This is a genomic window from Rathayibacter sp. AY1C7, assembly GCF_002931865.1.
Classification (GTDB): domain Bacteria; phylum Actinomycetota; class Actinomycetes; order Actinomycetales; family Microbacteriaceae; genus Rathayibacter.
Genome location: NZ_PSWB01000020.1, coordinates 1 through 56,778, shown reverse-complemented (window position 1 = coordinate 56,778; position 56,778 = coordinate 1). Strand labels below are relative to the sequence as shown.

Here is a 56,778-nt window from a genome sequence, read left to right as displayed (position 1 = left end):
GGATGCCGACGATCTCGACCTCGGAGTTCAGAGCGAGGGTTCCACGCTCCGCACGGCCGGTGACGACGGTTCCACGACCGGTGATCGTGAAGACGTCCTCGATCGGCATGAGGAACGGCTTGTCCTTGTCGCGCACCGGGTCCGGGATGGACTCGTCGACCGCGTCCATCAGGTCGAGGATCGACTGGGTCCAGGTGTCGTCGCCCTCGAGGGCCTTGAGGCCGGAGACGCGCACGACGGGGGCGTCGTCGCCGGGGAAGCCCTGCGACGAGAGGAGCTCGCGGACCTCGAGCTCGACGAGCTCCAGGATCTCCTCGTCGTCCACCATGTCGGCCTTGTTCAGCGCGACGAGGAGGTAGGGGACGCCGACCTGCTTGGCGAGGAGGACGTGCTCACGGGTCTGAGCCATCGGGCCGTCGGTGGCGGCGACCACGAGGATCGCGCCGTCCATCTGGGCCGCGCCGGTGATCATGTTCTTGATGTAGTCGGCGTGACCCGGGGCGTCGACGTGCGCGTAGTGGCGCTTCGGCGTCTCGTACTCGACGTGCGAGATGTTGATCGTGATGCCGCGCTGGCGCTCCTCGGGAGCGGAGTCGATCGACGCGAAGTCACGCTGGACGTTGGTCGCGGACGGGAACTTGTCCGCCAGAACCTTCGAGATCGCCGCGGTGAGCGTGGTCTTTCCGTGGTCGACGTGACCGATGGTTCCGATGTTGACGTGCGGCTTGGTCCGCTCGAACTTGGCCTTAGCCACTGTGGGTCCTCCTCAGGACTTAGGTGCAAGCATCCGCATCCGGGCGGCCGCACGGGGCGGCACGAGGACAGGAGGACTTGCGGGGGTTTTGTGTACGTATGTTACCGGCAGTGGTCGTGCGGCCGTCCCGCTGCGACAGGGGGCGCGCTGCACTCGGCAGCAAACCCGCACGACACTACCAGGCCGCCGCCGTTCCGGGGAACGGCGACGGCCCAGGGGCGGAGCTACTCGCCCTTGTTCTTCTGGACGATCTCCTCGGCCACGGCCTTGGGGACCTCGGCGTAGGTCTCGAACGTCATCGAGTAGACGGCGCGGCCCGAGGTCTTCGAGCGCAGGTCTCCGATGTAGCCGAACATCTCGGACAGCGGGACGTTGGCCCGGATGACCTTGATGCCGGTGGCGTCCTCCATCGACTGGATCATCCCGCGACGCGAGTTGATGTCGCCGATGACGTCGCCCATGTACTCCTCGGGAGTACGGACCTCGACGGCCATGAGCGGCTCGAGGAGGACCGGCTGCGCCTTGCGCGAGGCCTCCTTGAACGCGATCGAGCCGGCGATCTTGAACGCCATCTCGGAGGAGTCGACGTCGTGCGCCGCTCCGTCGACCAGGGTCGCCTTCACGCCGACCATGGGGTAGCCGGCGAGCACGCCGACCTGCATGGCGTCGCGGATGCCCGCGTCGACGGAGGGGATGTACTCGCGCGGGACGCGGCCACCGGTGACGCCGTTGACGAACTCGTAGGTCTTGTCGGCCTCGACCTCCATCGGCTCGATGGTGATCTGGACCTTCGCGAACTGGCCGGAGCCACCCGTCTGCTTCTTGTGGGTGTAGTCGTACTTCTCAACCGTGCGGCGGATCGTCTCGCGGTACGCGACCTGGGGCTTGCCCACGTTGGCCTCGACGTTGAACTCGCGCTTCATGCGGTCGACCAGGATGTCGAGGTGCAGCTCGCCCATTCCCTTGATGACCGTCTGACCGGTCTCCTGGTTCTGCTCCGTGCGGAAGGTGGGGTCCTCCTCCGCGAGCTTCTGGATCGCGGTACCGAGCTTCTCCTGGTCCGCCTTCGTCTTGGGCTCGATGGCGACCTCGATGACGGGCTCCGGGAAGGTCATCGACTCGAGCACGACCTGCGCGGCCGGGTCGCTCAGGGTGTCACCGGTGGTGGTGTCCTTGAGGCCGATGACGGCGTAGATGTGGCCGGCGGTGACCGAGTCGACCGGGTTCTCCTTGTTGGAGTGCATCTGGAAGATCTTGCCGATGCGCTCCTTCTTGCCCTTGGTCGAGTTGATGACCTGGGCACCGGAGTCGAGCTTGCCCGAGTAGACGCGGACGTAGGTCAGGCGACCGAAGAACGGGTGCACGGCGACCTTGAACGCGAGCGCCGAGAAGGGCTCGGTCGAGTCCGCGTGGCGCATGATGACCTTCTCCTCGTCGCGGACGTCGTGCGCCTCGATGGCGGGGACGTCGAGCGGGGAGGGGAGGTAGTCCACGACAGCGTCGAGCATCGGCTGGACGCCGCGGTTCTTGAACGCCGAGCCGCAGAGCACCGGGTAGATCTCGGAGTTGACGGTCATCTTGCGGATGGCGCCCTTGATCTCCGCGACGGTGAGCTCCTCGCCGCCGAAGTACTTCTCGAGCAACTCGTCGGAGGTCTCCGCGACGGTCTCGAGGAGCTTCTCGCGGTACTCCGCCGCCTTGTCGGCGAGGTCGGCCGGGATCTCCTCGATCTCGTACTTCGCGCCGAGCGCGACGTCGCCCTTCGAGTCGCCGCGCCACGTGAGCGCGCGCATCTCGACCAGGTCGACGACGCCCTCGAAGGAGGACTCCGCGCCGATGGGCAGCTGGATGACCAGCGGCTTCGCGCCGAGGCGCTTGATGATCGTGTCGACCGTGTAGTAGAAGTCGGCGCCGAGCTTGTCCATCTTGTTGACGAAGCAGATGCGCGGGACGTCGTACTTGTCGGCCTGACGCCAGACGGTCTCGGACTGGGGCTCGACGCCCTCCTTGCCGTCGAAGACGGCGACGGCGCCGTCGAGGACGCGGAGCGAGCGCTCGACCTCGACCGTGAAGTCGACGTGACCGGGGGTGTCGATGATGTTGATCTGGTTCTTGTTCCAGAAGCAGGTCGTCGCGGCGGATGTGATCGTGATGCCGCGCTCCTGCTCCTGCGCCATCCAGTCCATCGTCGCGGCGCCGTCGTGGACCTCGCCGATCTTGTGCGTGATACCCGTGTAGAACAGGATGCGCTCGGTGGTGGTGGTCTTGCCGGCATCGATGTGGGCCATGATGCCGATGTTGCGGACCTTGTTCAGGTCGGTGAGCACATCTTGTGCCACGGAGTTCCTCCGATAGGTGATGGAGCCAGCGCACCGGGTTCATGGCCGAATGGCTGGGATTCTGGTGGTGGCGGTCGCCCGGTCGCGGGGATCGGGCGATCCGCCGCCGGGACCGGGCCCGCAGCGGTGACGCCGCGGGCCCGGTGGTCGCGGTCGCCCGGAGGCGGCCGCGGGGTGCGCTACCAGCGGTAGTGCGCGAAGGCCTTGTTCGACTCGGCCATCTTGTGGGTGTCCTCGCGACGCTTGACAGCGGCGCCCAGACCGTTCGACGCGTCGAGGATCTCGTTCATGAGACGCTCGGTCATCGTCTTCTCGCGACGGGCCTTCGCGTAGCTGGTGAGCCAGCGGAGCGCGAGGGTGTTGGCGCGGTGGGGCTTGACCTCGACCGGGACCTGGTAGGTCGAGCCACCGACGCGGCGGCTGCGGACCTCGAGGGTCGGGCGGACGTTGTCGAGCGCCTTCTTGAGGGTGACGACCGCGTCCTGGCCGTTCTTGCCGGCGACGCCCTCGAGGGCACCGTAGACGATGCGCTCGGCGAGGCCCTTCTTGCCGTCCAGGAGGATCTTGTTGACGAGCTGGCTGACGATGGGGGCGCCGTAGACGGGGTCTGCGACGACGGGGCGCTTGGGAGCGGGGCCCTTACGAGGCATTACTTCTTCTCCATCTTCGCGCCGTACCGGCTGCGAGCCTGCTTGCGGTTCTTGACGGCCTGGGTGTCCAGGGCGCCGCGAACGATCTTGTAGCGGACACCGGGGAGGTCCTTGACGCGACCGCCGCGCACGAGCACCATCGAGTGCTCCTGCAGGTTGTGGCCCTCGCCGGGGATGTAGGCGGTGACCTCGGTGCCGTTGGAGAGCTTCACGCGGGCCACCTTGCGGAGGGCCGAGTTCGGCTTCTTGGGCGTGGTCGTGTAGACGCGCGTGCAGACGCCGCGCTGCTGGGGGTTGGCCTTCAGGGCGGGCGCCTTGGTCTTGGTGACCTTCGGCGTGCGTCCCTTGCGGACCAACTGCTGAATCGTTGGCACTGGTTTTGCTCCTTGAATGCTGCACGGTGACAGCGGATCGATGGTCGACATTCGGCCCTCCCGTCTCCGGGAACGGCCGAGTTCATCTGGACCCGACGCACCCCGCGGCCCCGCGAGCGGGACCGGGAGGGTGAGGGGTATGCCGTGGGGGCCGCCCGATCGGACGAACCCGCGGATCCTCGCGGACCCGGTAGAGCGAAGTGCGGCGACCGCATCGACCCGGAGGCACGACACGAGCGCACGGCAAAGCGCACACCCGAAGAATATTACGGGGAGTGACGGGGCCGGTCAACCGAGCGGCGTTCGCCCTGGGAGATGCCGCAGCGCCGCGCTGAGCCGCGCCGGGACTCCGTCGTCACTCCCGCTCGTCGCCCTCCCAGCCCCAGTGGGGGCTGCGGCCGCCGGCGTCGCGACGGGCCAGGAGCAGGAGGAACACGAGCTGGACGGCCGCCGCGAGCACGCCGGTCGCGATCGCGAAGACAGTGGGGGCGTGGTCGAGGATCCAGCCGAGGATCTCCCCCGGCTCCTGGCGGCCGAGCCCGTAGAGCGCTCCGCCGGTGAGGAGGAAGAGCAGGTAGACGACGACCCCGGTCAGCAGCGACGGGCCGAGGACGCGGTGGACGGCGGGACGGGCGGCGAGGGTCACCATCGCGACCAGCACGGCGACGACGCAGACCGCCACCGAGACCGGCCCCAGCAGCGGGCCGGCGTCGCGCTCGGGCACGACGTCCTGGTCCAGTAGGAGGCTGAGGACCCCGAACGCGCAGACGACCAGGGCGAGGTAGAGGAACGCGGCGAAGCCGGCCAGCGCGAGGCCGTAGCCCAGGCCGGCTCCGCGGCCCTGCCCCTGCCCCTCCGGAGTCACGACTGCGCGGCCGCTTCGCGCTCGGCGTTGCGGCGCTTGACGCCTCGGGCGCGGCCCGCGATCGCGGCGCCGCCCCAGACGCTCGCCTCCCGGCCGAGGACGCCGGCGGCGAGGACCGCCGCGAGGACGGCGGGATCGCGGACGTAGTCGAGCGCGAGGGAGCGGTCGATCGGCAGGGCGAGCGGTCCGACGGCGCTCCAGCCGCCGACCAGCGCGGCCGCGGCCGTGAGGAGGGCGACGAGGAAGCCGCCGAGGACGTAGGCCCACCAGCCCGCGCGGTTCACGACCAGCACGATCAGCGCCAGGCCGACCAGGAACGCGGCCACCGGGGCGAGGAAGAGCGCGGTCGGTGCCGCGTCCAGCGCGAGGGCGACCGGGTCGCCGCCGACGCGGTCGACGAGGAGGCGGATCGCCGTCAGGGCGACGAGGTACAGGACGGCGAAGACCGCGGTCGTCAGGAGGGCGAGCGCGAGGCCCGCGAGACGGTTGCCGGAGCGCCGGACCGGCTCGGGCTCGGCCTCGACCGGCCCGAGGGCGCTGGGGGCGGACGCCGCGACGACCGGGGCGACGGGCTCGACGGTCGGCTGCCGGCCCGTCACGGGTTCGGGCCAGACGTACTCCCGGGTCGGCTGGGGTCCGGTTCCGCCGGACGTCTCGGTCGCGGAGGGGATCCGCGTGGTCTCGGCGTCGCTGCTCCAGGTCACCCGGACAGCATAGGCACGCCTTCCGCCGCGCCCGGTGCGCCGCGCGGCTCCCCGTCGACGGGGGACAGCGCCGACCGTCTACTCGAGCGGGTGGAGGAGGCGGTGCAGGAACTGCCGCGTGCGCGGCTCGCGCGGCTCCCGGAGGATCTGCGCAGGGGCGCCCCGCTCGACGACCACGCCGTCGGCCATGAAGACGACCTCCGAGGCCACCTGCCGGGCGAACTCGAGCTCGTGCGTCACGACGAGCATGGTCCAGCCCTCCCCCGCCAGCTCCCGCATCAGCGAGAGCACGTCGCCGACCAGCTCCGGGTCCAGCGCCGAGGTGGGCTCGTCGAAGAGGAGCAGATCGGGCCGCAACGCGAGCGCCCGGACGATGCCGACGCGCTGCTGCTGACCGCCGGAGAGCTCGAAGGGGTAGGCGCTCCCCCGGCCGCCGAGGCCGACGCGCTCGAGCAGGCGCTCCGCCTCCGGGACCACCTCGGACGCGGGACGGCGCTGCACTCGCAGCGGCCCCTCCGTCACGTTCTGGAGGACGGTCAGGTGCGGGAAGAGGTTGAAGTGCTGGAAGACCATCGCGGAGTGGTCGCGCAGCCCGGTCAGCGCCTTCCGTCCGACGCCGCGGTCGAAGTCGAGGACGCTGCCGTCGGCGAGCTCGACCACCCCGCCGTCCGGCACCTCGAGGCTGTTCAGCGAGCGCAGGACGGTGGTCTTGCCCGAGCCCGAGGGCCCGATCAGGGCGACGACCTCGCCGCGGCGGATCTCCAGGTCGATGCCGCGCAGCACCTCCACCCCGCCGAACGACTTGCGGAGGCCGCGGGCCGTGAGCACGGGCCGCGCGTCGGTCGGAGTGTCAGCGGGCGACATAGCGGTCCAATCGCTTCTCGAGCAGGCCCTGGCCGCTGGAGAGCACCAGGCAGATGAGCCAGTAGATCAGAGCGGCCTCGAGGTAGAGGAGCATGAACTCGCTCGACGCGGTGGCGATCTTCTGCGCCTGCCGGAAGAGCTCGGTCACCAGGATGAGGGAGGCCAGCGAGGTGTCCTTCACCAGCGAGATGAAGGTGTTCGACAGCGGCGGGACGGAGACGCGCGCGGCCTGCGGGAGGATGATGCGCCGCAGCGAGAGCGAGCGGCTCATGCCGATCGTGTGCGCCGCCTCCCACTGCCCCTTCGGGACGCTGAGGATCGCCGCGCGGATCACCTCCGCCGCGTAGCCGCCCACGTTGAGGGCGAACGCGATGGTGGCGCTGGGCCAGGGGTCGATCTTCAGTCCGAGGCTCGGCAGCCCGTAGAAGATCACGAACAGCTGCACCAGGAGCGGCGTGCCCCGGATGACGGAGATGTAGGCGCGCGCGATCCAGGAGAGGATCCGCACCCGCGAGAGCCGCATCAGGGCGACCGCCAGCGCGAGCACGAGCCCGATGGCGAAGCTCGCCAGCGCGAGCGGGATCGTCCCGACGATGCCCCCGGAGAGGATCGGCCAGAACGACCGGAGGACGAGGTCCATTGTGTTCTCCCGCCTTCGCGGGAGGATCCGCGGTCGGCTCGATCGGGTGGTGGCGTCGGGGGCGGATCGTCTCCGCCTCCTGGGGAATGCTGGCACGCTTCTCGCCGGGGCGGGCGCCCTTGCGGGCGGACCCGCTGCCTGAGCCGCTCCGCCGCTCCCCCGCGTCGGGGCCGCTCACGCACGAGACGGCCCCTCCCGGAAGGGGAGGAGCCGCCTCGGGGTGGGGCTACTGGGAGACGTCGGCTCCGAAGTAGCGCTCGGAGATGGAGGCGAGGGTGCCGTCCTCGCGCAGCTCGTCGAGGGCGGAGTCGACGGCCTCGACGAGGTCGTCCGAGCCCTTCGGGAAGGTGAAGGCGCTCTCGGAGGTGTCGTCGGTGGTGACGGCGACCTTGAGGCCCGCGGCCTGGTCGGGGTAGGTCGTGGACCAGTCGAGCCAGGTGAGGCGGTCGTTCACGGTCGCGTCGACGCGGCCCTGCTCGACGAGGGCGATGGCCTGCGCCCAGCCCTCGACGCCCTCGACCTCGGCGCCGTTCTCCTGCGCGACGGTGTACCAGTTGCTCGAGAGCGACTGCGCGGTGGTCTTGCCGGAGAGGCCGGCGAGGTCGGTGATCGAGGTGTCGCTCGAGGGGACGATCACGACGCCGGGGCTGACCGAGTACGGCTCCGAGAAGTCGTACTTCGCCTCGCGCTCGTCGTTGATCGAGACCTGGTTCGCGATCACGTCGAAGCGCGCTCCGTCCAGGCCCGCGAACATCGCGTCCCACTGCGTCTCCTGGAAGTCGGGCTCGACGCCCAGCTTCTCGGCCACGGCGGTGATCACATCGACGTCGTAGCCGGTGAGGGCTCCCGTCCCGCCGTCGGCGTGGAAGGAGAAGGGCGGGTAGGTGCCCTCGGTGCCGATGGTGAGCTTCCCCGAGTCCTCGACCTCGGCCAGAGTCAGGCCGGAGCTGGCGGAGGCGGTGCCCTCGCCGCTCGAGCCGGAGACCACGTCGTCGGTCGAGGCGGGCGCGCAGCCGGCGAGGACCAGGGCGGCGGCGGCGGCGGTCGTGCCGAGCAGGACGCGCAGGGAGGTGCGGGCGGAGAGGGTCACGGTGTTGTCCTTCGGTGCATCACGGAGTCGTGGCGGTCCCGCTGTGCCGGATGCGGCGCGGGGATCGACGAGGGGACGGGTCGTCCCGGGGCGGACCGCTGCTCGGCGGAACCGCCCGGAGTGACGATAACCAGTGGAGGGGGCGGCCCTATTCCCGGATGTCGCCGTGTGACGCCGGGAGTCCGGCCAGGAAGTGCTCGGCACCGGCGACCTCGTCGCTCGTGAGGCCCGCCGCCGACTCCGGACGCACCAGGTGGAAGGGGGTGCTCTGCTCGCGGGCCCAGTCGTAGGCGTCCTCGTGGAGGTTGTCGTCGATCCACACCACGGCGTCGATCGCGCCGCGCTCGGCGGCCGCCTCCAGCCACACCGCTACGGGCTGGAGCTTGCCCGTCCGGCCCGGGAACCGCGGGTCGCGCGGGAGGCCGCCGTCGAAGACGATCGCCTCCGTACCCGCCGGCAGCCCGAGGTCCTGGGCGAGGACCCGCGTCAAGCGCGGCGGCCAGGTCGTGGCCCACACGATCGTGCCGACCGCGGCCAGGCGGGCGACGAGCGCCGCCCGCTCCGGCTCGAGCTCCAGGCGGTGCGAGCCCGAGGCGCGATCGCTGCGGACGGAGGGGTTCAGGACGCCGTCGACGTCGAGCAGGATCAGGGCGGCCATGCCTGTCACCGTAGCGGCGGCGGGGCGGATCGCGCGAGGAGCGCTAGCGTGACGGGATGCCTCCGTCCCTCCTGCTGCCGGGAGGCCGCACAGCCGTGCTGGGGCCGGATCCCGTGCGGCCGGAGGCGCTGCTGCTCACGGTCGACGGCGCGGAGCAGTCGCTGATCGATCCGGGCGATCCCCGGGCTCTGCACCTCGAGTACCTCGCGCGCCTCGGCGCGGTGGTCGACGCCGCCGCCCCGCCCGGCGAGCCGCTGCGCGTGCTGCACCTCGGAGCCGGAGCCCTGGCCCTGGCCCGCTACGTCGCCGCGACCCGGCCGGGCTCCGAGCAGCTCGCGGTGGAGAGCGCGGCGGGACTCGTGGAGTTCGTGCTCGAGCACGCGCCGCTCCCCCGCGGCGCGCGCGTCCGACTCCTCACGGCCGACGCCGCAGGGCCCCTGCCGCCCTGGAGCGCCGACCTCGTCGTGCTCGACGTCTACGACGGGGACGAGATCCCGGAGGCGTTCTACCGCGCGTCCGTCCTCGCTCCGCTCGCCGCCCGGGTCGGCGCCGACGGGCTCCTCGCGGTCAATGTCGCCGACGACGCCGACCACCGGAGGCTGGACCGCCTGCGCGGGGTCGTCCGCGAGCTGCTCCCGGTGACCGCAGCGGTCGGATCGACCGCCTTCGTCGAGGGGCGCACCGGCGGGAACGCGATCCTGCTCGCCTCAGGCTCGGCGCTCGCCGACCACGTCGCCGGCCGCCTGCTGCAGGCCGGCCCGCACCCGGTCTCCGCCGCGGCGGATGGCGACGTCGTGGTCGCCGAGGTGGCGGTAGAAGTCGACCCGTGAGTCGAGAGTGACGCCGGTCTCGAGGTACTTGGCGCGGATCCGCTTGATGTAGGTGCGGACGGTGTGCTCGGCGACGCTGAGGTCGACCGCGACGGTGCGGACCGCGGCACCCGCTCCGTAGGCGCGCATCACACGGCTCTCCTGCGGGCTCAGCACCGGGCGGCGCTCCTCGCGCCCGTGCACGAGCCGGTGGCGGGCGGTGTCCGAGATCCAGGTCCGGCCGGAGGCGACCGAGACGACCGCCGCCGCGAGCTCGCTGGGGTCGTCGCCCTTCCAGACGTAGGCCGCCCTCTCCCGTCGCAGCACGGCCCGCACCGGCTCCAGGGAGTCGGAGGAGGAGAGCACGACGAGGCCGACGGTCCGGGCCGCCGCACGCTCGAGGGTGTCGGCCACCTCCTCGCCGGGCACGCCGTCCAGGTCGAGGACCGCGATACGGTCGACGCCCTCCTCGTCGTGCGAGAACTGCGGCAGCAGCTGCGCGAGCAGCGCCTGCAGCGCGGCGCGCTCGATCGCTGGTCCGTCGACGACGGCCAGCGTGAACCGATCGAATCCGGTCACGGGGGTCCCCTAGCAGGGGCAGGTTCGGGTCCGCCCCGGCTGCACCGTAGCGGTCCGCGACGTCGTCGTGCACGTGATGGGACATTCCGTCTCAGTGGGAGGACGCCCCCAGAGCACTCCGGATCGGCTCACGGAGCGCGTGGAGGACCACCCCCGGCACCGTCTCCGGCTAGTGTCCCTCTCCATGGACGACAGCGCAGAGGGCTCCCGGCGGGCCCGGAGGATCCCCGCGGAGCAGGTCCGCAGCCGCATGATCGCCACGGCGCGCGACGTCGTCTCGAACCACGGCCTCACGGTGAGCTTCGCGCACCTGCCCATGGAGGAGTACATCCGCCTGGCCGGCGTGCCGCGCAGCTCCGTCTACCGGATCTGGAGCACGCGCGAAGAGTTCGTGGCCGACCTGGTCGGCGAGGTCTTCGTGCGGGACCGGTACGCGGAGGGCGCCGATCCCGAGGCCCAGCAGGAGATGCGCGAGGTCTACGAGCGCTCCACCGATCTGCTCTCCACGGCCGCCGGCCGCCGCCGGGTCGCCTGGGAGACCATCCGCATCGGCGCGCGGGCCAATGCCGAGTCGCTCCGCCGCTCCGCCGACTGGTCGTCGTACAACGCGCTGCTCGCCTGCACCTTCTCGATGGAGGAGGGGCCTGCACGCGACGCCGTGCGCGCCACGGCGAAGCGGATCGAGGGCATGCTCACGCGCCGGATGCGCGACTTCTACGAGGAGACGCTGCAGGTCTTCGGCGGGACGATGCGCCCGGGATTCACGACGCTCCAGCTCGCCCACCTCACCGCGATCGTGATCGACGGGCTCGCCCACCGCGGCCGGCTCCTCGACGACGACCTCGACACTCCGGTGACCGCCCCCGGCCTCGACGGCGAGCCGGTCGAGTGGACCCTGGCGGCCTGGACGATCCGCTCGATCGTCGACGGGATGCTGGAGCCGGTCGCGGAGGACTGAGCGGACCTCGCGACCCGGATCACTCGTCCGGTTCGGTGAACCCGTCGATCAGCAGCAGCACCGACACCACCGCCAGCGACGGCCCCTCGGGATCGGCCGGGTCGAGCGGGCCGGTCACCAGCTCCGGTGCCGCGATCCGCGCGATGCACAGCCCCTCGATCAGGGCCGAGACGGCGGAGGCGAGAGCGGCGGAGCCGCGGTCCGGGCGCAGCCGGAGCCCCGCCTCGGCGAGGGTGTGCTCGTAGTACTTCGCCATGTTGTCGATGAAGTGCAGCTGGCGGGACCGCAGAGCGGATCCGATGGCGGTCCGTGCCGGCTCCTCGTGCGATCCCACCGCGCCGGCGAGAGCGATGAAGTTGCGCCAGTGCTGCGACGAGAAGACGTTGTCGACGTTCGCGTCGACGGCGACCCGGACGGAGGCGGTCAGGGCCTCGCGGCGCTGCGCCGGGGTCGGCTCGGGGTCGAGGCTGCGGTGGAGGTGGGAGTTCCCGGCCCGCAGGGACGGCTGGTCGAGGCGGGTGGCGAGGACCCTCTCCGGGATCGCGGCGATCAGCTCGTCGTAGAACGACTGGCGGGTGGGCCAGATCCGGTACACGGTGCTGCGCGGAACACCCGCCGAGCGGATGACGTCCTCGAGGGGCAGGTGGGCGACTCCGACGCGCAGGCCCTCGGCGCGGACGACCGCGAGAGCGGCGTCCAGCAGGCGGGTGCGGACCTGCTCGCGGGTCAGGCGGGGAGGACGCGCCGGCTCCTCCGCATCGAGGGGGTCGTCGCTCATCAGGCCTCCGGCGCCGGGATGCACGGAGGAGCCTCCGACATCTACTGTCCAGCCGAGCGTACCCGGAGGGAGCGCGGAACGTGAGAGGAGATCGGAGACGGGCGCGGCCCGCGCATGCGGCTCGGGTGCCGCGCGGGCCGCGCTGCCTGTCCCCCAGGCGGCCTCCCCATGGGCCGGTCCGACCGTATGCTTCCCGACAGACGTCCGTCAACTGACGCGACATGGTGTCTCCTCGGCGGTGTCCGCCGACCGGTCACGAGGACCGCCTCCGGGACTCCTCCGCCGCCGGGAGCGCCCTCGCCGCGGTCTGCGCTCGAGAGGCGTGCGGAGCGGACAGCTCGCCCGCGACGACGTCCGACACGACGCCGGTGGCGTGCTCGACGAGGTCGACGTTCCGGGTCAGCCGCGCGTGGTGGCACGGGCTCGCGTCGACGTCGACCACGAGCTTCGCGAAGCGCAGAGCATCGCCGAGCCGCGCGAACGGCGAGAGCTCGGCGACGAGAGACGGCACGTCCGCCGCGGCGAGGTAGGTGTAGCGGCAGGTCGAGACCACGTAGTCGTCGACTCCGGCCGTCGCCGATCCGGTCGCGACCATGATGTCGCCGAGGTCGACCGGCGCGGTGGCGAGGCCGAGCGCCACCGCGGCGGTCACCTGGATGTCACCCACCAGCGCCGTCACGTGCACGCCGGCGGGCCAGTGCGGCAGGGAGCCGAGCTCGGTCGATCCCGTCCGCAGGCCCTTGCCCGCCGCCGAGGCGAGGGCGTCGATCATCGGCACTCCCGTGCACTCCCCCGCGTGCTCGGCGTCCTCCGAGACGGCGTCCCCGCAGGAGGCGAGCATCGCCGAGACGCTCAGCCGGCTCTGCGGGTCCAGTCCTGCGATCACCGCGGGGCTGACCTGGCCGGAGTCGTCGACCATTCGTCCGAGGCGCTCCGCGACGTCGGATCCCGTGTTCGGGGTGCCGAAGGTGAGGACGGACGAGACCATCGAGGCGACGGCGGTCCCGTCGACCGAGCCGCTCAGCGCCTGGCGGGCGGCGAGCCCTCCCATCGAGTGCGCGACGACGACGGCGCGGTGCCCGGTCGCGGAGACGAGGCAGGCGATCGAGGAGGCGAGCGCGTCGCTGATCCCCGGGTCGGTGACCCAGCGCGCGGCGAGCCGGCGGTAGTCGAAGGTGTAGACCGCGGCGCCGTCGATCTGCTGCAGCCGGCCGAGGAGGGACGGCTCGGGAGCGTCGAGCGGAGCGGTCGCCGACTCCGACGACACCATGTCGACGAGATGGGAGAAGGCCCCTGTGCGGTCGGCGTCGTGCGTCGCCGTGCCCAGCCAGCCGTGCAGCATCACGATGGGGACCAGCGCGGCGGCGGAGCGCGGCCGGACGTCGTCGCCCGCGAGCACGGGAGCCAGCTCCGCGACGCCGCAGGACGAGGGTGCGACCGCCTCTGCCGCCTCCGCCCGCCCCGCGGGCACCACGACGACGCCGACCACCACGAGCAGTGCGGCCAGCACGACGATCACGAGTCTCATCCGCGCGTTTCCTCACGTGCCGCGACCAGGACGGGGAACGGGTACAGGCTCGACCCGACGAGCACCCATCGAGTCAATCACCCCGCTCCTGCGGGGAAGGCCGCTCGTCGCGAACGGGCGGCCCCCCGTGCGGGTGACCGCGGGTCGGGGACGACGAAGGCCCCGCCGGTGTCCCGACGGGGCCTTCGATCGTTCAGCTCACCTGGATCAGCTGTAGTTGCCCGGCTCGTAGCCGTCGCTCGAGAACGAGTCGAAGTCGACGAACGAGAGGTCGGCGTCGCTGAACGCGGCGTCGTCGGCGAAGATGCGGTTGGGGTACCGCTCGGCCTTCGCCTCCTCGGTCGCCTCGACCGACACGTTCCGGTACTTGGGCAGACCGGTTCCCGCCGGGATCAGCTTTCCGATGATCACGTTCTCCTTCAGGCCCATCAGCGGGTCGCGCTTGCCCTCCATGGCCGCCTGCGTCAGGACGCGGGTGGTCTCCTGGAAGGACGCGGCCGACAGCCACGACTCGGTCGCCAGCGAGGCCTTGGTGATGCCCATGACCTCCTGGCGGGCGGACGCGGTCCGCTTGCCCTCGGTCAGAGCCGCACGGTTGACCTCGCTGTAGCGCGAGCGGTCGACGAGCTCGCCCGGCAGCAGCTCCGTGTCGCCGTGGTCGACCACGGTGACCTTGCGGAGCATCTGACGCACGATGACCTCGATGTGCTTGTCGTGGATCGGCACACCCTGCGAGCGGTAGACGCCCTGGACGCCGCCCACCAGGTGCTTCTGGACCTCGCGGACGCCCAGCACGCGCAGGACCTCCTTGGGGTCGACCGTTCCGACGTGCAGCTGCTGCCCGAGCTCGACGTGCTGGCCGTCCTCGATGAGGAGCTGCGAGCGCTTGAGCACCGGGTAGATGACCGCCTCGTCGCCGTTGTCCGGCTGGAGGATGACGCGGCGGGCACGGTCGGTGTCCTCGATGGTGATCCGGCCGGCGGCCTCCGCGATCGGCGACGCGCCCTTGGGGGTGCGGGCCTCAAAGAGCTCCTGCACGCGGGGAAGACCCTGCGTGATGTCGTCGGCCGAGGCCGATCCACCGGTGTGGAAGGTGCGCATCGTGAGCTGCGTGCCGGGCTCGCCGATCGACTGGGCCGCGATGATGCCGACGGCCTCTCCGATGTCGACGAGCTTGCCGGTGGCGAGCGAGCGGCCGTAGCAGGCCGCGCAGACGCCGACGGCGGACTCGCAGGTCAGGACGGAGCGCACCTTGATGTGGCGCACGCCCGCTCCGACCAGCTTCTCGATGAGCACGTCGCCCACGTCCTCGCCGGCCTCGGCGACGAGCTCGCCGGCCTCGTTCGACGCCGGGGTGGCGAGCGAACGGGCGTAGACGGAGTTCTCGACGTTGGAGTCCTTGATCCAGGCGCCGGTGGCGTCCTGGAGCATGATCGGCAGGTCGAGGCCCTTCGAGGTGCCGCAGTCCTCCTCGCGGATGATGACGTCCTGCGAGACGTCGACGAGTCGACGCGTCAGGTAGCCCGAGTCCGCGGTGCGGAGCGCGGTGTCGGCCAGGCCCTTGCGGGCACCGTGCGTGGCGATGAAGTACTCGGCGACCGACAGGCCCTCGCGGTACGAGGAGATGATCGGTCGGGCGATGATCTCGCCCTTCGGGTTGTTCACCAGGCCTCGCATGCCGGCGATGTTGCGCACCTGCAGCCAGTTGCCGCGGGCACCGGAGGTGACCATGCGGTTGATGGTGTTGTCCGTCGGGAAGTTGGCGCGCATGGCCTTGGCGACCTCGTCGGTCGCCTCGGTCCAGATCTTCACGAGCTCCTGGCGGCGCTCGGCCTGAGTGGTCAGACCCTTGTCGTACTCGGACTCGACCTTCGCGGCCTTCTTCTCGTAGCCCGCGATGATCTCGGGCTTCGACGGAGGCGTGAGGATGTCGGACAGCGCCACGGTGACACCCGAGCGGGTGGCCCAGTAGAAGCCGGCGTCCTTGATCCGGTCGAGGGAGGCGGCGACCTCCACCTTCGGGTAGCGCTCCGCGAGGTCGTTGACGATCCCGGAGATGGTCGTCTTGTCGGCGACCTGCTCGAAGTAGGGGTAGTCGACCGGCAACGCCTCGTTGAAGAGGGCGCGGCCGAGCGTGGTCTCGAGGAGGACCGGCGCGGTGACCTTGCCGTTCTCGTCGATCTCGACACCCTCGGGTGCCTGACCCTGCGCGAAGTACACGTCCGACATGCGGATCCTGACCTTCGAGTTCAGGTGCAGCGAGCCCTGGTCCTTCGCGAGGATCGCCTCCGAGACGGAGGAGAACGCGCGGCCCTCGCCGGCGGCGCCCTCGCGGATCGTCGTCAGGTGGTGGAGGCCGATGATCATGTCCTGCGTGGGCAGGGTGACCGGACGGCCGTCCGAGGGCTTGAGGATGTTGTTCGACGCGAGCATCAGGATGCGCGCCTCGGCCTGGGCCTCGACGGACAGCGGCAGGTGGACGGCCATCTGGTCGCCGTCGAAGTCCGCGTTGAACGCGGCGCAGACGAGCGGGTGCAGCTGGATCGCCTTGCCCTCGACCAGCTGGGGCTCGAAGGCCTGGATGCCGAGACGGTGCAGCGTGGGCGCACGGTTCAGCAGGACGGGGCGCTCGCGGATGATCTCCTCGAGCACGTCCCACACCTGCGGGCGCGAGCGCTCCACCATGCGCTTGGCGGCCTTGATGTTCTGCGCGTGCGACAGGTCGATCAGGCGCTTGATCACGAACGGCTTGAACAGCTCCAGCGCCATCTGCTTGGGCAGACCGCACTGGTGCAGCTTGAGCTGCGGGCCGACGATGATGACCGAGCGTCCCGAGTAGTCGACGCGCTTGCCCAGCAGGTTCTGGCGGAAGCGACCCTGCTTTCCCTTGAGCATGTCGCTCAGGGACTTGAGGGCGCGGTTGCCGGTTCCGGTGACGGGGCGGCCGCGGCGGCCGTTGTCGAAGAGGGCGTCGACCGCCTCCTGGAGCATGCGCTTCTCGTTGTTCACGATGATCTCGGGGGCACCGAGGTCGAGCAGGCGGCGGAGTCGGTTGTTGCGGTTGATCACGCGACGGTAGAGGTCGTTCAGGTCGCTGGTCGCGAACCGGCCTCCGTCGAGCTGCACCATCGGGCGCAGCTCCGGCGGGATGACCGGGACGACGTCGAGGACCATCGCGGCCGGCGAGTTGCCGGTGGCGAGGAACGAGTTGACGACGCGCAGGCGCTTGATGGCGCGGATCTTCTTCTGACCCTTGCCCTCGGCGATCTGCAGGTGCAGCGTCTCGGCCTCGGCCTGGAGGTCGAACTGCTCGAGGCGCTTCTTGATCGCCTCGGCGCCCATGTAGGCCTCGAAGTAGACGCCGTACCGGTCGACGAGCTCGTTGAAGACCGCGTCCTCGGGCTTGAGGTCGCCGACCTTGAGGGTGCGGAACTGCTCCCACACGCTCTCGAGCCGCGCGATGTCCTCGTCGAAGGACTTGCGGATCTGGCCCATCTCCTTCTCGGCGCCGTCCTTGGTGCGGCGCTTCTGGTCGCTCTTGGCGCCCTCCGCCTCCAGGGCGGCGAGGTCGGTCTCCAGGCGCGCCAGGCGGTCCGCGATGCGGGAGTCGCGCTGGTCCGAGAGGGTCTTGATCTCGAGCCGGAGCTCGTTCTCGAGCCCGGGCATGTCGGCGTGACGGCCGTCGTCGTCCACGTCGATGATCATGTACGCCGCGAAGTAGATGACCTTCTCGAGGTCCTTCGGCGCCATGTCCAGCAGGTATCCGAGGCGCGAGGGGACGCCCTTGAAGTACCAGATGTGGGTGACGGGGGCGGCGAGCTCGATGTGGCCCATCCGCTCGCGGCGGACCGAGGACTTGGTGACCTCGACGCCGCAGCGCTCGCAGACGATGCCCTTGAAGCGGACTCGCTTGTACTTGCCGCAGGAGCACTCCCAGTCGCGAGAGGGTCCGAAGATCTGCTCGCCGAACAGGCCGTCCTTCTCGGGCTTCAGGGTGCGGTAGTTGATGGTCTCGGGCTTCTTCACTTCACCGTGCGACCAGCGACGGATGTCATCGGCCGTTGCGAGGCCGATGCGCAGCTCATCGAAAGTGGTTACGTCGAGCAATGTTTTCTCCTTGTCGGAAAACAGGGTGTCTCGTCAGAGACGGGAGGTCGTCAGATGCTGGCGCGGATCAGATGTCGTCGACGGAGGACGACTCGAACCGGGAGGAGATGTTGATGCCGAGCTCTTCCGCGGCGCGGTAGACCTCGTCATCGGTGTCGCGCAGGCTGACCGCGGTGCCGTCGGCCGAGAGGACCTCGACGTTCAGGCACAGGGACTGCATCTCCTTGATGAGGACCTTGAAGGACTCCGGGATGCCGGGCTCCTGGATGTTCTCGCCCTTGACGATGGCCTCGTACACCTTCACGCGGCCGAGGATGTCGTCCGACTTGATGGTGAGGAGCTCCTGGAGGGCGTAGGCGGCGCCGTAGGCCTCGAGGGCCCACACCTCCATCTCGCCGAAGCGCTGTCCGCCGAACTGCGCCTTACCACCGAGCGGCTGCTGGGTGATCATCGAGTACGGGCCCGTCGAGCGCGCGTGGATCTTGTCGTCGACGAGGTGGTGCAGCTTCAGGATGTACATGTAGCCGACCGAGACCGGGTCCGGGAAGGGCTCCCCGGAGCGGCCGTCGAACAGCTGCGTCTTGCCGGACGAGCCGATCAGGCGCTCTCCGTCGCGCGTCGGGGTGGTGGAGTCGAGGAGCCCTGCGAGCTCCTCCTCAGCCGCGCCGTCGAAGACGGGGGTCGCGACCTTGGTGCCGGGCGCCGCCTCGCGGGCGTGCTCGGGCAGGCGCGCGGCCCACTCCGGCTGACCCTCGACCTTCCAGCCCTGCTTCGCGATCCACCCGAGGTGGATCTCGAGGACCTGGCCGAAGTTCATGCGGCCGGGGACGCCGAGCGGGTTGAGGACGATGTCGACCGGGGTGCCGTCGGCGAGGAACGGCATGTCCTCGACCGGCAGGATCTTCGAGATGACGCCCTTGTTGCCGTGGCGGCCGGCGAGCTTGTCGCCCTCGGTGATCTTGCGCTTCTGGGCGATGTAGACGACCACGCGCTGGTTGACGCCCGAGCCGAGCTCGTCGTCGCCGTCCTGCGCGTCGAACACCTTGACGCCGATGATCGTGCCCTGCTCGCCGTGGGGCACCTTCAGCGACGTGTCGCGGACCTCGCGGCTCTTCTCGTTGAAGATCGCGCGGAGCAGGCGCTCCTCGGCCGAGAGCTCGGTCTCGCCCTTGGGCGTGACCTTGCCGACGAGGATGTCGCCGGGGCGGACCTCGGCGCCGATGCGGATGATGCCGCGCTCGTCCAGGTCGGCCAGGAGCTCCGGGCTGACGTTGGGGAGGTCGCGGGTGATCTCCTCCTTGCCGAGCTTGGTGTCGCGGGCGTCGACCTCGTACTCCTCGATGTGGATCGAGGAGAGGACGTCGTCCTTCACCAGGTTCTGGCTGAGGATGATCGCGTCCTCGAAGTTGTGGCCCTCCCACGGCATGAACGCGACGAGCAGGTTCTTGCCCAGCGCGAGCTCGCCGTTCTCGGTGGCGGGGCCGTCGGCGACGACCTCGCCGACCTCGATGCGCTCGCCGGCCGAGACGACCACGCGGTTGTTGTACGAGGTGCCCTGGTTGGAGCGGTCGAACTTGCGGAGGAAGTAGGTCTGCGTGCCGCCCTCGTCCAGCTGGACGGTGACGGAGTCGGCGGAGACCTCCTGGACGACACCGGCCTTGTCGGCGGTGATGACGTCGCCGGCGTCGATGGCCGCGAAGCCCTCCATGCCGGTTCCGACGACGGGCGACTCGCTGCGCAGCAGCGGGACGGCCTGACGCTGCATGTTCGCGCCCATGAGCGCGCGGTTCGCGTCGTCGTGCTCGAGGAACGGGATCAGCGAGGTCGCGACCGAGACCATCTGGCGCGGCGAGACGTCCATGTAGTGGACGCGCTCGGCGTCGACGAGCTCGACCTCTCCGCCCTTGGGGCGGACCAGGACCTTGCCCTCCGCGAAGCGGAAGTCCTTCGTGAGGGGGGCGTTCGCCTGGGCGACCAGGTACTCGTCCTCCTCGGACGCGGTGAGGTAGTCGATCTGCGAGGTGACGGTGCCGTCGACGACCTTGCGGTACGGGGTCTCGATGAAGCCGAACGAGTTGATGCGAGCGAAGGACGCGAGCGATCCGATCAGGCCGATGTTCGGGCCTTCCGGGGTCTCGATCGGGCACATGCGGCCGTAGTGCGAGGGGTGGACGTCGCGGACCTCGACGCCGGCGCGCTCACGGGAGAGTCCGCCGGGGCCGAGCGCCGACAGGCGGCGCTTGTGGGTCAGACCCGCGAGCGGGTTGTTCTGGTCCATGAACTGCGACAGCTGGCTGGTCCCGAAGAACTCCTTGATCGCGGCGACGACGGGGCGCACGTTGATCAGGGTCTGCGGGGTGATCGCCTCGATGTCCTGCGTGGTCATGCGCTCGCGGACGACGCGCTCCATGCGGGACAGTCCGGTGCGGACCTGGTTCTGGATCAGCTCGCCGACCGCGCGGATGCGGCGGTTGCCGAAGTGGTCGATGTCGTCGACGTCGAGACGCAGCTCGACCGGCTCGCCGTCGCGCACGCCGGGGAGGGCGGTGCGGCCGTCGTGCAGGGCGACCAGGTACTTGATGGTCGCGATGATGTCCTCGACCGTGAGCACCGAGTCGGACAGCGCCTTGTCGATGCCGAGCTTGCGGTTGATCTTGTAGCGGCCGACCTTCGCGAGGTCGTAGCGCTTGGAGTTGAAGTAGAAGTTGTCCAGCAGCGCGCGGGCGGCCTCGGCGGCGACCTGCTCGCCCGGACGGAGCTTGCGGTAGATGTCGCGGAGGGCGTCCTCCTTGGTGAGGATGTTGTCCTTCTCGAGGGTCAGCTCGATCGACTCGTAGCCGGCGAACTGCTCGAGGATCTCCTCGCTCGTCAGGCCGAGGGCCTTGAGGAACACGGTGACCGACTGCTTGCGCTTGCGGTCGATGCGCACGCCGACCTGGTCGCGCTTGTCGATCTCGAACTCGAGCCAGGCGCCGCGGCTCGGGATGACGCGGGCGGAGTAGATGTCCTTGTCGGACGTCTTCTCCTGCTGGCGCTCGAAGTAGACGCCGGGGCTGCGCACGAGCTGGGACACGACGACACGCTCGGTGCCGTTGATGATGAACGTGCCCTTCTCGGTCATCAGCGGGAAGTCGCCCATGAAGACCGTCTGGGTCTTGATCTCACCCGTGAGGTGGTTCATGAACTCGGCCTCGACGTACAGCGGAGCGGCGTAGGTCTTGCCGCGCTCCTTGCACTCCTCGATCGTGTACTTCTCGGGCTCGAGGTACGGGTTCGTGAAGCTCAGCTGCATCGTCTCGCTGAGGTCCTCGATCGGGGAGATCTCCTCGAAGATCTCGTCGAGGCCGGAGTTGGCGGGGAGGTCCTCCCGGCCGGCGGCCTTCGCCTCGGCGACGCGGGTCTTCCACGCCTCCGAGCCGACGAGCCAGTCGAAGCTCTCGGTCTGCAGCGCGAGCAGATCCGGAACGGTCAGGGTGTCGCTGATCTTGGCGAACGAGAGACGCGAAGCTCCGCGTCCGTTCTTGGGTGAGGTGGTGGTCGCGGTGGACGCAGCAGCCAAGGAAGGAACCTCCGTAGACCCTCGCGGGTCTCAATCTGTGGGATGTGTGGAGTGGGCTCCCGCCGGACGGGCCGCCACCCCTGCCCGCACGCCGTGCGGACCGAGGCGACTCGGTCTTGGGGGCGGGGCTAGAGTGTGGCAACGGCATCCACCATCTGATGCCGGGTTCCGGTGACCTGCCGACCGCGATATGAGGGCATGGGTACTCGGGAGCGCAAAGTACGAATATAGCCGCATCGCGCCACGCCGCGCAAGTGCGGATGCTTGCGCCGCCCCGCGGGGTCCGGTATACGAGGCCACGGCCTCCCGGATCGATCCGACCGGGCCGGGCGCGGAGCCCCGCCGTCCCGCCGCCGCGGCAGACTGGTCGGATGCAGGAACGCACCGGCCGCCGACGCGGAGACGACTCCGAGCACCCCCGCGCCGTGCTCGCCAGCGGGTACACCGCGCGGATCGAGCCCGACCGCCACTCGCCCGAGGCGGCGACCCTGGTCGTCGACGGCACTCCGCAGTCGCACGTCGACCTCGCGGATCCGACGCACCTCTCGTTCGAGTACGTCCGCCGGATCGGCCACGCGATCGACCTCGTCGCCCCCGAGGGCGAGAGGGTCACGGCGCTCCACCTGGGCGCCGGAGCGCTGACCCTCCCCCGCTACGTCGCCGCGACCCGGCCGGGCTCGCGCCAGCAGGTCGTCGAGATCGAGGGCGCTCTGGTCGAGCTGGTGCGCGAGGCGCTCCCGCTCCCCCGCGGGGCGCAGATCCGCATCCGCCAGGGCGACGCCCGCGAGGTGCTCGGCAAGCTGCCGCCCGGGCTGCGCGGCACCGTCGACGTGGTCGTCGTCGACATCTTCTCGGGCGCGCGCACTCCCGCGCACGTGACCAGCGCCGAGTTCTACGGGGCGATCGCGCCGCTGCTCGCCCCCGGCGGCCTGGTCGCGGTGAACGTGGCCGACGGCGGCGCGCTCGCCTTCGCCCGCGCCCAGGCCGCGACGCTCGCCTCCGTCTTCGCGCACACCGCGATCATGACCGACACCCAGATGCTCAAGGCCAAGCGCTTCGGGAACGTGGTGATGCTCGCCTCGGCCGATCCGCTGCCGCTCGACGGCCTGCCGCGGCGCCTCGCCTCCGACCCCGCGCCCTCCAAGCTGGTGCAGGGGCGGGAGCTCGAGAACTTCATCGCCGGCGCCCTCGTCGTCACGGACGAGACCGCCACCCCGTCGCCGCTGCCGGCGCGGAGCATCTTCCAGGTGCGACGGGGCTGACCCGGGCCGCGCGTCGGGGCGCCGTCCGGGGACCCGCCGGTACACTCGACGCCGGGGTCAGCGACCCCGACCGTCCTCTCGTCCGCCGCGCGCGACGATCCGGATCCGCACTCCACGAGGAAGCATCGCCCTGAGCATCATCATCCGCCACGACCCCGCGACCCTCCACGAGGAGATCGACGTCGACGCCGCCCAGGAGCGCCTGGAGGAGATCGGCGCGCTACGCAGCCTCGCCGCGCTCACCGAGAAGGCGGAGCTGCTGCGCCTGCTCGGGCGCGTCGACGAGGCGTGGGACCTCGCGAACGAGGCCGTCCGCCGCACCCGCTTCTCCGGCGACCGCGCCGAGCTGCTCACCGCCCGCGTCCGCCGCGCCCGCCTCATGCAGCTGCGGGGCCGCACCGACGAGGCCCTCTCGGAGCTCGCGCTCTGCGTCGAGGAGGCGCGCACGCACGAGTGGCACCTCGAGCACTCCTTCGCGCTCAAGCACCGCGGCCTCACCTTCTTCGAGCTGGGCGAGTACGGCCGGGCGATGCGCGACTTCGACGCCGCGACCGCCCTCGGCGAGCGCGTCGGGGTCCCCGAGGAGGAGCTCGAGGTCGCACGCCTGGGCTACGCCGCCGCCTCCGAGTTCCAGGACGGGACCGACCGCGAAGCCCGCACCGACGGCACCGCCCGCGGCCGCCGCCGCGCCGACGGCGACGAGTCCTAGGAAGCGCCACCGGTGGCCGATCTCGAGGACGTGGCCCGCTGGGCCGACGCGCTGATCGAGGAGCACCTCGACCCCTCCTGGTCCTTCGCGCTCGACCACGCGCGCACCCGCGGCGGCGCCTGCCACTGGACGCGCCGCCGGATCACGGTCTCGCGCCACCTCGCCGCCCGCTGGAGCGACGAGGAGGTCCGGCAGACCCTCCTGCACGAGGTCGCGCACGCGCTCGCCGGGCCCGACGCCGGGCACGGACCGCCGTGGCGGCGGATCGCGGCACGGCTCGGCTACACGGGATCGCGCACCCACAGCAACCCGACCGCGGACGAGCTCGCGCCGTGGGTCGGCACCTGCCCGGGCGGACACCTCTTCTACCGCCATCGCCGGCCCACCCGGCCCCTGGCCTGCGGCCGCTGCGCGCGCCGGTTCGAGCCCGCGAACGCGATCCAGTGGCGGCGCCGACCGGTCCCGGCGCCGTGACCCCGGACGAGGCCTCTCACGGCGGCCGCACGCCGGTCACCGGGCAGTGGCTCCCCGAGGCCGACGGCCGGCGCTGGTGGTTCGACTCCGGAAGCCTCGCGCTCGACTTCGCCACGACCGGAGCACTGCCTCCGGGAGCGGCCGAGCACCTCGACTCCGATGCCGCCCTGGCCGCCTGGCTCGCCGAGCGCTTCGAGGCGGTCGGCCCCGAGAGCCGGGACGCGCGCCTCGACGACGCGCTGATGCTCCGAGGCGCGATCGCCCGGCTGGCCGTCGCGGCCGAGGCCGGCACCGCGCTCGACCCGCGCGACGTCGACGTGGTCAACCTGGTCGCGGCGATGCCCGACATCCCACCGGTGCTGGGCGGAGGGTCGCGGCAGGCAGGACGGCTCCATGCGGCGGGCAGGCAGGCGCTCGCGTCCATCGCCCGGGAGGCCGTGGGGCTGCTGGGCCCGGCCGTGGCCGGACGGCTGAGGCGCTGCGCGGATCCGGAGTGCCGGATGCTCTACCTCGACACGTCCCGCGCCGGCTCGCGCCGCTGGTGCTCGATGCAGCGCTGCGGGAACCGGTCGAAGGTCCGGGCGTACCGGGCGCGCGCCGCCGCCCCGCGCGGCTGACGCACCGCGCGGCTGACGCACCGCGCGGCTGACGCACCGCCGCGGCACCGGGAGCGGCACCGCGGCGGGACGGGTCAGTCGGAGACGCGGACCGAGCGGTCGAAGGCGACGTAGCCCGAGAAGTCCTTGCCGACGCGGTCGAACGCCGTCGGGTAAGGGTGCGGGTACGACCAGGCCTTGTCCTTCTGCAGGCCGTCGCCGGTCTGCACCGAGAAGTACTGGCACTCGCCCTTCCACGGGCAGGTGTAGGGCGTGGGGCTCTCGACGAGCACGCCCTCGGCGATGCTCGACGGCGGGAAGTACCAGTTGCCCTCGATCGAGATCAGGTCGGAGTCGGGGGCGTCGGCGAGGACGACGTCGTTGAGGACGGCTTTCATGCGGGCCAGCTTTCGGTCGGGGCGGGGGCGGAGGGACCGCCTCCGCCGAACGCTACGCCGGGGGCGGGCGAGTGGTCGAGGCGGCGGCTCGGATCCGCAGGGGCTTGTGCGCTCCGCGGACGCCCTGCACCGCTCGGAGGCCGCGCCCGCCGGAGCGGCGGGTCAGCGGAGGACCGCCACCTCGTCGACGGTGTCGACCCGGGCAGCGGCCCGGACCTCGTCCGCCCGCCCCTCGGCGGCGAGCAGGCGGCCGGACTCGGACGCGGTGAGCAGATGCGCGCACGCCCGGCGCAGGCCCTCGTAGGACGCGCAGGCCACCGCGGCCTCGGGCGAGACGTGGTCGATGCCCAGCCCGATGAGCGCGTCGACGACGGCGCCGGCCGCCAGCTGGTCCTCCATCGCGAACCGCGCCGCTCCGCTGTCGTCGACGTCGCCGAGTGCGATCACGTTGACGCTGGTCCGCCCGCCGTTCTCGTGCTGGCGCTCCAGGATCCAGCGGGCGACGGCCGAGCGGTCGGCCAGGCCCGCGCGGACGACGCGGCCCTCCACTCCCCCGAGGTCGGGGCTCTCGCCTCCGGGCAGAGCGTCGACGAGCACCGTGACGTGGGCGGGGGCGAGCACGCGGAGGGCGCGGGCCCCCCACTCGAAGCGGATCTGGTAGGTCGACTGGTCGACGGAGGCGGCGGGAGCGGTCACCCTGACACGGTAGCGAGCACCGGAGGCGCATACACGTCCGGGGCTCCGCGCGCACCCGGTTCCCGCGCAGGGGCGGGCGGAGGAGGATGTCCCTCGTGAAGGTGATGCTCAAGCACGTGCTCGACACCGACGCCGACTCCGCCTGGCGCGCCCTGCAGAGTCCGGCCGTGTTCCGGGAGGTGATGTCCCCGCTCCTGACCGCCGCGTCGCTGGACGAGGGCGGCTTCCGCCCGACCTGGGGGCTCGGCTCCCACGAGGTCGCGATGGACGCCCTCGGGATCGTGCCGATGGGCGCGCAGGAGATCGACCTCTCCTACCGCCGCGTCCCCTCGATGCCCGACGTGCGGATCCTGCGCGACAGCGGCGGGCCCCTCACCGGCTCCCTCCGACTGATCACCGCGTGGGACCACCGCATGGCCGTCGCCCCGCTCCCCGACGGGCGCACGCTCTTCCGCGACCGCCTCGAGTTCTCGGCGGGCCTCGCCTCGGCCGCGCTCTGGCCGTCGATGTGGGCGTTCTGGCAGTGGCGCGGCATCCGCATCCGCTCCCTCGCCCCGTCCTGGCGCCACGATGTCGGTGCCGACACCCGCCCGCGCGGGGAGTCCGCCGCATGAGCCCCGACGGTGTCGCCGAGGAGGAGACCGAGCTGTCGCGCTCGGAGCTCCTGCGCCTCCAGTGGCCCTCCGCCGACGAGGAGGAGCAGGACGACGACGGCGTCTCGCCCCGCCGCCGCCTCACGAACGCGGTCGAGGTGTCGGACTGGCGCCGCCACGTCCAGGCCCTCTACGCGGAGGTGCGCCGGCTCTCGAACGTGGACCTGCTCGCCGCGCACGCGTCCTGGATCCGCGGGCGCAACGCGCTCTTCGCGCAGCACCCCTCCACCCCCCTCCTCCCGGCCGACCGTGCGCACTTCCGCTCGCTGCCGATCGCGCCCTACGACGCGGCCTGGCGCTTCGAGCTCGAGGTGGCCCCCGCCGAGGAGGCGCGGCGGATGGACGTGGAGACCGGCACCGACGGCACCGTCCCCTTCGAGCTGATCGGCACGGTCGAGGTGCCGGACGCCGGCAGCCTCGACGTCTGGCGCCTCGCGTCCTACGGCGGAGGCCTGTTCCTGCCGGTCAAGGACGCCCTCGCGGGGACACCCGGCGGCACCTACGGCGGTGGCCGCTACCTCCTGGACACCGTGAAGGGCGCCGACCTCGGTCCGGGCTCCGCCCCGGGGACGCTGGTCCTCGACTTCAACTTCGCCTACAACCCCTCCTGCGCCTACGACCCGGCCTGGGCCTGCCCGCTCGCCCAGGCGGGCAACCGGCTGCCGGTCGAGGTGCCGGTCGGCGAGCGCTACCGGGGCTGACACCGACCCTGGACGTTCTCGGAGGGGCGGCCGATAGCCTCCGGGCGGCGCCGTCGTGGGCCGGAAAGCAGGAAAGCCGCATGCCCCGTCCCGTCCTCCTCGTCACCGGAACCTCCACCGGCATCGGCCGCGCCACCGCGATCGAGGCCGCGCGCGCGGGCTGGCGGGTGGTCGCCACCGTGCGGGATCCGGAGCGGGCGGAGGGCCTGCGCGCCGCCGCCGCCGAGGCCCGCGTCGAGCTCGACCTGCGGGCGCTCGACGTGACCGACGCGGACTCCGTCGCCGGCTGCCTCCGCGCCGTGGAGGAGGAGCTCGGCGGTCTCGACGCCCTCGTGAACAACGCCGGAGCCGGCCACCTCGGCACCCTCGAGCTGGAGGATCCGGAGGAGCTGCGCCGCGTGATGGAGGTCAACTTCTTCGGCACCGTCGCGGTCACCCGCGCCGCGATGCCGATGCTGCGCTCGTCCCGCGGTCGCATCGTCACCGTCTCGAGCGTCGGCGGCGCGATCGGGCAGCCGTTCAACGAGGACTACTGCGCGGCGAAGTTCGCGGTCGAGGGGTTCTTCGAGGCGCTCGCCCCGGTCGCCGCCTCCGTCGGCGTCCACGTGTCGCTGATCGAGCCGGGAGCGGTCCGCAGCAGCTTCGTCGAGAACGTCGGCATCGACGCGGCGGCGATGCTCGCGCAGGCCGGCCCCTACTCGCCGGCGCTCGGCGCCTACCTCGACCGCGCCGCGTCGTCCTTCTCCTCGACCCACGCGCAGGACCCGTCCGACGTCGCCGCCGTCATCCTGAAGACCCTGCGCGACCCGGAGCCGGCCTTCCGCGTGCAGACCTCGGACTGGGCGGGCGACTTCGTCGGGACCAAGCTGAGCGACCGCGACGGCTCCCGCGTGCAGGCCGCGATGCGCGGATGGATCGGCATCCACTAGAGTGGGATGGTGCGAGCGCAGCGACTGCGCTCCCCCGCGTCGTAGAACGCCCCTTGTCCCCTAGGACTCTGACCGTCGAGGATCCGTCCCGACCATCTGGCGCACGTGCATGAGGCCCCCGGCCGCGCGCACCGAATCGTACGGCGAACGGATGTGACCACCGTCACCTTCGCCCGAACGCCGATCACCCGCGCCCCGGCCACCGCCCGCGCGTCCTCGATCGGCATGATGCCCCCGAAAGGCACCACTCCATGTCGAACACCCCCCTCTCCTTCAGCGCCCTCGGCGTGCCGGCCCCCCTCGTGGCCGCGCTCACCGCGAGCGGCATCACCGAGCCCTTCCCGATCCAGGTCGACACGCTGCCCGACACCCTCGGCGGACGCGACGTCCTCGGCCGCGGCAAGACCGGCTCCGGCAAGACCCTCGCCTTCTCCATCCCGATGATCGCCCGACTCGGCGGCTCGCTCGCCGGCGGACGCCGCCGCCCCGGCCGCCCGCTCGGACTCGTCCTCGCGCCGACCCGCGAGCTCGCCACGCAGATCACCGCCGCGATGCAGCCCCTCGCCGACGCGTACGGCATCGTCACCACCACGATCTTCGGAGGCGTCTCGCAGCAGCGCCAGGTCGCCGCGCTCAAGCAGGGCGTCGACATCGTCGTGGCCTGCCCGGGCCGCCTCGAGGACCTGATGAAGCAGGGCTTCGTGAACCTCGACGCCGTCGAGATCACCGTGCTCGACGAGGCCGACCACATGGCCGACCTCGGCTTCCTGCCGGTCGTCACGCGCATCCTCGACAAGACCCCCCGCGGCGGGCAGCGCCTGCTGTTCTCCGCGACGCTCGACAACGGCGTGGACAAGCTGGTCAAGAAGTACCTCCAGAACGAGGTGCTCCACTCGGTCGACGAGGCCAACTCGCCGGTCGCGCTGATGACCCACCACGTATTCGAGGTCGACGGCCTCGACGCCAAGAACGCTCTCGTGAAGACGCTCGCGTCCGGCACCGGCCGCCGCATCCTCTTCATGCGCACCAAGCACCACGCGAAGAAGCTCGCCAAGCAGCTCACCGGCCAGGGCATCCCCGCGGTCGACCTGCACGGCAACCTCTCGCAGGTCGCCCGCGACCGGAACCTCGCCGCGTTCGGCGCCGGCACCGTCAAGGTCCTCGTCGCCACCGACGTCGCCGCCCGCGGTGTGCACGTCGACGACGTCGAGCTCGTCATCCACGTCGACCCGCCGATGGAGCACAAGGCGTACCTGCACCGCTCGGGCCGCACCGCCCGCGCCGGCAGCGAGGGAGACGTCGTCACCGTCGTCCTGCCCACGCAGCGCAGCGACGTGAAGACCCTCCTCCGCAAGGCCGCGATCCAGGTCGCGCCCCAGCAGGTGACGGCCGACTCGGCCGCCGTCGCGAAGCTCGTCGGCGACGTCGCTCCGTACGTCACCCCCAGCGCCGTCGTCGAGCCCGTCCGCGGCCAGTCGCAGGGCGGACGCTCGCAGGGCGCCAACGCGCAGCGCAAGCGCGCGGCCCGCACCGAGGGCACCGCCGCACCCCGCGGCGGACGCTCGACGGGTGCCGCGACCGGCGGAGGCGACCGCCCCCGCCGCGACCGCACCGCCGCCGAGGGACCCGCCCGCGGCGGCGCCCGCGGAGGCCGCAGCCGCTCGGCCGCCGGTGCCCTCTCGACCTCGGGCGGATCGCGCTCGTTCTACAGCACCGCGACCGGCGGAGCGGCCTCGGCCGCTCCCGCCCGCGAGTCCGCCGGCGGCGGCGCCCGCCGCGGCGGCCGCCGCGCGCAGGGCTGAGTCCGATTGTGCGCCGCGGAGCGGCGCACCGCGGTCGGCTTCAAGCACGGTTGCGACGCGCAGAGCGTGTCGCGACCGGCTAGGCCGATCCGCTCACACGCGGATCGACCGTTCGCCTCGCGGGCAGCCGCGTAGCGGCGCACCGCGGTCGGCTTCAAGCATGGTCGCGACGCGCAGAGCGTGTCGCGACCGGCTAGGCCGATCCGCTCGCACGCGGATCGACCGTTCGCCTCGCAGGGAGCCGCGGAACGGCGCACCGCGGTCGGCTTCAAGCACGGTCGCGACGCGCAGAGCGTGTCGCGACCGGGGCTGAGCGTTCGGTGATCGCACCTCAGCGCTCGTCCTGATCAGGGCGCCGACATCACGAAGGGCCGGGGCCCGCGACTACTGGTCGCGGGCCCCGGCCCTTCGTCGTTCACGCTTCACCTCTTCGAGCGGAGTCCCGCGCAGGGAGCTCCGGAAGTCCTCACCGCGTCCTGATCAGGCGATCCCCTGCTGCGCCGTCGTCGGGCAGGGGCGCCGCCTCTCCTCGCCCGGTCACAGAGGTCCCGTGGACGCCGGATCCACGAGCCGAACGGCCGAGTCGCGTGCCGGCGGATCGGTCCAGGCGGACGCCCGACGCTCCAGCCGGCCCGCCATGCTTGCGAGCCGACCGCGGCGCGCCGCTATCGGCGCGCAGAAGGGAGCGCCGCGGCCGATCCGCGCCGCTAGGACAGGCGGCCGACGGAAGCGAGCGCGGCGCGGATCAGCGCGCCCCGCCCGCCCTCCATCTCGGCGGAGATCGCGTCGGAGCAGGCCTCGTCGGGGGTCATCCAGGTGAGCTCGAGGGCGTCCTGGCGGGGGTCGCAGGTGCCGGTGACGGGGACGACGTAGGCGAGGGAGACCGCGTGCTGGCGGTCGTCGGTGAACGGTCCCATGCCGGGCATCGGGAAGTACTCGGCGACGTGGAAGGGGAGCGGGCTCGCCGGGAGGAGGGGGAAGGCCATGGGACCGAGATCCTTCTCGAGGTGGCGGAACAGCGCGTCGCGCAGCGTCTCGCCGTACATCACGCGACCCGAGACGATCGTGCGGGTGATCTGGCCGGAGGGGGTCGCGCGCAGGAGCACGCCGACCTCGGTGACCTGCCCGAGCCCGTCGACCCGGACGGGCACGGCCTCCACGTACAGCAGCGGGAGCCGCCGGCGGATCTCGGCGAGTTCGTCGTCGGACAGCCACCCGGAGTTCGGGTCAGGGGTGCGCACGCTCATGCAGCCATTCTCACCCTTCGCGGCTGGTGTTCCGACCGGCGGCGGCGATCCCGCACTCAGGGGGATGATGGTGCGATGGGAATCGACGCGAACGCGGTGCTGTGGTCCTCCTCCGAGCGCGACCGCGTCGGCAGGCCCCTCCTGGTGCTGCTGCACGGCTACGGCTCGCACGAGGGGGACCTGTTCTCGCTCGGCGCCTACCTGCCGCTGGAGCCGGTCCTCGCGTCCCTCCGGGCGCCTCTCGCCCTGGGCGGCGGGGCGAACGCGTGGTGGCCCCTCCGGGTGCCGCTGGTGCCTGACGAGCCGCGGGCCGATCCCGAGGCCGTCGAGGCGGCGGCGGCGGGTGTGATCGAGTGGCTCGACGCTTTGGAGCACCCGGGTCCGGTGGGGCTGCTGGGCTTCTCCCAGGGCGCCGCGCTGGCGGTGCAGCTGCTTCGGCGCGCGCCGGGCCGCTTCGCCTTCGCGGTCGCTCTGTCCGGGTTCGTGGTCCCGCTCGCCGAGGGCGACGACGCGGACGAGCGGCTCGCCCGCGAGCGTCCTCCGGTGTTCTGGGGCCGCGGGACGCTCGACACGGTGATCCCGGAGGAGCTCGTGCGGGACGCCGTGGCCTGGTTCCCGGAGCACACGGCGCTCGACGCCCGGGTCTACGAGGGCGTCGCCCACGGAGTCGGGCAGGCCGAGCTCGCTGACATCGGCACGTTCGTGCGTCTCGGCTTCGCCTGACGGGCGGGCTCCTCCGCGTCAAGGGCTCGCCCCCGGGCCGCGGCCCCGGCAATGTCGGAGGTGGCAGGGAGGATGGATGCATGCCGGACGTCCTCGAGCGCTTCTCCCCCGCCACGCGCGCGTGGTTCGAGGGCGCGTTCCCGGCGCCGACCGCCGCCCAGGAGGGCGCCTGGTCGGCCATCTCGAGTGGAGCGCACGCCCTCGTGGTCGCTCCCACCGGCTCCGGCAAGACGCTCTCGGCCTTCCTCTGGGCGATCGACCGGCTCGTGCAGGGCCCGCCGCCGGAGGATCCGCAGCACCGCACGCGCGTGCTCTACGTCTCGCCGCTGAAGGCTCTCGGCGTCGACGTCGAGCGCAACCTCCGCTCGCCGCTCGTCGGCGTCACCCAGACGGCGCTGCGGCTGAGCGCCGAGGGCATCGGCAGCGCGCCGGCCACGGTCACCGTCGGGGTGCGGTCGGGAGACACGCCCGCCGCCGAGCGGCGCGTGCTGCAGAAGACGCCGCCGGACATCCTGATCACGACCCCCGAGTCGCTCTACCTCATGCTCACCTCGGCGGCGCGCGAGTCGCTCCGCGGCGTCGAGACGGTCATCGTCGACGAGGTCCACGCGGTCGCGTCGACCAAGCGCGGGGCGCACCTCGCCGTCTCCCTCGAGCGGCTCGACGCCCTGCTCCCGAAGCCGGTGCAGCGCATCGGCCTCTCGGCGACGGTGCGTCCGCGCGAGGAGGTGGCCCGGTTCCTCGCCGGCCGCTCCCCGGTCGCGATCGTGGCTCCGGCGTCCGAGAAGCAGTGGGACCTCAGCGTCGTCGTCCCGGTCGAGGACATGTCCGAGCTGGGGACGGCGGCTCCGCAGGACGGATCGACGATGGGGGCCACCGGTCCGCAGAGCGGGTCGATCTGGCCGCACGTCGAGGAGTCGATCGTCGACCGGGTCCTCGCGCACACCTCCTCCATCGTCTTCGCGAACTCCCGCCGTCTCGCCGAGCGGCTGACCGCCCGGCTCAACGAGATCTACGCCGAGCGCCGCGAGCTCGCCGCGGGGCGGGCGCGCGAGGCGGGCGAGCCCGTCGCCGTCGGGGCCCTGCTCGCCGAGGCGGCCTCCTCCTCCGTCCGCCGCTCCCCGGCCGAGGCGATGGGAGCGGCCGGGGGCACGAGCGGCAGCGGGCAGTCCGCGCCCGACGAGGAGCCGCTGCTCGCCCGCGCCCACCACGGTTCGGTGAGCAAGGAGCAGCGCGCGATCATCGAGGACGACCTGAAGTCCGGCCGCCTGCGCTGCGTGGTCGCGACCTCGAGCCTCGAGCTGGGGATCGACATGGGCGCGGTCGACCTCGTCGTCCAGGTCGAGACGCCGCCCTCGGTCGCGAGCGCCCTGCAGCGCGTGGGTCGAGCCGGCCACCAGGTCGGCGAGGTCTCGCGCGGGTCCTTCTACCCCAAGCACCGGGCCGACCTTCTCCACTCCGCCGTGACGACGGAGCGGATGCGCTCGGGCCTGATCGAGGCGATCGCCGTCCCCGCGAACCCGCTCGACATCCTCGCGCAGCAGACCGTCGCCGCGACCGCCCTCGAGAGCCTCGACGTGGACGACTGGTTCGACACCGTCCGCCGCAGCGCCCCCTTCGTGTCCCTGCCCCGCTCCGCCTACGAGGCGACCCTCGACCTCCTCTCGGGCCGCTACCCCTCCGACCAGTTCGCGGAGCTGCGGCCGCGCCTCGTCTGGGACCGCGACGCGAACACGCTCACCGGCCGGCCCGGCGCCCAGCGCCTCGCCGTCACCAGCGGCGGCACCATCCCCGACCGCGGGCTCTTCGGCGTGTTCATGGTCGGCGAGCCGGGCTCGACCGGCAACCGCGTCGGAGAGCTCGACGAGGAGATGGTCTACGAGTCCCGCGTCGGCGACGTCTTCGCGCTCGGAGCCACCAGCTGGCGCATCCAGGAGATCACCTACGACCGCGTGATCGTGACGCCGGCGTTCGGCGAGCCCGGGCGCCTCCCGTTCTGGAAGGGCGACTCGCAGGGGCGCCCCGCCGAGCTCGGCGAGGCGATCGGGGCGTTCACCCGCGAGGTGGGCGCCGCCGCCCCCGAGACGGCGCGCGAGCGCTGCACGGCGGCCGGGCTCGACGAGTACGCGACCAACAACCTCCTCTCCTTCCTCGACGAGCAGCGCCTGGCCACCGGGCAGATCCCGGACGACCGCACCCTCGTGCTCGAGCGCTTCCGCGACGAGCTGGGCGACTGGCGGCTGGTGCTGCACTCCCCGTACGGGATGCAGGTGCACTCGCCGTGGGCGCTCGCCATCGGCGCCCGCGTCCGCGAGCGGCACGGCGTCGACGGAGCGGCGATGGCCGGGGACGACGGCATCGTCGTGCGGATCCCCGACACCGAGTCGGAGCCGCCGGGCTCCGAGCTGTTCCTGTTCGAGCGCGAGGAGCTGGAGCAGCTGGTCACGAGCGAGGTCGGCGGCTCCGCCCTCTTCGCCGCCCGGTTCCGCGAGTGCGCGGCGCGGGCGCTCCTGCTCCCGAGGTACAACCCGGGCAAGCGCTCCCCGCTCTGGCAGCAGCGGCAGCGGGCGGCGCAGCTGCTCGACGTCGCCCGCACCTACCCGACTTTCCCGATCATCCTCGAGACCGTCCGCGAGTGCCTCCAGGACGTCTACGACCTGCCCGCGCTGCTCCGGCTCGCCGCGCGGCTGGACGGGCGCGAGCTGCGGATCCTCGAGGTCGAGACGCCGACCGCCAGTCCGTTCGCGCGGTCCATGCTCTTCGGCTACGTCGCGGCCTTCATGTACGAGGGCGACAGCCCGCTCGCCGAGCGCCGTGCCGCGGCGCTCTCGGTCGACGCGACGCTCCTCGGCGAGCTGCTCGGCCGGGCGGAGCTGCGCGAGCTGCTCGACCCGGCCGTCCTCGCGCAGATCGAGCGCGAGCTGCAGCGCGTCGAGCCCGAGCGCCGCCTCCGCGGGCTCGAGGGCGCCGCCGACCTGCTCCGGCTGCTCGGCCCGCTGACGCTCGACGAGCTCGGGGAGCGCCTGGTCGACGAGTCGGTCGCCTCGGCGGACGTCGCGAAGGCGCCCGCGATCGAGCGCGCGGTGCTCGAGGCCGACGTGGCCGCGCTCGTGAAGGCCAAGCGCGTCCTGCCCGTGGGCCTCGGCGGTGAGCAGCGGTACGCCGCGATGGAGGACGCCTCCCGGCTCCGCGACGCTCTCGGCGTGCCCCTGCCGATCGGCGTCCCCGTCGCCTTCATCGACCCGGTCCGCGATCCGCTCGGCGACCTCGTCGCCCGCTACGCGCGCACCCACGGCCCCTTCACCGCCGCCGCCGTCGCCACCCGCCTGGGCCTCGGAGTCGCGGTCGTCACCGACACCCTGCGCCGCCTCGCGGGCGAGCGCCGCGTCTCGGAGGGCGAGTTCCGCCCCACAGGCACCGGGACCGAGTGGTGCGATGCCGAGGTGCTGCGCCGCCTGCGCAGCCGCTCTCTCGCCGCGCTCCGCAAGGAGGTGGAGCCGGTGGACGCGGCCGCGTACGCCCGCTTCCTCCCCGCCTGGCAGCACGTCGGCGGCTCGCTCCGCGGCATCGACGGCGTGGCCTCCGTGATCGACCAGCTGGCCGGCGCGCCCATCCCCGCGTCCGCCTGGGAGTCGCTGATCCTGCCCGCCCGGGTGCGCGACTACTCCCCCGCGATGCTCGACGAGCTCACCGCGACCGGCGAGGTCCTCTGGGCCGGCGCGGGCACCCTGCCCGGCAACGACGGCTGGGTGAGCCTCCATCTCGCCGACACGGCAGGGCTGACCCTCCCCGTCCCCGCCGCCGAGTCCGTGACCCTGACCGAGCTCCAGCAGGAGATCGTCGGCGTGCTCGGCTCGGGCGGCGGCTACTTCTTCCGCCAGCTCTCCGACGCGGTCGGCTCCACCGACGACGCGGGCCTCGTCGAGGCCCTGTGGGAGCTGGTCTGGGCCGGGCTCGTCACGAACGACACCCTGGCGCCGCTGCGCACCCTCGTCGGCTCGACCGGCGGCGCCCACCGCCAGCCGCGCGCCCCCGCCCGCGCCCGCGCGCCCCGGGGCCGGATGACCGCCCGCCCCACGATGGCCACCCGCGTGGGGCCGCCGACCGCCGGCGGCCGCTGGTCGATCGTGCCGCTCGCGGAGTCGGACGCGACGATCCGCGGGCACGCGCTCGGCGAGACGCTGCTCGAGCGGTACGGGATCGTCACCCGCGGCTCCGTGCAGGCCGAGGGCGTCCTGGGCGGCTTCGCCCTCGCCTACAAGGTGCTGAGCGGCTTCGAGCAGCAGGGCCGCGCCCGGAGGGGCTACTTCATCGAGAAGCTGGGAGCAGCGCAGTTCGGCACCGCCGGCAGCGTCGACCGGCTCCGCACGTTCGCCTCGCAGGACGAGGCGCAGGAGCGCTCACGACCGGTGCTCGCGCTGGCGGCGACCGACCCCGCCAATCCGTTCGGCGCCGCTCTGCCGTGGCCGCAGGGCGAGGGGCACCGCCCCGGTCGGAAGGCCGGCGCGCTGGTCGCCGTCGTCGACGGAGCGCTCGCGGTCTACCTCGAGCGCGGCGGCAAGACCGCCCTCACCTTCACCGCCGACGAGGCGGCCCTCGCCGACGCGGCCGGCGCCCTCTCGCAGCTCGTCCGCTCCCGCGGGGTCGAGAAGCTGACCGTCGAGAAGATCGACGGCGTCTTCGCGCTCGGCACGCCCTTCGGCGACGCCCTCGTCGCCGCCGGCTTCGTCGCGAATCCGCGCGGCCTGAGGATGCGCTCGTGAGCGCCGGAGGGAGCCCGCGTGCCCGAGGGTGACACCGTCTACCGATCCGCCCACAACCTCGCCGAGGCGCTGGACGGCGAGGTCCTGACCCGGTGCGACGTCCGCGTGCCGAAGTACGCGACGGTCGACCTCACCGGCGAGACGATCGACGAGGTCGTCCCCCGCGGCAAGCACCTGCTGATGCGGGTCGGCGACGCGCTGATCCACTCCCACCTCAAGATGGAGGGGAGCTGGCACCTCTACGCCCGCGGCGAGGGCGAGCGGCCGAAGTGGCACCGGCCGGCGTTCCAGGCCCGGATCGTCCTCGAGACCGAGGACTGGCAGGCGGTCGGCTTCGAGCTCGGGCTCCTCGAGATCGTCCCGCGCTCGGCCGAGGAGGACGTGGTCGGCTATCTCGGCCCCGATCTGCTCGGCGCCGACTGGGACGCGGACGAGGCGCTGCGACGCCTGTCCGCCGATCCGGAGCGGCCGATCGGGCTCGCGCTGCTCGACCAGCGGATCATGGCCGGACTCGGCAACGTCTACCGCGCCGAGCTGTGCTTCCTGCGCGGCGTGCTGCCCACGCGCCCGGTCGGCGGGAGCGGCGACCTCGTGCGCACCATCGCGCTCGCGAAGCGGCTCATCACCGTGAACCGCGAGCGGATCGAGCGCACGACGACCGGCAACCTGCGCCCGGGCCAGCAGCTCTGGGTCTACGGCCGCGACCGCAAGCCGTGCCGGCGCTGCGGCACTCCGATCGAGCGCGGCGAGCTCGGCGACGACGAGCTGCAGCTGCGGGTCACCTACTGGTGCCCGAACTGCCAGAGCTGAGGGGCTACTCCTCGACCGCGGAGCGGCGCCCGGGGACGTGCTTCTCGTGGACGCCGACGTCCGTCAGGCGCTCGATGCGGTCGACGTGGCGGCCGGGCTCGCCGCCGTCCGCGACGATCCAGCTGCCGACGAGGAGGAACCCGTCGCGGCCGCCGGCCGTCAGCGGGCCCGTGATCGTGAACGACCCGAGCGCCGGAGTCGAGAACGCCACGCGCACCGGATCCCCGTGCTCGAGTCCCTCGGCCGAGCGCTCCCCGCCGACCTCGTCAGCGTCCGGAGCCAGGGCGATGCTCTGGATCTCGGTCCCCGTGCCGAGGAAGACGTCCGCGACGACGAGCTCGCCGCCGACGGCCTGCCGGACGACCCCCTCGATCCCGTAAAGGCCGTAGCGCGGGGAGCGGACGAGGACGCGCACCGAGTCGCCGATCGCGACCTCGGCGAGAGCACCCCGGATCGAGGCGACGTCCCTCCGCGCGGGAGGGGCGGACAGGGCGTCGAGGATCGGGCTGGGCATCCGATCAGGGTAGCCGCTCCGGGAGCGCACCCGCCCGGCGGATCGGCGGCGGATCCCGGCCGGCTGAGGCGCCGGGTCGCATCGGCCGCCGACGCCGCGCGCGAGCGGCGGAGCACCGGCCGGAAGGCTCCGGCACCGCGAGACCCCGGCACTGCGGCGACACCGGCACCGCCGGGAGACGCCGGAACTGCGGCAGGCGCAGTCACCGCCGGGAACGACGAAGGCCCCGCCTGAGCGGGGCCTTCGGACGATGCGGAGTCGGTGGGATTTGAACCCACGGAACCCAATAAAGGGTTCTCCACCTTAGCAGGGTGGTGCACTCGACCGGACTATGCGACGACTCCCGAGCGCCCGCTGGCGGACGCACGACGACCATCATAACCGCACCCGCGAGGGCCTCGCGACACGGGCGCCCGCCCCTCCGCGGGAAGGCGAGAAGCCGCCTACTGGTCCGACAGGGGCCGGCCGATCGTGCAGGTCTCCTGCTGTGCGGTCTGCCCGGAGACGTCGCTCGGGAGGGTGACCGGCCCGTCGGGTGCGCTCGTCGCGGGGGCGTCGGTCGCGGGGGCGTCGGTGGCCGGCGACTCCGTGGCCGCCGGAGCGTTGGTCGCCCCGGGCTCCTCCCCCGTCGACTGCGAGCCGCCGCCGGTGGTGCCGCTCAGCGCGATCGGCTGGTCGGCGAGGAGCGCCGCGTTCAGCGCCGCCGCCGCGTCCTCGCTGGGGTACACGCCGTTGCCGTCGATGAAGGTCGGGTACTGCACGAAGACCACGTTCGCGAGGTCGACGTCCTTCACCGCGAGGCCGATCGACACGAGGGTGTTCACGTTCTCGAGCGAGGTGGAGAGCTGCATGTTCGAGACGGCCGCCTTCGCGAGGCCGTAGAGGTTCACCGGGTTCGAGAGCGTCGACGCGCTCTTCACCTTGCGCACCAGCGATGAGAGGTACACCTGCTGGCTCGAGATGCGGGTGAGGTCGCTGCCGTCGCCGACGCCGTGCCGGGTGCGGAGGAACGCCAGCGCCTCGGCGCCGACGAGCGTGTGCGTGCCCGCGTCGAGGTTCAACCCCGTGTACTCGTCCTGGATCGGGGTGGCGACGCAGACGTCGACTCCGCCGACCGCGTTCGACATCTCGATGACGCCCTCGAACTGGATGAGCGCCGCGTAGGGGATCTCGAGCCCGGTCAGCTGCTCGACCGTCTGCACGGTGCACGCCAGCCCGCCGGCCTCGAGCGAGGTGTTGATCTTCGCCGAGTCCACCGCGTCCGAGACGGCGCCGGTGGCCGGGTCGGTGCAGGAGGGGATCGGGACGTAGAGGTCGCGGGGGAAGCTGACGACCTCCACGGTCGAGTGGTCGGCCGAGATGTGCATGAGCATCGTGACGTCGTTGAGGTTCTCGGCACGCTCGCCGTAGGCCCCGGCGGCCGATCCGTCGGCGCTGTCGCTGCCGGCGAGCAGGATGTTGACGCCGCCCTCGATCGCCCCGATCCCGGGCACGTCGCCCCCGCCCGAGTCGATCCCGAGGTCGACGGAGGGACGCGCGCTCCCGGCGATCAGCGAGGCGGCGATCGCCACGATGCAGACCGCGCTGAGCACGCCGACGCCCACGCAGGCCGCGAGGACCCGCGCGGCGAAGCGCACGCCGCTCGGGCGGCGCAGGCGGCCGTGCCGTGCTGCTGTGGTCCGGGTGGACGCGCGTTCGCTCATCGGGTCGTACTCTCTCTCGGCTGCGGGACGCGTGTCGTCCCGGAGTCAGCGCGCGAGGTGGAGAGCACCCGTGGTGCCGCCCGACCTCGGCTCAGCCGAAGAAGCCGACCGAGCAGGTCTGCTGGTCGGCGCTCTGGCCGGTGACCGATTCTGGCAGGGCAACCTTGGATCCGTCCTCGGGAGTCGCTGCAGGAGTGCCGGGTGCAGGAGTGCCGGGTGCCGCCTCGGCCGTCGCCAGCGGATCCGCGGTCGCCGGGCCGGACGGAGCGGCGGTGTCGGCCGGAGCCGCGGCCTCGCCCTCCACGGTCGCGCCGGCCCCCGTGCCGCCGGTGATGGCGATGGGCTGATCGGTCTGCAGGGCGCTCGCCAGGACGTCGCCCGCGGCGCGGTCCGGCTCCACTCCGCTCGGAGTCGCCCCGGTCGGGTACTGCGCGAAGACGACGTCCGCGAGGTCGACGTCCTTCAGCGCGAGTCCCATCTGGACCATCGTGTTCACGTTGTCGAGACCGGTCGAGAGCGTCATGTTGCCGAGCGCCGCCTTCGCGAGCCCGTAGAGCGCGACCGGGTTGAGGAGGGTGTCCGCGCTCTTGATCCGGCGCACGAGCGCCGAGAGGAAGACCTGCTGGTTGCTGATGCGGGTCAGGTCGCTGCCGTCGCCGATGCCGTGGCGGCTGCGGAGGAACTGCAGCGCCGCCATGCCCTCGAGCGAGTGCACGCCCGGCTCGAGGTAGGTGTTCGTGTAGGGGTCCGCGATCTCGGTCGCGACGCAGACGTCGACTCCGCCGACCGCGTTCGACATCTCGATCACGCCGTTGAACTGCACGACCGCGCCGTAGTCGACCCGGACGCCCATGAGGTCCTCGACGACCCCTGCCACGCAGCCGAGGCTGACGTCGCTGCCCATCGCCTCGTTGATCTTGGTGTCGTACCGGGCGGGGATCGTCTCACCCGTGGCGGCGTTCACGCACTCCGGGATGTCGACGTACATGTCGCGGGGGAAGCTCACGACCGTCGCGTTGCTGTGGTCGGCCGAGACGTGCATCAGCATGTTGACGTCGTTGAGGACGCTCGTCTCCTCATCGGGGTCGCCGTAGGCGTCGCCCTGGCCCTTCCGCGAGTCGCTGCCGACGACGAGGACGTTGAAGCCGCCCTCCAGTGCGCCGATCTCCGGGGCGCCTCCGGCCTCGACGCTGGAGCCGGCCGCGCCCGGGTGCAGGTCGACCGAGGGCTGCACGGACTGGACGATCAGCGTCGCCGCGATCGCGACCACCGACACCGAGGCGACCACGCCGACACCGCCCACGAGGGCGGCTCCCTTCACCAGGGTCCGCGCGAGGGTGTGCCGCTTCTGGCGGCCGTGCCGCACGAAGGGGCGCGGCGTGCGCGGAGTGTCGCGAGTCTGTATCGAAGGGCCCGTGCGGCGCATCCGTCTCCCGGTGTCGAGGCGTCAGTGGTGCGGAGGTGAGGGCCGGGCGTCGATCCCGGGCGTCGCGCAATCCTATACAGAGGGCTGGCGCGTTCCGAAGGAGAGCGGGCAGGCCTCCGTCGTCGCGCGCCAGGACGGGCGTCGGAAGGCGCCGGCGGGAAGCGACGCGAAGAACGGGACGGCGTGGCGGACGGCGTGGCGGAGGGCGTGGGATTCGAACCCACGAGACGTTTCCGCCCACCAGTTTTCAAGACTGGCTCCATCGGCCGCTCGGACAGCCCTCCCGGCCGCTCCCGCAGGAGCGACACCCGATAGTAACCGCCGAGCGCGCGGGACCGTGGTCAGCGCAGCGCCGAGAGCGCGACCGCCACGCCGTCCTGGTGGACCGAGGGGATCACGGCGGAGGCCACGGCCCGCACCTCGTCGGGCGCCTGCCCCATCGCGAGCCCTGCGCCCTCGGCGGCGGCCCAGGTGAGCATCTCGATGTCGTTGCGGCCGTCGCCCAGCGCGACCACGTCGCTCCGCTCGATGCCCAGCTCCTCGCGGACGACCTCGAGCGCGGTGGACTTGTTGACGCCGTGCGGGGCGATGTCGAGCCAGGCGGTCCAGCCGATCGCGTAGCTGACCTGGTGCAGGCCCATCTCCTCGACCAGCGAGGTGAACTCCTCGATCCCGGTCTCGGGCGAGATCACGACGACGCGGGTGCACAGCCGACCGAGCAGCTCCTCGAAGGGGACGTGGGTCGTCTCGGCACCCATCACGGCACCGCCCGGGAACGCCTCGGTGTAGAAGAAGGCGCCGTCCGCGTCCTCGACGGCGTAGTGCGCGTCGGGGAGGGAGCGGCGGATGGTCTCCAGGACCTCCGTCGGGTCGAAGGTCTCGACCGTCTCGGGGACGTAGGCACCGGACTCGTCCCGACGGAGCGTGACCGCTCCGTTGCAGCAGATCACGTACTCGGGCGAGATCCCGAGGCGCTCGACGACCGGCAGGGTGGAGGAGGGCGAGCGCCCGGTGGCGAGCATCACCTCGTCGCCCTGGGCGGCCACGCGGGTGATCGCGTCCGTCACCGCGCGGGCGATGGTGCCGTCCTCGTGCATGACGGTGCCGTCGATGTCGAGGGCGACGAGGCGGCGGCCGGAGGCGCGGGCCGCGCTCATGCGACGGGCTCGAGCACCTCGAGGCCGCCGAGGTGGGGCCGCAGCGCCTCGGGGACGAGCACCGAGCCGTCCGCCCGCTGGTGGGTCTCGAGGAGGGCGACGATCCAGCGGGTGGTCGCGAGCGTGCCGTTGAGGGTGGCGACCGGAGCCGTCCTCCCCGACTCGGTGCGGTAGCGGGTGTCGAGGCGGCGGGCCTGGAACGTGGTGCAGTTCGAGGTCGAGGTCAGCTCGCGGTAGGTCTCCTGCGTGGGGACCCACGCCTCCACGTCGAACTTGCGCGCCGCGCTCTGGCCGAGGTCGCCGGCCGCCGTGTCGATGACGCGGTAGTGCAGGCCGAGGCTCTGCAGGACGTCCTCCTGGTACGAGAGCAGGCGCGCGTGCTCCGCCTCGGCGTCCTCGGGGAGGGTGTAGACGAACATCTCGAGCTTGCTGAACTGGTGCACGCGGATGATGCCGCGGGTGTCTCGCCCGCCCGAGCCCGCCTCGCGGCGGTAGCAGGTGCTCCAGCCCGCGTAGCGCTTCGCGCCGCCGGAGAGGTCGAGGATCTCGTCGGCGTGGTAGCCGGCGAGGGCGACCTCGCTGGTGCCGGTGAGGTAGAGGTCGTCGTCGCGGAGGCGGTACACCTCGTCGTCGTGCTCGCCGAGGAAGCCGGTGCCGTCCATGATCTCGGGGCGCACGAGGGTCGGCGTGATCAGCGGGGTGAAGCCGGCGGCGAGCGCCTTCTCGAGGCCCAGGTTCATCAGCGCGATCTCGAGGCGGGCGACCAGGCCTTTGAGGAAGTAGAAGCGCGCGCCGCTGACCTTCGCGCCGCGCTGCATGTCGATGCCGTCCAGCAGCTCGCCGAGCTCGAGGTGGTCGCGCGGGGCGAAGTCGAAGACGGGGCGCTCGCCGACCGTCCTGACGAGCTCGAACGACTCCTCGCCGCCCGCGGGGACGCCCTCGATGATCGGGTTGGCGATGCGCTTCACCAGCACGGTGAAGGCGTCGTCGGCCTCGGACGCCTCCTGCTGGGCCTGCTTGGCGGCGGCGGCGAGGCGCTGGGCCTCGGCGACGAGGGCCGCCTTCTCGTCCTTCGGAGCCTTGGCGACGGTCTTGCCGAAGGCGTTCTGCTCGGCCCGGAGCCGCTCCGCCTCGGTGATCGCCGCACGGCGCACGCGGTCGGCCTCGAGCGCCTCGTCGACCAGCTCGACGGAGTCGCCGCGCGCCTCCTGCGAGCGCTTCAGGACGTCCGGGTTCTCGCGCAGAAGTACGGGATCAATCACCCCAGCAGTGTAGAGGAGGGCCGGGACGGGCCGCCGCCCGCGCGTACCCCCGGGACCGGCTGAGCATCGGCCGCGAGGAGGCATCCGATCGCGCGGACGGCTGCGAATGTGAGTCGTCCCCCGAGAACGTCCCCCCGCGTTCGACACCCCTGCTCCCCTGAAGGCTCTTCCATGCACGCCACCCCCCTCATCGACGCGACCCCCGGCGTCGTCCTCGAGCGCGACGGCTCCGTCGCCCGGATCACCCTCAACCGCCCCGACGCCCTCAACGCGATCGACCTCGGCACCGCGCGACTGCTGCTGAGCACCGTCGCCGACCTCGACGCCGACGCCGGCTGCTCCGTCATCGTGATCGCCGCGGCCGGCCGCGCGTTCTGCACGGGCGGCGACATCTCGGCGATCATGGGGTCCGAGGACCCGGACCACTACCTGCGCGACGTCGCGACCACGACCGCCCAGGTGATCCGCCTGCTCGAGGACAGCCGCGCCGTCGTCGTCTGCGCGATCGACGGCATGGTCGCCGGCGCCGGCATCGCCTTCGCTTTGGCCGCCGACATCGTGATCGCGACTCCCGCCGCCCTCTTCCTCAGCGCGTACGGCGACGTCGGGCTCGTCCCGGACGTCGGAGTCACCGCCGCGCTCCCCCGCGTCGTCGGCCGCCGCCGCGCCCTGGACTTCGTGCTGTCGGGCCGCCCGGTCCGCGCGGCCGAAGCGCTGGAGTGGCAGCTCGTGACCGAGGTCGTGCCGCGCGCCGACCTCGCCGGTCGCGTCGACGAGCGCGTGCGCGCCCTGGCGGCGAAGCCGGCGCACGTCGCGTCCGCCGCCCGCCGCCTCCTGCGCACCGACCCGCTCGGCCGCGCCGAGCGCATCGTCGAGGAGACGGACACCCTGGTCGAGTTCCTGGCGGTCCCCGCCACGCGCACGCTCCTGGACGCCGAGCACGAGCGCCAGGCCCGCCGCGCCGCCCGGGCGACCGCCTCGCTCTGACCCGGCGCGAGCGTGCGCGACGACGCTCCGGCCCCGGGCCGGGCGGACGTCCGCCCGACGGCCCGCGGATCGGCCGGGCGTTCTCCTCCGATCTCGGCTACGGTGGTCCCCGCGAAGGGGAGTAGTTCCCACCGTCCGCCGAGCGGACGACGAGGCGCGTCGACATGCTGGTCCGGGACGATCCGGGCCCGGCGCTCCACCCCGGCTCCGGCCGGGGCGAACGAGACCTTCGGTCAGTCGACGCACGTCCTGACCGGTCCTCTCGCGCGGGTCGGCGGACCTGAGCCAGGAGATCGCATGGCGACCACCGCCCCCACCCCCAGTCCCGCCCAGGTGCGCCGCTGGCGCCGCTACCTCGCCGACGAGCTCGCCGAGGCCTCCGTGTACCGCGACCTCGCCGGCCGCCGCTCCGGCGAGGAGCGGGAGATCCTGCTCGCGCTCGCCGTGGCCGAGGGACGCCACGAGGAGCACTGGCGCGAGCTGCTCGGCTCCGCGGCGGAGCCCGCGCCCCGCCCGGACCTCCGCACGCGCTTCCTGGGCTTCCTCACCCGCCGCTTCGGCTCCGTGTTCGTCCTCGCCCTGATCCAGCGCGCCGAGGCCCGCTCCCCCTACGCCGACGACGACGACGCCACCGAGGCGATGGCCGCCGACGAGCGGATCCACGGCGAGGTCGTCCGCGGGCTCGCCGAGCGCGGTCGCAACCGCCTCTCCGGGACGTTCCGCGCGGCGGTCTTCGGAGCGAACGACGGCCTGGTCTCGAACCTCGCCCTCGTGCTCGGAGTGGGAGCGAGCGGAGTCGGGACGGGGGTCGTCCTGTTCACGGGCATCGCGGGCCTGCTCGCCGGCGCCCTCTCGATGGGCGCGGGCGAGTTCGTCTCGGTGCGCTCGCAGCGCGAGCTGCTCTCGGCCTCCAGCCCGGACCTCGACGCGAACCGCATCGTCCCCGATCTGGACGTCGACGCGAACGAGCTCGCCCTGGTCTACCGCGCTCGCGGGATGACCCAGGAGCAGGCCGACGCGCGTGCCGCCTCCGTCTTCACGGGCCTGCGCGGCGGCGCCGTCACCTCCCCCATCACGCTGGGCGGTCCCGCAGGAGACCCCGACGTCGACGAGCACGAGTCGATCGGCACGGGGATGGGCGCGGCGCTGTCGAGCTTCTGCTTCTTCGCCTCGGGCGCGATCATCCCGGTGCTGCCCTACCTGCTCGGCCTGACGGGGCTCGCCGCGGTGGTCGTCGCCTGCGTGCTCGTGGGCATCGCCCTGCTCGCCACCGGCGCGGTCGTCGGGCTGCTCTCAGGCGCCCCGCCGCTGGCCCGGGCGCTGCGCCAGCTCGGGATCGGCTACGGCGCGGCCCTGGTGACCTACCTCCTCGGCCTGCTCTTCGGCGCGTCCGGAGTCTGAGCCTCGGCCTCGAGGAGCTGCGCGGACTCGCGCGGCTCCTCGGCGCGGGGCCGCACGGCGACGCCGCGCCACCGCAGCGCGGCCACTCCGACCGCCAGCAGCAGCGACGCCGGCAGGCAGCCCAGCAGGGGGATGCAGGAGTAGTAGAGGAGCTGCCGCTGGATCCACGCGGGCGAGGGCACGTCGGAGTCGCCGTAGTAGGGCGGAGGCGGCGAGGAGTAGCCGGTGTAGAGGAGCGCGAGGCCGATCAGGGTCCCCGCGAGGCCGGCGACCAGGAGCACGAGGAGCCACGGGTTCCGCAGCAGGGGCGCCTCGCGCACGGGCTCGGCGGGAGCAGCGGGAGCGGGGTCGGCGGCCGGCTCCGGCAGGGGTGCGGGCGCGGTCTCGGCGCCGAGGCGGTGCGACCGCCGGCCCTCGGCGGCTCCGGCGATATCGGGCAGGGCCATGATGCGGCGCGGTCCGGGCACGGACGAGGAGCCGGGGCGGACCACGCGCGACTCCGGGAGCGCGGGACGAGCGGCGGCTCCGGACGTGGCGGCGGGAGCGCCGGGGGCGGCACCCGAGCCGGGCCTCGCGAACGCCCGCTCGTCGCCTCTCAGACGCTCCACCGGTCCCGAGAACCCGCGCTGGAAGGCCGGGTCGTAGCGCGGGTCGACCCGTTCGTCGTCGTCAGTCATCGTCGCGACCCGTCATCGTCGTCCCCGGTCATCGTCGACCTCCGGCTCGTGGGAGAGGATCCCGCGCAGCCAGTCGCGGGCCTCGAGGAACACCTCGTCGTCGTAGCGTCGCACGGAGGTGACCGGGCGGCGGTCAGCGCGCGGATACGAGCCGAGGAAGATCACCTTCGGGCTGAAGCGCCGCAGCCCCATCAGCGCGTCGGCGACCCGCTCGTCCTGGACGTGCCCGTCGAGGTCGATGACGAACCGGTACCGGCCGAGGGCATCGCCGATCGGCCGCGACTGGATCATGCTCAGGTTCACCCCGCGGGTCGCGAACTGCTCGAGCATGTCGAGCAGGGCGCCCGGCTGGTCGGCCGGGAGCTCGGCGATCACGCTGGTCTTGTCGGCGCCGGTCGGCTCGGGCAGCGCGTGCGAGCGCGAGACGTGCACGAAGCGCGTGACGGCGTTCGGGTTGTCGCCGATCCGCTCCGCCAGCACCACGACGTCGTGGTGGGCGACGATCCCGGGAGGGGCGATGGCCGCGTCCGCGGGCGATCCGCCCAGCAGGTCGACGGTGGCCTGGACGTTGCTGGAGGCCGGCAGGTGCTCGTGGCTGGGGATCTCGCGGTCGAGCCACACCCGGCACTGTCCGTAGGCGACGGGGTGCGCGGCGACGGTGCGCACCTCCTCGAGGCTCGTCCCCGGGCGGCCGACCAGGATGAACGACACCGGCACCAGGTACTCGCCGACGATGCGCAGCCCCGGGATCCGCGCCAGCGCGTCCTGCGCGGCCGTCACTCCGCCCTCGACCGAGTTCTCGATCGCGATCACCGCGCCGTCGCTGCGTCCGGTGACCAGATCGCTCAGCGCCTCCCCCACGTTCGCGACGCTGCGCCACAGCTGTCCGCGCGCCTCCGGGACCTGCGCGAGGGCCGCCTCCGTGAACGTGCCGCTGGGCCCGAGATAGCTGTAGGCACGGGTCTCGGGGGCGCTGTCGGGCATGGCGCAAGCCTAGCCAGCCGCGGTACCCCTGGAGGGGGCCGGACTGCCACTATGGACCGCATGACCGATCGCGCAGGGAAGCCGGCACAGGCCTCCGATCTCATCGACGTCGAGGCCCTCGTGAGGGCGTACTACGAGAAGAAGCCGGACGTCTCCGACCCGGCTCAGAAGGTGGTGTTCGGAACCTCGGGCCACCGCGGATCCTCGTTCGACACGGCCTTCAACGAGGACCACATCGCCGCCGTCACCCAGGCGATCGTCGAGTACCGGACCGAGCAGGGCATCACCGGCCCGCTGTTCATCGGCGCCGACACGCACGGGCTCTCCCGCCCGGCCCTCACCACCGCCCTCGAGGTCCTGGTGGGCAACCAGGTCCGCGTGCTCGTGGACGAGTTCGACGACTTCGTGCCGACCCCGGCGCTCAGCCACGCGATCCTCCGCTACAACAACGACCCCGCTCACACCGACCGGGCCGACGGCATCGTGGTGACCCCCTCGCACAACCCGCCCCGCGACGGCGGCTTCAAGTACAACCCGCCGCACGGCGGCCCCGCCGACTCCGACGCGACGACCTGGATCGCCGACCGGGCCAACGAGCTCATCGCCGACGGCAACCGCGGCGTGACCTCGGCCGAGCCCTCCGCGGTCGAGACCTACGACTACCGCACGCACTACGTCGCGGACCTGGCGAACATCATCGACCTCGACGCGATCCGGAAGGCCGGCGTGCGGATCGGGGCCGACCCCCTCGGCGGCGCCTCCGTGCACTACTGGCAGCTGATCGCCGAGATGCACGGCCTCGACCTGACCGTGGTGAACGGGGAGGTCGACCCGGCCTGGGGCTTCATGACCCTCGACTGGGACGGCAAGATCCGGATGGACCCGTCCTCCCCCAGCGCGATGGCCTCGGTGGTCGCGCGCGCCGGCGACTTCGACATCCTCACCGGCAACGACGCCGACGCGGACCGGCACGGCATCGTCACCCCCGACGGCGGGCTGATGAACCCCAACCACTACCTGGCCGTCGCAATCGACTACCTCTACCGCCACCGCACCGGCTGGCGCGAGGACGCGGCGATCGGCAAGACGCTGGTCTCCTCCTCGATCATCGACCGGGTCGCGGAGTCGCTGGGCCGGCGCCTCTGGGAGGTCCCGGTGGGCTTCAAGTGGTTCGTCCCCGGGCTGGTCGACGGCTCGGTCGGCTTCGGGGGCGAGGAGTCCGCGGGCGCCTCGTTCCTCCGCTTCGACGGCACCGTCTGGACCACCGACAAGGACGGCATCCTCCTCGCGCTGCTCGCCTCCGAGATCGTGGCGGTCACCGGGAAGAGCCCGTCGGCGCTCTACCGCGAGCTGACCGAGCGCTTCGGCGACCCGGTCTACGAGCGCGTAGACGCGGTGGCGACGAAGGCGCAGAAGGCGGCCCTCGGCAAGCTGGACGGCGACGCGATCGCGGCGACGACCCTCGCCGGGTCCGAGATCACCGCGAAGCTCTCGAAGGCGCCCGGCAACGGCGCGGCCGTCGGAGGCGTCAAGGTCGTCACCGAGGACGCCTGGTTCGCCGCGCGCCCCTCCGGCACCGAGGACGTCTACAAGATCTACGCCGAGAGCTTCCGCGGCCTCGACCACCTGCACGAGGTCCAGGCCGAGGCGCGCACGATCGTGGACGCGGCGCTGAACTCCTAGGCGCTGCGCTCAGTCGCCCGAGAAGGCTCGTTCCCGCCCAGGAGAACGAGCCTTCTCGGGCGACTCAGCGGCGGTGAGGAAAGGGCCGGCTACCAGCGCGGGTGGACGGCGGGGCGGAAGTGGGTGTCGTAGAGGGCGTTCACGGCCTCCATGAAGGCGGGGCCGAGGGGCGCGGCGGAGGCGGCGGCCGCGTTGGCGCGGGCCTGCTCGGGCGAGCGGGCGCCGGGGATCACCGAGGTGACGCCCTCCTGCTGGATGATCCAGGCGAGCGCGGCCGCCGCGGGGGCGAGGCCGTGGTCGTCGGCGAGGCGGGAGAACTCCTGCGCGGCCTCCACGCCGGTCGCGAAGTCGACGCCCGAGAAGGTCTCGCCGACGTCGAAGGCGGAGCCGTCGCGGTTGTAGCTGCGGTGGTCCTCCGGCGCGAACACGGTCTCGGTCGTGTAGCGGCCGCTGAGCAGGCCCGAGGCGAGCGGGACGCGCGCGAGGATGCCGACGCCGGCCTCGCGGGCGGCGGGCAGCACCTCGTCGAGCGGCTTGAGGCGGAACGCGTTCAGGATGATCTGGACGCTCGCGACGTTCGGGCGGGCGATGGCGGTCAGCGCCTCCTCCGTGCGCTCGACCGAGACGCCGTAGGCGGCGATCGCGCCCTCGGCGACGAGGGTGTCGAGGGCGTCGTAGACGGCGTCGTCGGAGTAGACGGAGGTGGGCGGGCAGTGCAGCTGCACCAGATCGAGGGTGTCGACGCCGAGGTTGGCGCGCGAGCGGTCGGTCCAGGCGCGGAAGTTGTCGAGCACGTAGTTGGCGGGGATCTGCTCCGCGCGACGGCCCATCTTGGTGGCGACGAAGACCTGCGCGTCGGGGTGCGCCGCGCGGTAGGCGCCGATCGTCCGCTCGCTGCGGCCGTCGCCGTAGACGTCGGCGGTGTCGAAGAGGGTCACTCCCGACTCCACCGCTGCGTCGAGCACGGCGAGGGCGTCGGTCTCGGCGACGTCCCCCCAGTCGGCACCGAGCTGCCAGGTTCCGAGGCCGACGACGGAGACGGGGGCGCCGGTGCGTCCGAGGATTCGAGTTTCCATGCCTCCACCGTAGGTGCGGCCGAGCCCGCGGCGGACCCCCTTGCGCGTGCTCTAACGTCGAGGGCATGCCCCTCCTCGTGCTCGGAAGCGCCAACCTCGACCACGTCCACCGGGTCGCCCGCATCCCCGCTCCCGGAGAGACGGTGCTCGCCCTCGACGCGAGCACCTTCCCGGGCGGCAAGGGCCTCAACCAGGCCGTCGCGGCCGCACGGACCGAGCCCGGCACCGTCTTCGTCACGAGCCTCGGACGCGACTCGGCGGGAGACCGGCTCGCCGCGGTCCTCGGCGAGGAGCCGCTGGAGCTGCGCGCCCGCCGCGGCGACGTCCGCACCGGCACCGCGCAGATCACCGTGGACGAGCGCGGGGAGAACGCGATCGTCGTCGACTCCGGAGCGAACGCCGCCCTGGTCGGATTGACCGCCGAGGAGTCGGCCCTGGTGGCGGCGGCCGACGCCCTGCTCCTCCAGCTCGAGATCCCGACAGCGACGGTGACGGAGGCGGCCCGCGCCGCGCGCGCCGGCGGCACGGTGTCGATCCTGAACGCCGCCCCGATCGGACCGCTGCCGGAGGAGCTCCTGGCGGTGCTCGACGTGCTGATCGTCAACGAGCACGAGGCCCGCGATCTCGCCGCCGATCGCGGCATCACCGCCGCCGACGACGACGCGCTCGCCGCTGCCCTCACCGCGCTGGTGCCGCTCGTGCTGGTCACCCTCGGCTCCGACGGCGTCGTCGTGGCGGTCCGCGACCGCGAGCCGGTGCGCACCCCGGCCTTCCGGGTGGAGGCCGTGGACACCACCGGCGCCGGGGACACCTTCTGCGGCGCCTTCTCGGCCCGGCTCGCCGCCACGGGAGCACGGCTCGACGATCCGGAGCAGCTGGTCGCCCTCACCCGCTGGGCGAGCGCGGCCGCGGCGATCTCGGTCACCCGCGCCGGAGCGGCGGTGTCCGCGCCGACGGCGGCCGAGACGGACGCGTTCCTCGCCGAGCGCGCCTGAGGGGGAAGCTCCTCAAGGAGGACGGAGCGGACACCGACCCCGGGCGGCCCGGAGCACCGTCGCTCCGGTCGGTACGGTGCACTCCGGAGAAGCACGAGAGCGCTCGGCCCGGCTCCGCTCCTCACGGCGGGGCGTCCCGCCCGGCGGACAGCCGCGCCCGCTCCCCGATCCGGCTAGTCGATCGCGGCGACCCGGACGGTCACCCGCGGCCGCAGCTCCGGATGCACCCGGACGCACCACTCGCGCACCGCGGCTCCGATCGCGCGCGCCACGTCCGGCGCGGACGCCTCCGCGGTCACGCAGAGGTCGACGGCCACGGACACCTCGTCCCCCGCGACGCGGACCAGAACCGGATCGGCGAACGTGCCGCCGCTCGCGGTGCCCAGCGGCTCGACCACGATCCCGGTCGCGCTCAGCGCCGTCGCCGCGTGCGCGAGCACGTCGCGCACCTCGGGCCTGGCCGGCATCAGGGTCGCGACGCCGTCCAGGGCGCGCAGCTCCGCAGCGAGCGCGGACACCGGATCGACCGGGGCCGCCGACTCGAGGCCGCTCACGACTCCTCCGTCCCGGGGACGTAGACGTCCTCCACGCGGACGTCGATCCTCGACACCCGCAGCTCGGTCTGGGTCAGCAGCCGCGAGTGCACGCGCTCGCGCACCTGCTGGGCCGCCTCGGCGATCGGCACCCCCCAGAAGACCGAGATCGTCAGCTCCACCACGACCTCCGCGCCCGGCTCGGCGATGTCGCCGACCAGGCGGCAGCGGCCGACCAGCACGCCGGCGACGCTGTCCCCAGCCTCGCGCACGAGTCCGCGGACCGCTCCCTCGGTGATCGTGAGCGCCACGTCGGGCTGGACGCTCGCCAGCGGGATGTCGCGTCCGGCCCGCGACTCGCGGCGGACCTGGGTGAGGATCGAGCCGAACCAGCTCTCCTCCGGCGCGGGCAGGCGTGCGGCGTCGTCGTCGATGAGCGCGCCGGAGAGGGCGCGCACGCGCTCGAGGGCGCGCAGAGTGCGCCGGTGCTCCGGCGACTCCTCGATGGCGGGGTCGTACGGAGTGCGCCCGCGGTCGAGGTAGTCGCTCAGCTCGTCGATGCCGATGCCGTCGCCCTCCTGCTCCGTCGCGTCCGCCTCCTGCTCGAGCGCGGGCGGCAGCACGACGTCGTGCTCCCCCGCGCGCTCCGGCCCGTCGCCGGGACCCTGGTCCGCGTTCATCGCGTCTGCTCCCTCATCGCCAGTCCTCCATCGCCACGACCAGCGACTCGCGCGCGCGGGCCAGCTTGCCCCGCACGGCGGTCACCGTGAGACCGAGGTGATCGGCGATCTCGTTGTACGACTCCCCGCCGACCTCGCGCAGCACCCAGCACTGCCGCTGCGACTCCGGCAGCTCGGACAGGGCGTGCGCGAGAGCCCGCATGGCGTCGCTCTGCTCGGCGGCCTCGAACGGGCCGGGCTCTCGGGCCGGGGGATGCTCCACGGCGTCGACGTCGTCGGTCGGGCGGCGCTGGCGCAGCAGGTCGACGCTGGAGCGGCTGACGATCCGCATCATCCAGCTGCGCACGCTCGCCGGCTCCTTGAGCTGCGGGAGCTGCGCCCAGACCGTGATCAGCGCGTTCTGCACGGCGTCGGAGGCGTCGGCCTGCGAGCCGGTGAGGCGCCAGGCGTAGGCGCGGAGGATCGACTGGTGCCGCTTGACGAGCACCTCGAAGGCGCGCACGTCGCCCTCGGCGGAGCGCTCGGCGAGCAGCGCGTCGCTCGCCGCTTCCAGTCCGGGCACGGCGCCTCCTCCCTCTCCGCTCACGCGGCCTCGGGCCGCCTCTCAGGTGACGCTCAGGAAAAAGTCCGCCGAGCACCGTGACGAACGCCGTCCGGGCTCCGTCTCACTCATGAAAGCACAGCCCGACCGGATTTCCGCCGGGCCTTCGACCCCGGTCTGCTCAGCAACGGCAGCCGATGAGACGTCCAGGAGACCTCATGAGCGACACCACGCGCACCCCCTCCACCACCCGCGTCGACAAGACCTCCGTCGACACGGTCACGACCCTCGGCGGCTCGCGGACCTCCGGCACCGCTCAGGGCACCACGGTCATCGACGACAGCGTCGTGGCCAAGGTCGCTGGCATCGCGGCCCGTCAGGTGCCCGGCGTCTTCGCCCTCGGCAACAACGCCGCCCGTGCCTTCGGCGCGATCCGCCAGGCCGTCGGCGGCGCCGACCACGCCCAGGGCGTGAGCGTCGAGGTCGGCGAGACCCAGGTCGCGGCTGACGTGACCATCGTCGTCGAGTACCCCGTGCCGATGCAGAAGGTCGCCGACTCCGTCCGCGCCGCCGTCTCCGAGGCCATCACCGAGCTCGTCGGCATGGCCGTCTCCGAGATCAACGTCGCCGTCGTCGACGTGCACATCCCCGGCGACGACAAGGACGACGAGGCCACCGAGAGCCGCGTCCGATGAGCGACTTCCAGCGCCCCGCGCCCACCGCCCCCGGCGGCCGCAGCACCGTCCTCGGTGTCGTGGTCGGCGCGATCCTCGCCTTCGCGGCCCTGATGTTCGGATTCTGGGGCCTCGTCCTCACCGCCCTCTTCATGGCCCTCGGCGTCGTGATCGCCCGCATCGCCGACGGCACACTCGACGTGCGCAGCCTCGTGGACGTGTTCCGCGGCCGCACCACCTCCCGCTAGGAGCCCACCGTGACCGCTCTCGACACGCGTCCCGCATCGCCGGTGGCGGGCACCGTCACCATCACCGTCCGCTCCATCGAACGCGCCGCCGTGGCGATCGTCCACGAGGAGCTGGGCGTGGAGGTCTCCGCGATCCGCGTCCGCCTCTCCGATGACCGGGGCGGCCTCGCCCTCGCGGTGACCGCGCCGGTCGTCGTCGAGCCGGGCACCGCCCTGGCCGGCGGCTCCCTGCTCGAGCGCCTGCGCGGCGACCGCACCCGCATCGCCTCACGCATGGAGGCGCTGACCGGGCGCACCGTCAGCCGGATCGACATCCGGGTCACGGGCACCCGCACCCGAAGCACGAGGAGAGTCGCATGAGCCCCGCACCGTCGGCGCCCGACACCCGCTACAGCCGCTACCTCCGTCGCGAGACCCACAAGTCCCGCTCCGCCGCGCAGATCGTCGTCCTGGTGCTCATCGCCCTGGTCGCGGCCTACGTCGGCACGGAGGCGGTGCTCGCGATCCTCGGCGCCGCGCCCCTGCTCGCCGCACCGTCCGCCCTGCTGGGCGCGATCGTCGGAGTCGCATCGCTGGCGAACCCCGCCCTCATCGGCGTGGCCGTCGGCGCGGGCGTCCTCGCTCTGGTCCTTCTGGTGCTCGCACTGGCGCCCGGGGCCCGGGCCCGCCACACCGTGGACGACGACCGCCTCGCCGTGGTCGTGGACGACGGCGTGATCGCCTCCTCCCTGGCCCGCGCAGCCCGCACGGCCGCCCACTCCCGCCGCGAGGACACCCGCGCCTCGCTCGGCCGGCGCACCGCACTGGTCGAGGTGACCCCCGCCTCCGGCATCGCGGTCGACCGCGACGCCGTGCAGAGCGCCGTCGACGAGGAGCTCGTCCGCATCGGCGCGAAGCCCGCCCCGCGCTCCACCGTCCGCGTCTCGACCTCCGGGAGGATCTGATGACCACGAGCAACCGCTTCGTCAACCGGCTCGTCCTGCTCGTCGTGGGCCTCGTGCTCGCGCTGGTCAGCGCCGGGGCCGTCCTGATCGCCGTCTCGCAGCCGGTCCGCGACTCCGTCCTCTCCTTCGCCGACGGCGAGGGCGCGGCCCTGGTGTCGCGCCTCTCCCCCGAGGAGGGCACCGCCTGGAGCGATGCCGCCGTCCTCTGGCCGCTCTACGCCGTCGTCGGGATCTGCCTCCTCGGCATCGTCCTCGCGCTGGTGATGGCCTTCGCCCACGGTCACGGCCGCACCGGCACCGTCCTCCGCGACGAGGCCGAGGGCGCGCCCGCCGGAGGGATCGAGATCGCGACCGGCTTCGCGGAGGACGTCCTCGAGACGGCCCTCGCGGGCCGGACGGAGCTCCTCGACGTCACGGTCGCGGCCTACCGCCACGGCTCCGAGACGGCGCTGAAGGTGCGCGTCCTCCCCCGCGGCGGCGTCTCGCCCCGCACCGTGGTCGACGCCGTGCACCAGGAGGTCGACGCGCTCGACGCCCTGCTCGGCGCCCGCCTGCCGGTCCTGCTCGAGGTCGCCTCGAGCGCCCGGGCCGGCTTCTCCAAGGAGGACCGGGTCGCCTGACCCCGGTCCCGCAGCTTCCCCGGCACCCGCCGGCGGATGGTCACACCGAACAGAAGGAGCCCCTCATGGGTGCAGACGACAAGATCCGCAACGCAGCCGAGAACCTGGTCGGCAAGGCCAAGGAGGCCGTCGGCAAGCTGACGGACAACGAGCGCCTCGAGGCCGAGGGCCAGGCCGACCAGACCAAGGCCCACACCAAGAAGGTCGGCGAGGACGTCAAGGACGTCTTCAAGAAGTGATCTGACCGGAACCTCGACGGGGCCGTCACCGCATCAGCGGTGGCGGCCCCGTCGTCGTGCGTGGAGCGGGTGCGTCGAGCGTCAGACGCCCCAGAACATGATCCGGCCGGCGGAGGCCGCGTCGATGCTCTGGTCATGGTTGTCGGCGGTGTGCGAGGAGTAGAGGATCCTGTCGCCGTCGACGCTGGTCACGACGCCCGTGTGGTCCCAGTCGCCCGAGCCGTCCCAGTCGAACTGGACGATGTCGCCCGGCTTCACCCGGCTCCGCTCGGAGTCGGGGATGGCGGTCGCGCGCTCGGGGTGCGCGGCGAGGTAGGCGTTGAACGCTGTCGACGACGCCCAGGCGGAGCTGTAGCCGCCGGAGGAGGAGTAGCTCCACTCGCCATCCATCTCCCAGCCGCGGGCGATCAGCGACTGCGAGGTGAAATTGACGCAGTCGTTGCCCGAGATCACGCCGTACTGGGCCGAGTTGTAGTCGTTCCAGTAGGTGGAGAGGTAGTCGAGCTGCGAGGCCAGGCGGCTCGCGTCCAGCGCGGCCTGGGCCTTCGCGGCCTCGATCGCCGGGTCGGGCGTGTAGGCGAAGGTGATCGCCGAGGCGACGACCTTCGTGCTGGCGAGCACGCCGGTCGCGGCGGGGCTGGGAGTGGCGGTCGCGGTCGGGGCGGCGAGGTCGGTCGAGGCCTCGGCCGTCGTGCCCTCCGCGGCGCCCGACGTGTCGACGGCCGGCTGCACCGCGTCGGCCGGGGTCCCGTCGACGGTGACCGCCGCGGCGGAGTCGGTGACCGCGTCGAACGTGATGGCCTGACCGTCGGCGTCGAAGAAGGCGACCGGGACCTCGCCCGCTGCCTCTCCGTCGGCCGGAGGGGCGGTGACCGTGATCTGGTCGGGGTTGTCGACCGCGACGCTGCCCTCGGCCTCGCCGAAGCGCACGGTGGCGACCGAGTCCAGGTTCGATCCCTCGAGCGTCACGCTCGTGCCGCCGGCGACGGTGCCGGAGGTGGTGGAGACGGAGCTGAGGACGACCCGGGCGGAGGCAGTGGTCGCGGGGAGCACGGCGACGCTGGTCGAGGTCGGAGCAGCGGAGGGCGTCGCGATGGCCGACTCGGCCGAGGAGCCGGTGCCGACGGTGAGGCTCAGGCTCGACGCGACGGCCACGACGACGAGCCCGCCGGAGACGGCGAGCGCGAGCGTGCGCGGGGACGGGCGGAAGAAGGAGGCCCCGCGACGGGCGGGCGCGGTGCGGAGCCGGTGCCCCTCCGCTTCGCGGCGGTCGCGGCGGGACGAGAACGACCCCTCCGGGGCGGGGTGCACCGGGGCGGGAGCCGAGGGCTGCGCGGGAGCGGCGGCGGGTGCGGCGGGCCGGATGCGGCCCTCGCGCTCGCGGGCCTCGCGGCGGGTCAGCGGAGCGCCGGGGG

52 protein-coding genes and 2 tRNA genes (1 of these 54 only partly in view) are annotated in these 56,778 nt (G+C 72.6%); 22 read left to right on the top strand and 32 right to left on the bottom strand.

From position 1 onward, the window contains the following. The 11 genes from tuf to C5C69_RS11555 all read right to left on the bottom strand — a co-directional run. Positions 1–754, bottom strand: the 5' portion of a protein-coding gene (gene tuf, locus C5C69_RS11605) for an elongation factor Tu (protein ID WP_104224570.1). 440 nt of this gene lie to the left of the window's left edge; 754 of the gene's 1,194 nt are visible here — the first part of the coding sequence; the start codon lies at positions 752–754; its stop codon lies off the left edge, out of view. 224 nt (positions 755–978) lie between these two features. After that, positions 979–3,093, bottom strand: a complete 2,115-nt coding sequence (gene fusA / locus C5C69_RS11600; protein ID WP_104224571.1) for an elongation factor G — start codon at positions 3,091–3,093, stop codon at positions 979–981. Positions 3,094–3,272: 179 nt separating this feature from the next. Further along, complete coding sequence (rpsG, locus tag C5C69_RS11595) at positions 3,273–3,743, bottom strand: 30S ribosomal protein S7 (protein WP_068251443.1); 471 nt, start codon at positions 3,741–3,743, stop codon at positions 3,273–3,275. Beyond that, a complete protein-coding gene (gene rpsL, locus C5C69_RS11590) occupies positions 3,743–4,117 on the bottom strand; it encodes a 30S ribosomal protein S12 (RefSeq protein ID WP_011186743.1) in 375 nt (124 codons plus the stop codon). The genes rpsG and rpsL overlap by 1 nt, the downstream gene beginning before the upstream one ends. A 355-nt stretch (positions 4,118–4,472) precedes the next feature. Next, entirely contained in the window at positions 4,473–4,982 is a 510-nt protein-coding gene (locus C5C69_RS11585) for a DUF6121 family protein (RefSeq protein ID WP_104233922.1), read from the bottom strand. After that, positions 4,979–5,686 (bottom strand): hypothetical protein, encoded by a 708-nt coding sequence (locus C5C69_RS17000; RefSeq protein ID WP_181067840.1) that lies wholly within the window; start codon positions 5,684–5,686, stop codon positions 4,979–4,981. The genes C5C69_RS11585 and C5C69_RS17000 overlap by 4 nt, the downstream gene beginning before the upstream one ends. A 78-nt stretch (positions 5,687–5,764) precedes the next feature. Next, the gene (locus tag C5C69_RS11575; protein WP_104226760.1) at positions 5,765–6,550 is read right to left on the bottom strand and encodes an amino acid ABC transporter ATP-binding protein; all 786 of its coding nucleotides are present in this window, start codon (positions 6,548–6,550) and stop codon (positions 5,765–5,767) included. Next, complete coding sequence (locus C5C69_RS11570; RefSeq protein ID WP_104224574.1) at positions 6,537–7,190, bottom strand: amino acid ABC transporter permease; 654 nt, start codon at positions 7,188–7,190, stop codon at positions 6,537–6,539. The genes C5C69_RS11575 and C5C69_RS11570 overlap by 14 nt, the downstream gene beginning before the upstream one ends. A gap of 226 nt (positions 7,191–7,416) precedes the next feature. Continuing rightward, a complete protein-coding gene (locus C5C69_RS11565) occupies positions 7,417–8,280 on the bottom strand; it encodes an amino acid ABC transporter substrate-binding protein (protein ID WP_374953121.1) in 864 nt (287 codons plus the stop codon). A gap of 148 nt (positions 8,281–8,428) precedes the next feature. Continuing rightward, positions 8,429–8,938 (bottom strand): HAD domain-containing protein, encoded by a 510-nt coding sequence (locus tag C5C69_RS11560; RefSeq protein WP_104233923.1) that lies wholly within the window; start codon positions 8,936–8,938, stop codon positions 8,429–8,431. A gap of 707 nt (positions 8,939–9,645) precedes the next feature. Then, on the bottom strand, positions 9,646–10,326 hold the full coding sequence (locus tag C5C69_RS11555; RefSeq protein ID WP_104233924.1) for a LuxR C-terminal-related transcriptional regulator: 681 nt from the start codon (positions 10,324–10,326) through the stop codon (positions 9,646–9,648). A gap of 184 nt (positions 10,327–10,510) precedes the next feature. Between C5C69_RS11555 and C5C69_RS11550 the strand changes: the two genes are divergently transcribed. Continuing rightward, complete coding sequence (locus C5C69_RS11550) at positions 10,511–11,284, top strand: TetR/AcrR family transcriptional regulator (RefSeq protein WP_146080934.1); 774 nt, start codon at positions 10,511–10,513, stop codon at positions 11,282–11,284. 19 nt (positions 11,285–11,303) lie between these two features. Here C5C69_RS11550 and C5C69_RS11545 read toward each other — a convergent pair whose 3' ends face one another. From C5C69_RS11545 to rpoB, 4 genes are all read right to left on the bottom strand, one after another. Next, positions 11,304–12,062, bottom strand: a complete 759-nt coding sequence (locus C5C69_RS11545) for a TetR/AcrR family transcriptional regulator (RefSeq protein ID WP_104233926.1) — start codon at positions 12,060–12,062, stop codon at positions 11,304–11,306. Between the two features lie 253 nt (positions 12,063–12,315). Continuing rightward, positions 12,316–13,590 carry a triacylglycerol lipase gene (locus tag C5C69_RS11540; RefSeq protein ID WP_104233927.1) on the bottom strand — a complete coding sequence of 425 codons (1,275 nt, stop codon included), beginning with the start codon at positions 13,588–13,590 and terminating at the stop codon, positions 12,316–12,318. A 207-nt stretch (positions 13,591–13,797) separates the two neighbouring features. Next, the gene (locus C5C69_RS11535; RefSeq protein ID WP_104224580.1) at positions 13,798–17,697 is read right to left on the bottom strand and encodes a DNA-directed RNA polymerase subunit beta'; all 3,900 of its coding nucleotides are present in this window, start codon (positions 17,695–17,697) and stop codon (positions 13,798–13,800) included. Positions 17,698–17,764: 67 nt separating this feature from the next. Continuing rightward, complete coding sequence (rpoB, locus tag C5C69_RS11530) at positions 17,765–21,256, bottom strand: DNA-directed RNA polymerase subunit beta (RefSeq protein WP_104224581.1); 3,492 nt, start codon at positions 21,254–21,256, stop codon at positions 17,765–17,767. 371 nt (positions 21,257–21,627) lie between these two features. Between rpoB and C5C69_RS11525 the strand changes: the two genes are divergently transcribed. The 4 genes from C5C69_RS11525 (at position 21,628) to C5C69_RS11510 (ending at position 24,318) form a co-directional block, all read left to right on the top strand. Next, positions 21,628–22,518 carry a spermidine synthase gene (locus C5C69_RS11525; RefSeq protein ID WP_104233928.1) on the top strand — a complete coding sequence of 297 codons (891 nt, stop codon included), beginning with the start codon at positions 21,628–21,630 and terminating at the stop codon, positions 22,516–22,518. A gap of 379 nt (positions 22,519–22,897) precedes the next feature. Beyond that, positions 22,898–23,227 carry a hypothetical protein gene (locus C5C69_RS16995; RefSeq protein WP_181027192.1) on the top strand — a complete coding sequence of 110 codons (330 nt, stop codon included), beginning with the start codon at positions 22,898–22,900 and terminating at the stop codon, positions 23,225–23,227. A 12-nt stretch (positions 23,228–23,239) separates the two neighbouring features. Continuing rightward, positions 23,240–23,701, top strand: coding sequence for a SprT-like domain-containing protein (locus C5C69_RS11515; RefSeq protein WP_104233929.1), 462 nt, complete (start codon positions 23,240–23,242; stop codon positions 23,699–23,701). Beyond that, complete coding sequence (locus C5C69_RS11510) at positions 23,698–24,318, top strand: CGNR zinc finger domain-containing protein (RefSeq protein ID WP_104233951.1); 621 nt, start codon at positions 23,698–23,700, stop codon at positions 24,316–24,318. The genes C5C69_RS11515 and C5C69_RS11510 overlap by 4 nt, the downstream gene beginning before the upstream one ends. 74 nt (positions 24,319–24,392) lie before the next feature. On the opposite strand, the gene C5C69_RS11505 is transcribed toward C5C69_RS11510, so the two are convergent. Next, positions 24,393–24,695 (bottom strand): DUF427 domain-containing protein, encoded by a 303-nt coding sequence (locus C5C69_RS11505; RefSeq protein ID WP_104224584.1) that lies wholly within the window; start codon positions 24,693–24,695, stop codon positions 24,393–24,395. Between the two features lie 162 nt (positions 24,696–24,857). Next, entirely contained in the window at positions 24,858–25,391 is a 534-nt protein-coding gene (locus C5C69_RS11500) for a 2-phosphosulfolactate phosphatase (RefSeq protein WP_104233930.1), read from the bottom strand. 86 nt (positions 25,392–25,477) lie between these two features. Here C5C69_RS11500 and C5C69_RS11495 point away from each other — a divergent pair, with 86 nt between their 5' ends. From C5C69_RS11495 to C5C69_RS11480, 4 genes are all read left to right on the top strand, one after another. Continuing rightward, complete coding sequence (locus C5C69_RS11495) at positions 25,478–26,005, top strand: hypothetical protein (RefSeq protein ID WP_104238079.1); 528 nt, start codon at positions 25,478–25,480, stop codon at positions 26,003–26,005. After that, on the top strand, positions 26,002–26,745 hold the full coding sequence (locus C5C69_RS11490; protein WP_104233931.1) for a DUF1684 domain-containing protein: 744 nt from the start codon (positions 26,002–26,004) through the stop codon (positions 26,743–26,745). The genes C5C69_RS11495 and C5C69_RS11490 overlap by 4 nt, the downstream gene beginning before the upstream one ends. Before the next feature lie 80 nt (positions 26,746–26,825). Then, the gene (locus tag C5C69_RS11485; protein ID WP_104233932.1) at positions 26,826–27,674 is read left to right on the top strand and encodes an SDR family oxidoreductase; all 849 of its coding nucleotides are present in this window, start codon (positions 26,826–26,828) and stop codon (positions 27,672–27,674) included. A gap of 251 nt (positions 27,675–27,925) precedes the next feature. After that, positions 27,926–29,476, top strand: a complete 1,551-nt coding sequence (locus tag C5C69_RS11480; protein WP_104233933.1) for a DEAD/DEAH box helicase — start codon at positions 27,926–27,928, stop codon at positions 29,474–29,476. Positions 29,477–30,183: 707 nt separating this feature from the next. On the opposite strand, the gene C5C69_RS11475 is transcribed toward C5C69_RS11480, so the two are convergent. Continuing rightward, positions 30,184–30,723 carry an NUDIX hydrolase family protein gene (locus tag C5C69_RS11475; protein WP_104225113.1) on the bottom strand — a complete coding sequence of 180 codons (540 nt, stop codon included), beginning with the start codon at positions 30,721–30,723 and terminating at the stop codon, positions 30,184–30,186. Positions 30,724–30,798: 75 nt separating this feature from the next. Between C5C69_RS11475 and C5C69_RS11470 the strand changes: the two genes are divergently transcribed. From C5C69_RS11470 to C5C69_RS11460, 3 genes are all read left to right on the top strand, one after another. Beyond that, the gene (locus C5C69_RS11470) at positions 30,799–31,446 is read left to right on the top strand and encodes an alpha/beta hydrolase (RefSeq protein WP_104233934.1); all 648 of its coding nucleotides are present in this window, start codon (positions 30,799–30,801) and stop codon (positions 31,444–31,446) included. An 80-nt stretch (positions 31,447–31,526) separates the two neighbouring features. After that, entirely contained in the window at positions 31,527–36,209 is a 4,683-nt protein-coding gene (locus tag C5C69_RS11465) for an ATP-dependent helicase (RefSeq protein ID WP_104233935.1), read from the top strand. Between the two features lie 18 nt (positions 36,210–36,227). Beyond that, complete coding sequence (locus C5C69_RS11460) at positions 36,228–37,019, top strand: DNA-formamidopyrimidine glycosylase family protein (RefSeq protein ID WP_104233936.1); 792 nt, start codon at positions 36,228–36,230, stop codon at positions 37,017–37,019. 4 nt (positions 37,020–37,023) lie between these two features. Here C5C69_RS11460 and C5C69_RS11455 read toward each other — a convergent pair whose 3' ends face one another. The 7 genes from C5C69_RS11455 to serS all read right to left on the bottom strand — a co-directional run bounded on the left by C5C69_RS11455 (position 37,024) and on the right by serS (position 43,081). Continuing rightward, positions 37,024–37,533: a hypothetical protein gene (locus C5C69_RS11455; protein ID WP_104233937.1), complete on the bottom strand. Its 510-nt coding sequence runs from the start codon at positions 37,531–37,533 to the stop codon at positions 37,024–37,026. 253 nt (positions 37,534–37,786) lie between these two features. After that, positions 37,787–37,877, bottom strand: a tRNA-Ser gene (locus C5C69_RS11450). 99 nt (positions 37,878–37,976) lie between these two features. Continuing rightward, a complete protein-coding gene (locus C5C69_RS11445) occupies positions 37,977–39,236 on the bottom strand; it encodes an LCP family protein (protein ID WP_104233938.1) in 1,260 nt (419 codons plus the stop codon). Positions 39,237–39,327: 91 nt separating this feature from the next. Then, positions 39,328–40,602 (bottom strand): LCP family protein, encoded by a 1,275-nt coding sequence (locus tag C5C69_RS11440; RefSeq protein WP_258066007.1) that lies wholly within the window; start codon positions 40,600–40,602, stop codon positions 39,328–39,330. Positions 40,603–40,858: 256 nt separating this feature from the next. Beyond that, positions 40,859–40,946, bottom strand: a tRNA-Ser gene (locus C5C69_RS11435). A gap of 57 nt (positions 40,947–41,003) precedes the next feature. Beyond that, positions 41,004–41,819, bottom strand: a complete 816-nt coding sequence (locus C5C69_RS11430) for an HAD family hydrolase (protein ID WP_104233940.1) — start codon at positions 41,817–41,819, stop codon at positions 41,004–41,006. Further along, the gene (serS, locus tag C5C69_RS11425; protein WP_104233941.1) at positions 41,816–43,081 is read right to left on the bottom strand and encodes a serine--tRNA ligase; all 1,266 of its coding nucleotides are present in this window, start codon (positions 43,079–43,081) and stop codon (positions 41,816–41,818) included. The genes C5C69_RS11430 and serS overlap by 4 nt, the downstream gene beginning before the upstream one ends. Before the next feature lie 171 nt (positions 43,082–43,252). On the opposite strand from serS, the gene C5C69_RS11420 reads away from it, so the two are divergent. Both C5C69_RS11420 and C5C69_RS11415 read left to right on the top strand, forming a co-directional pair. Next, positions 43,253–44,068: an enoyl-CoA hydratase/isomerase family protein gene (locus C5C69_RS11420; RefSeq protein ID WP_104233942.1), complete on the top strand. Its 816-nt coding sequence runs from the start codon at positions 43,253–43,255 to the stop codon at positions 44,066–44,068. A 297-nt stretch (positions 44,069–44,365) separates the two neighbouring features. Next, positions 44,366–45,469, top strand: a complete 1,104-nt coding sequence (locus tag C5C69_RS11415; RefSeq protein ID WP_104224963.1) for a VIT1/CCC1 family protein — start codon at positions 44,366–44,368, stop codon at positions 45,467–45,469. On the opposite strand, the gene C5C69_RS11410 is transcribed toward C5C69_RS11415, so the two are convergent. Together C5C69_RS11410 and pheA are read right to left on the bottom strand one after the other, a co-directional pair. After that, the gene (locus tag C5C69_RS11410) at positions 45,430–46,146 is read right to left on the bottom strand and encodes a hypothetical protein (protein ID WP_104233943.1); all 717 of its coding nucleotides are present in this window, start codon (positions 46,144–46,146) and stop codon (positions 45,430–45,432) included. The genes C5C69_RS11415 and C5C69_RS11410 overlap by 40 nt on opposite strands. 12 nt (positions 46,147–46,158) lie before the next feature. Further along, positions 46,159–47,130 (bottom strand): prephenate dehydratase, encoded by a 972-nt coding sequence (gene pheA, locus C5C69_RS11405; RefSeq protein ID WP_104226780.1) that lies wholly within the window; start codon positions 47,128–47,130, stop codon positions 46,159–46,161. A 60-nt stretch (positions 47,131–47,190) separates the two neighbouring features. Here pheA and pgm point away from each other — a divergent pair, with 60 nt between their 5' ends. After that, positions 47,191–48,813: a phosphoglucomutase (alpha-D-glucose-1,6-bisphosphate-dependent) gene (gene pgm / locus C5C69_RS11400; RefSeq protein WP_104226793.1), complete on the top strand. Its 1,623-nt coding sequence runs from the start codon at positions 47,191–47,193 to the stop codon at positions 48,811–48,813. Positions 48,814–48,902: 89 nt separating this feature from the next. Here the strand turns inward: pgm and C5C69_RS11395 are convergent, their stop codons facing one another. Next, on the bottom strand, positions 48,903–49,889 hold the full coding sequence (locus C5C69_RS11395; protein WP_104233944.1) for an aldo/keto reductase: 987 nt from the start codon (positions 49,887–49,889) through the stop codon (positions 48,903–48,905). 65 nt (positions 49,890–49,954) lie between these two features. Between C5C69_RS11395 and C5C69_RS11390 the strand changes: the two genes are divergently transcribed. Further along, positions 49,955–50,884, top strand: coding sequence for a ribokinase (locus C5C69_RS11390; RefSeq protein WP_104233945.1), 930 nt, complete (start codon positions 49,955–49,957; stop codon positions 50,882–50,884). A gap of 173 nt (positions 50,885–51,057) precedes the next feature. On the opposite strand, the gene C5C69_RS11385 is transcribed toward C5C69_RS11390, so the two are convergent. The 3 genes from C5C69_RS11385 to C5C69_RS11375 are packed head-to-tail and all read right to left on the bottom strand — an operon-like array spanning position 51,058 to position 52,659. Next, positions 51,058–51,438 carry a hypothetical protein gene (locus C5C69_RS11385; RefSeq protein WP_104233946.1) on the bottom strand — a complete coding sequence of 127 codons (381 nt, stop codon included), beginning with the start codon at positions 51,436–51,438 and terminating at the stop codon, positions 51,058–51,060. Continuing rightward, positions 51,435–52,097 carry an Asp23/Gls24 family envelope stress response protein gene (locus C5C69_RS11380; protein WP_104233947.1) on the bottom strand — a complete coding sequence of 221 codons (663 nt, stop codon included), beginning with the start codon at positions 52,095–52,097 and terminating at the stop codon, positions 51,435–51,437. Before C5C69_RS11380 ends, C5C69_RS11385 begins: the two co-directional genes overlap by 4 nt. Before the next feature lie 13 nt (positions 52,098–52,110). Next, entirely contained in the window at positions 52,111–52,659 is a 549-nt protein-coding gene (locus tag C5C69_RS11375; RefSeq protein ID WP_104224956.1) for an RNA polymerase sigma factor, read from the bottom strand. Between the two features lie 197 nt (positions 52,660–52,856). On the opposite strand from C5C69_RS11375, the gene C5C69_RS11370 reads away from it, so the two are divergent. The 6 genes from C5C69_RS11370 to C5C69_RS11345 all read left to right on the top strand — a co-directional run bounded on the left by C5C69_RS11370 (position 52,857) and on the right by C5C69_RS11345 (position 55,363). Continuing rightward, on the top strand, positions 52,857–53,333 hold the full coding sequence (locus C5C69_RS11370; RefSeq protein ID WP_104224955.1) for an Asp23/Gls24 family envelope stress response protein: 477 nt from the start codon (positions 52,857–52,859) through the stop codon (positions 53,331–53,333). Beyond that, positions 53,330–53,560: a DUF2273 domain-containing protein gene (locus C5C69_RS11365; RefSeq protein WP_104233948.1), complete on the top strand. Its 231-nt coding sequence runs from the start codon at positions 53,330–53,332 to the stop codon at positions 53,558–53,560. The genes C5C69_RS11370 and C5C69_RS11365 overlap by 4 nt, the downstream gene beginning before the upstream one ends. A gap of 9 nt (positions 53,561–53,569) precedes the next feature. Beyond that, complete coding sequence (locus C5C69_RS11360) at positions 53,570–53,920, top strand: hypothetical protein (RefSeq protein ID WP_104233949.1); 351 nt, start codon at positions 53,570–53,572, stop codon at positions 53,918–53,920. Beyond that, complete coding sequence (locus C5C69_RS11355; protein ID WP_104257943.1) at positions 53,917–54,504, top strand: DUF6286 domain-containing protein; 588 nt, start codon at positions 53,917–53,919, stop codon at positions 54,502–54,504. Before C5C69_RS11360 ends, C5C69_RS11355 begins: the two co-directional genes overlap by 4 nt. Next, positions 54,504–55,124: a hypothetical protein gene (locus C5C69_RS11350; RefSeq protein ID WP_104224951.1), complete on the top strand. Its 621-nt coding sequence runs from the start codon at positions 54,504–54,506 to the stop codon at positions 55,122–55,124. Before C5C69_RS11355 ends, C5C69_RS11350 begins: the two co-directional genes overlap by 1 nt. Positions 55,125–55,189: 65 nt before the next feature. Continuing rightward, a complete protein-coding gene (locus C5C69_RS11345) occupies positions 55,190–55,363 on the top strand; it encodes a CsbD family protein (protein ID WP_104226788.1) in 174 nt (57 codons plus the stop codon). An 81-nt stretch (positions 55,364–55,444) separates the two neighbouring features. Here C5C69_RS11345 and C5C69_RS11340 read toward each other — a convergent pair. Next, the coding region (locus C5C69_RS11340; RefSeq protein WP_104257942.1) for an amidase domain-containing protein at positions 55,445–56,778 on the bottom strand (1,334 nt) is incomplete at its 5' end.

Bases quoted from the DNA above. Each gene is read 5' to 3' on its own strand.
- rpsG (WP_068251443.1), bottom strand. From the start codon at position 3,743: ATGCCTCGTAAGGGCCCCGCTCCCAAGCGCCCCGTCGTCGCAGACCCC.
- C5C69_RS11575 (WP_104226760.1), bottom strand. From the start codon at position 6,550: ATGTCGCCCGCTGACACTCCGACCGACGCGCGGCCCGTGCTCACGGCC.
- C5C69_RS11570 (WP_104224574.1), bottom strand. From the start codon at position 7,190: ATGGACCTCGTCCTCCGGTCGTTCTGGCCGATCCTCTCCGGGGGCATC.
- C5C69_RS11560 (WP_104233923.1), bottom strand. From the start codon at position 8,938: ATGGCCGCCCTGATCCTGCTCGACGTCGACGGCGTCCTGAACCCCTCC.
- C5C69_RS11550 (WP_146080934.1), top strand. From the start codon at position 10,511: ATGGACGACAGCGCAGAGGGCTCCCGGCGGGCCCGGAGGATCCCCGCG.
- C5C69_RS11545 (WP_104233926.1), bottom strand. From the start codon at position 12,062: ATGAGCGACGACCCCCTCGATGCGGAGGAGCCGGCGCGTCCTCCCCGC.
- C5C69_RS11540 (WP_104233927.1), bottom strand. From the start codon at position 13,590: ATGAGACTCGTGATCGTCGTGCTGGCCGCACTGCTCGTGGTGGTCGGC.
- C5C69_RS11525 (WP_104233928.1), top strand. From the start codon at position 21,628: ATGCAGGAACGCACCGGCCGCCGACGCGGAGACGACTCCGAGCACCCC.
- C5C69_RS16995 (WP_181027192.1), top strand. From the start codon at position 22,898: ATGCAGCTGCGGGGCCGCACCGACGAGGCCCTCTCGGAGCTCGCGCTC.
- C5C69_RS11505 (WP_104224584.1), bottom strand. From the start codon at position 24,695: ATGAAAGCCGTCCTCAACGACGTCGTCCTCGCCGACGCCCCCGACTCC.
- C5C69_RS11495 (WP_104238079.1), top strand. From the start codon at position 25,478: ATGTCCCTCGTGAAGGTGATGCTCAAGCACGTGCTCGACACCGACGCC.
- C5C69_RS11490 (WP_104233931.1), top strand. From the start codon at position 26,002: ATGAGCCCCGACGGTGTCGCCGAGGAGGAGACCGAGCTGTCGCGCTCG.
- C5C69_RS11485 (WP_104233932.1), top strand. From the start codon at position 26,826: ATGCCCCGTCCCGTCCTCCTCGTCACCGGAACCTCCACCGGCATCGGC.
- C5C69_RS11480 (WP_104233933.1), top strand. From the start codon at position 27,926: ATGTCGAACACCCCCCTCTCCTTCAGCGCCCTCGGCGTGCCGGCCCCC.
- C5C69_RS11475 (WP_104225113.1), bottom strand. From the start codon at position 30,723: ATGAGCGTGCGCACCCCTGACCCGAACTCCGGGTGGCTGTCCGACGAC.
- C5C69_RS11470 (WP_104233934.1), top strand. From the start codon at position 30,799: ATGGGAATCGACGCGAACGCGGTGCTGTGGTCCTCCTCCGAGCGCGAC.
- C5C69_RS11465 (WP_104233935.1), top strand. From the start codon at position 31,527: ATGCCGGACGTCCTCGAGCGCTTCTCCCCCGCCACGCGCGCGTGGTTC.
- C5C69_RS11455 (WP_104233937.1), bottom strand. From the start codon at position 37,533: ATGCCCAGCCCGATCCTCGACGCCCTGTCCGCCCCTCCCGCGCGGAGG.
- C5C69_RS11445 (WP_104233938.1), bottom strand. From the start codon at position 39,236: ATGAGCGAACGCGCGTCCACCCGGACCACAGCAGCACGGCACGGCCGC.
- C5C69_RS11430 (WP_104233940.1), bottom strand. From the start codon at position 41,819: ATGAGCGCGGCCCGCGCCTCCGGCCGCCGCCTCGTCGCCCTCGACATC.
- C5C69_RS11420 (WP_104233942.1), top strand. From the start codon at position 43,253: ATGCACGCCACCCCCCTCATCGACGCGACCCCCGGCGTCGTCCTCGAG.
- C5C69_RS11415 (WP_104224963.1), top strand. From the start codon at position 44,366: ATGGCGACCACCGCCCCCACCCCCAGTCCCGCCCAGGTGCGCCGCTGG.
- C5C69_RS11410 (WP_104233943.1), bottom strand. From the start codon at position 46,146: ATGACTGACGACGACGAACGGGTCGACCCGCGCTACGACCCGGCCTTC.
- pheA (WP_104226780.1), bottom strand. From the start codon at position 47,130: ATGCCCGACAGCGCCCCCGAGACCCGTGCCTACAGCTATCTCGGGCCC.
- pgm (WP_104226793.1), top strand. From the start codon at position 47,191: ATGACCGATCGCGCAGGGAAGCCGGCACAGGCCTCCGATCTCATCGAC.
- C5C69_RS11395 (WP_104233944.1), bottom strand. From the start codon at position 49,889: ATGGAAACTCGAATCCTCGGACGCACCGGCGCCCCCGTCTCCGTCGTC.
- C5C69_RS11390 (WP_104233945.1), top strand. From the start codon at position 49,955: ATGCCCCTCCTCGTGCTCGGAAGCGCCAACCTCGACCACGTCCACCGG.
- C5C69_RS11380 (WP_104233947.1), bottom strand. From the start codon at position 52,097: ATGAACGCGGACCAGGGTCCCGGCGACGGGCCGGAGCGCGCGGGGGAG.
- C5C69_RS11370 (WP_104224955.1), top strand. From the start codon at position 52,857: ATGAGCGACACCACGCGCACCCCCTCCACCACCCGCGTCGACAAGACC.
- C5C69_RS11365 (WP_104233948.1), top strand. From the start codon at position 53,330: ATGAGCGACTTCCAGCGCCCCGCGCCCACCGCCCCCGGCGGCCGCAGC.
- C5C69_RS11355 (WP_104257943.1), top strand. From the start codon at position 53,917: ATGAGCCCCGCACCGTCGGCGCCCGACACCCGCTACAGCCGCTACCTC.
- C5C69_RS11350 (WP_104224951.1), top strand. From the start codon at position 54,504: ATGACCACGAGCAACCGCTTCGTCAACCGGCTCGTCCTGCTCGTCGTG.
- C5C69_RS11345 (WP_104226788.1), top strand. From the start codon at position 55,190: ATGGGTGCAGACGACAAGATCCGCAACGCAGCCGAGAACCTGGTCGGC.